Source organism: Ruoffia sp. FAM 20857, assembly GCF_045528645.1.
GTDB classification, from domain to species: domain Bacteria; phylum Bacillota; class Bacilli; order Lactobacillales; family Aerococcaceae; genus Ruoffia; species Ruoffia halotolerans.
In genome coordinates this window covers 1-47,153 of sequence record NZ_JBGQRB010000014.1, presented here as the reverse complement: position 1 = coordinate 47,153, position 47,153 = coordinate 1, and the positions used below count along the sequence as shown (strand labels likewise).

General features: G+C 35.8%; 42 protein-coding genes, 1 pseudogene and 1 riboswitch. Of the genes and pseudogenes, 23 read left to right on the top strand and 20 right to left on the bottom strand.

The genetic code is table 11. From position 1 onward, the window contains the following. Positions 1-62 precede the first annotated feature (62 nt). The gene (locus ACEN4N_RS04875) at positions 63-1,400 is read right to left on the bottom strand and encodes a GerMN domain-containing protein (protein ID WP_407093785.1); all 1,338 of its coding nucleotides are present in this window, start codon (positions 1,398-1,400) and stop codon (positions 63-65) included. Positions 1,401-1,597: 197 nt separating this feature from the next. Between ACEN4N_RS04875 and ACEN4N_RS04870 the strand changes: the two genes are divergently transcribed. Continuing rightward, the gene (locus ACEN4N_RS04870; RefSeq protein ID WP_138403784.1) at positions 1,598-2,164 is read left to right on the top strand and encodes an NADPH-dependent FMN reductase; all 567 of its coding nucleotides are present in this window, start codon (positions 1,598-1,600) and stop codon (positions 2,162-2,164) included. Positions 2,165-2,598: 434 nt separating this feature from the next. On the opposite strand, the gene ACEN4N_RS04865 is transcribed toward ACEN4N_RS04870, so the two are convergent. The 9 genes and pseudogenes from ACEN4N_RS04865 to ACEN4N_RS04825 all read right to left on the bottom strand — a co-directional run bounded on the left by ACEN4N_RS04865 (position 2,599) and on the right by ACEN4N_RS04825 (position 11,764). Next, the gene (locus tag ACEN4N_RS04865) at positions 2,599-3,180 is read right to left on the bottom strand and encodes a sugar O-acetyltransferase (RefSeq protein WP_407089855.1); all 582 of its coding nucleotides are present in this window, start codon (positions 3,178-3,180) and stop codon (positions 2,599-2,601) included. Positions 3,181-3,204: 24 nt separating this feature from the next. After that, positions 3,205-4,863 (bottom strand): alpha,alpha-phosphotrehalase, encoded by a 1,659-nt coding sequence (gene treC, locus ACEN4N_RS04860; RefSeq protein WP_407089856.1) that lies wholly within the window; start codon positions 4,861-4,863, stop codon positions 3,205-3,207. Between the two features lie 75 nt (positions 4,864-4,938). Further along, positions 4,939-6,414: a PTS system trehalose-specific EIIBC component gene (gene treP, locus ACEN4N_RS04855; protein WP_407089857.1), complete on the bottom strand. Its 1,476-nt coding sequence runs from the start codon at positions 6,412-6,414 to the stop codon at positions 4,939-4,941. A 195-nt stretch (positions 6,415-6,609) separates the two neighbouring features. Further along, positions 6,610-7,347 carry a glycerophosphodiester phosphodiesterase gene (locus ACEN4N_RS04850; protein ID WP_407089858.1) on the bottom strand — a complete coding sequence of 246 codons (738 nt, stop codon included), beginning with the start codon at positions 7,345-7,347 and terminating at the stop codon, positions 6,610-6,612. A gap of 3 nt (positions 7,348-7,350) precedes the next feature. After that, positions 7,351-8,055, bottom strand: coding sequence for an ABC transporter ATP-binding protein (locus tag ACEN4N_RS04845; protein WP_407093787.1), 705 nt, complete (start codon positions 8,053-8,055; stop codon positions 7,351-7,353). Beyond that, positions 8,056-8,480 (bottom strand): annotated as a pseudogene (locus ACEN4N_RS04840) (ABC transporter ATP-binding protein); the annotation flags it as partial. A gap of 27 nt (positions 8,481-8,507) precedes the next feature. Beyond that, positions 8,508-9,368, bottom strand: a complete 861-nt coding sequence (locus tag ACEN4N_RS04835) for a carbohydrate ABC transporter permease (protein WP_407089859.1) — start codon at positions 9,366-9,368, stop codon at positions 8,508-8,510. Further along, on the bottom strand, positions 9,368-10,252 hold the full coding sequence (locus ACEN4N_RS04830; RefSeq protein ID WP_138403773.1) for a carbohydrate ABC transporter permease: 885 nt from the start codon (positions 10,250-10,252) through the stop codon (positions 9,368-9,370). The genes ACEN4N_RS04835 and ACEN4N_RS04830 overlap by 1 nt, the downstream gene beginning before the upstream one ends. Positions 10,253-10,447: 195 nt before the next feature. After that, complete coding sequence (locus tag ACEN4N_RS04825; RefSeq protein ID WP_407089860.1) at positions 10,448-11,764, bottom strand: ABC transporter substrate-binding protein; 1,317 nt, start codon at positions 11,762-11,764, stop codon at positions 10,448-10,450. A 235-nt stretch (positions 11,765-11,999) separates the two neighbouring features. On the opposite strand from ACEN4N_RS04825, the gene ACEN4N_RS04820 reads away from it, so the two are divergent. Then, positions 12,000-12,845, top strand: coding sequence for a glycosyltransferase family 8 protein (locus tag ACEN4N_RS04820; RefSeq protein ID WP_407089861.1), 846 nt, complete (start codon positions 12,000-12,002; stop codon positions 12,843-12,845). Between the two features lie 42 nt (positions 12,846-12,887). Here the strand turns inward: ACEN4N_RS04820 and jag are convergent, their stop codons facing one another. The 4 genes from jag to rpmH form a co-directional block, all read right to left on the bottom strand. Next, a complete protein-coding gene (jag, locus tag ACEN4N_RS04815; RefSeq protein ID WP_407093784.1) occupies positions 12,888-13,850 on the bottom strand; it encodes an RNA-binding cell elongation regulator Jag/EloR in 963 nt (320 codons plus the stop codon). 21 nt (positions 13,851-13,871) lie between these two features. Next, a complete protein-coding gene (gene yidC, locus ACEN4N_RS04810; protein WP_407089864.1) occupies positions 13,872-14,708 on the bottom strand; it encodes a membrane protein insertase YidC in 837 nt (278 codons plus the stop codon). 9 nt (positions 14,709-14,717) lie between these two features. Further along, entirely contained in the window at positions 14,718-15,083 is a 366-nt protein-coding gene (rnpA, locus tag ACEN4N_RS04805; RefSeq protein WP_218930368.1) for a ribonuclease P protein component, read from the bottom strand. A gap of 181 nt (positions 15,084-15,264) precedes the next feature. Further along, positions 15,265-15,402: a 50S ribosomal protein L34 gene (gene rpmH, locus ACEN4N_RS04800; RefSeq protein WP_138403767.1), complete on the bottom strand. Its 138-nt coding sequence runs from the start codon at positions 15,400-15,402 to the stop codon at positions 15,265-15,267. A gap of 538 nt (positions 15,403-15,940) precedes the next feature. Between rpmH and dnaA the strand changes: the two genes are divergently transcribed. The 6 genes from dnaA (at position 15,941) to gyrA (ending at position 24,907) form a co-directional block, all read left to right on the top strand. Next, positions 15,941-17,278, top strand: coding sequence for a chromosomal replication initiator protein DnaA (gene dnaA, locus ACEN4N_RS04795; RefSeq protein WP_407089865.1), 1,338 nt, complete (start codon positions 15,941-15,943; stop codon positions 17,276-17,278). 172 nt (positions 17,279-17,450) lie between these two features. After that, positions 17,451-18,599 carry a DNA polymerase III subunit beta gene (gene dnaN, locus ACEN4N_RS04790; protein ID WP_407089866.1) on the top strand — a complete coding sequence of 383 codons (1,149 nt, stop codon included), beginning with the start codon at positions 17,451-17,453 and terminating at the stop codon, positions 18,597-18,599. Between the two features lie 375 nt (positions 18,600-18,974). Beyond that, positions 18,975-19,202 carry a S4 domain-containing protein YaaA gene (gene yaaA, locus ACEN4N_RS04785; RefSeq protein ID WP_138403764.1) on the top strand — a complete coding sequence of 76 codons (228 nt, stop codon included), beginning with the start codon at positions 18,975-18,977 and terminating at the stop codon, positions 19,200-19,202. Next, on the top strand, positions 19,202-20,323 hold the full coding sequence (gene recF, locus ACEN4N_RS04780) for a DNA replication/repair protein RecF (RefSeq protein ID WP_407089867.1): 1,122 nt from the start codon (positions 19,202-19,204) through the stop codon (positions 20,321-20,323). Before yaaA ends, recF begins: the two co-directional genes overlap by 1 nt. A gap of 3 nt (positions 20,324-20,326) precedes the next feature. Further along, positions 20,327-22,246 carry a DNA topoisomerase (ATP-hydrolyzing) subunit B gene (gene gyrB, locus ACEN4N_RS04775; protein WP_407089868.1) on the top strand — a complete coding sequence of 640 codons (1,920 nt, stop codon included), beginning with the start codon at positions 20,327-20,329 and terminating at the stop codon, positions 22,244-22,246. Positions 22,247-22,291: 45 nt separating this feature from the next. Further along, positions 22,292-24,907 carry a DNA gyrase subunit A gene (gene gyrA / locus ACEN4N_RS04770; protein WP_407089869.1) on the top strand — a complete coding sequence of 872 codons (2,616 nt, stop codon included), beginning with the start codon at positions 22,292-22,294 and terminating at the stop codon, positions 24,905-24,907. Between the two features lie 71 nt (positions 24,908-24,978). Here the strand turns inward: gyrA and ACEN4N_RS04765 are convergent, their stop codons facing one another. After that, positions 24,979-26,172: a 3-phosphoglycerate dehydrogenase family protein gene (locus ACEN4N_RS04765; RefSeq protein ID WP_407089870.1), complete on the bottom strand. Its 1,194-nt coding sequence runs from the start codon at positions 26,170-26,172 to the stop codon at positions 24,979-24,981. Beyond that, complete coding sequence (serC, locus tag ACEN4N_RS04760; protein ID WP_407093783.1) at positions 26,169-27,269, bottom strand: 3-phosphoserine/phosphohydroxythreonine transaminase; 1,101 nt, start codon at positions 27,267-27,269, stop codon at positions 26,169-26,171. The genes ACEN4N_RS04765 and serC overlap by 4 nt, the downstream gene beginning before the upstream one ends. Positions 27,270-27,505: 236 nt before the next feature. Here serC and rpsF point away from each other — a divergent pair, with 236 nt between their 5' ends. From rpsF to ACEN4N_RS04725, 7 genes are all read left to right on the top strand, one after another. Beyond that, the gene (gene rpsF, locus ACEN4N_RS04755) at positions 27,506-27,805 is read left to right on the top strand and encodes a 30S ribosomal protein S6 (RefSeq protein ID WP_338486829.1); all 300 of its coding nucleotides are present in this window, start codon (positions 27,506-27,508) and stop codon (positions 27,803-27,805) included. 38 nt (positions 27,806-27,843) lie between these two features. Beyond that, positions 27,844-28,395 carry a single-stranded DNA-binding protein gene (gene ssb, locus ACEN4N_RS04750; protein ID WP_407089873.1) on the top strand — a complete coding sequence of 184 codons (552 nt, stop codon included), beginning with the start codon at positions 27,844-27,846 and terminating at the stop codon, positions 28,393-28,395. 41 nt (positions 28,396-28,436) lie between these two features. Next, the gene (gene rpsR / locus ACEN4N_RS04745; protein ID WP_138403756.1) at positions 28,437-28,670 is read left to right on the top strand and encodes a 30S ribosomal protein S18; all 234 of its coding nucleotides are present in this window, start codon (positions 28,437-28,439) and stop codon (positions 28,668-28,670) included. Positions 28,671-28,849: 179 nt separating this feature from the next. Continuing rightward, a complete protein-coding gene (locus ACEN4N_RS04740) occupies positions 28,850-30,853 on the top strand; it encodes a DHH family phosphoesterase (RefSeq protein ID WP_407090721.1) in 2,004 nt (667 codons plus the stop codon). A 12-nt stretch (positions 30,854-30,865) separates the two neighbouring features. Continuing rightward, positions 30,866-31,318, top strand: a complete 453-nt coding sequence (gene rplI / locus ACEN4N_RS04735) for a 50S ribosomal protein L9 (protein WP_407090722.1) — start codon at positions 30,866-30,868, stop codon at positions 31,316-31,318. Positions 31,319-31,529: 211 nt separating this feature from the next. After that, positions 31,530-32,930, top strand: coding sequence for a replicative DNA helicase (gene dnaB, locus ACEN4N_RS04730; protein ID WP_407093782.1), 1,401 nt, complete (start codon positions 31,530-31,532; stop codon positions 32,928-32,930). 238 nt (positions 32,931-33,168) lie between these two features. Further along, a complete protein-coding gene (locus ACEN4N_RS04725; RefSeq protein WP_407090724.1) occupies positions 33,169-34,506 on the top strand; it encodes a hypothetical protein in 1,338 nt (445 codons plus the stop codon). A gap of 94 nt (positions 34,507-34,600) precedes the next feature. Here the strand turns inward: ACEN4N_RS04725 and ACEN4N_RS04720 are convergent, their stop codons facing one another. From ACEN4N_RS04720 to ACEN4N_RS04710, 3 genes are all read right to left on the bottom strand, one after another. Beyond that, entirely contained in the window at positions 34,601-36,646 is a 2,046-nt protein-coding gene (locus ACEN4N_RS04720) for an LPXTG cell wall anchor domain-containing protein (protein WP_407090725.1), read from the bottom strand. A 160-nt stretch (positions 36,647-36,806) separates the two neighbouring features. Then, positions 36,807-38,096, bottom strand: coding sequence for an adenylosuccinate synthase (locus ACEN4N_RS04715; RefSeq protein ID WP_407093781.1), 1,290 nt, complete (start codon positions 38,094-38,096; stop codon positions 36,807-36,809). Between the two features lie 311 nt (positions 38,097-38,407). After that, positions 38,408-39,355, bottom strand: a complete 948-nt coding sequence (locus tag ACEN4N_RS04710) for a C39 family peptidase (protein WP_407093780.1) — start codon at positions 39,353-39,355, stop codon at positions 38,408-38,410. A 263-nt stretch (positions 39,356-39,618) separates the two neighbouring features. Between ACEN4N_RS04710 and ACEN4N_RS04705 the strand changes: the two genes are divergently transcribed. The 8 genes from ACEN4N_RS04705 to ACEN4N_RS04670 all read left to right on the top strand — a co-directional run bounded on the left by ACEN4N_RS04705 (position 39,619) and on the right by ACEN4N_RS04670 (position 45,424). After that, positions 39,619-39,954 carry a MerR family transcriptional regulator gene (locus ACEN4N_RS04705; RefSeq protein WP_138403749.1) on the top strand — a complete coding sequence of 112 codons (336 nt, stop codon included), beginning with the start codon at positions 39,619-39,621 and terminating at the stop codon, positions 39,952-39,954. Between the two features lie 27 nt (positions 39,955-39,981). Beyond that, the gene (gene glnA / locus ACEN4N_RS04700; protein WP_407093779.1) at positions 39,982-41,325 is read left to right on the top strand and encodes a type I glutamate--ammonia ligase; all 1,344 of its coding nucleotides are present in this window, start codon (positions 39,982-39,984) and stop codon (positions 41,323-41,325) included. A 109-nt stretch (positions 41,326-41,434) separates the two neighbouring features. Continuing rightward, a riboswitch (TPP riboswitch) is annotated at positions 41,435-41,531 on the top strand. A gap of 108 nt (positions 41,532-41,639) precedes the next feature. Then, positions 41,640-41,936, top strand: coding sequence for a thiamine-binding protein (locus ACEN4N_RS04695; protein WP_218930351.1), 297 nt, complete (start codon positions 41,640-41,642; stop codon positions 41,934-41,936). Further along, positions 41,905-42,693, top strand: a complete 789-nt coding sequence (locus tag ACEN4N_RS04690) for an ABC transporter permease (protein WP_407090729.1) — start codon at positions 41,905-41,907, stop codon at positions 42,691-42,693. Before ACEN4N_RS04695 ends, ACEN4N_RS04690 begins: the two co-directional genes overlap by 32 nt. 1 nt (position 42,694) lies before the next feature. Beyond that, complete coding sequence (locus tag ACEN4N_RS04685; RefSeq protein WP_138403745.1) at positions 42,695-43,681, top strand: ABC transporter substrate-binding protein; 987 nt, start codon at positions 42,695-42,697, stop codon at positions 43,679-43,681. 1 nt (position 43,682) lies between these two features. After that, positions 43,683-44,414 (top strand): ABC transporter ATP-binding protein, encoded by a 732-nt coding sequence (locus ACEN4N_RS04680; protein WP_407090731.1) that lies wholly within the window; start codon positions 43,683-43,685, stop codon positions 44,412-44,414. Between the two features lie 69 nt (positions 44,415-44,483). Further along, positions 44,484-45,032, top strand: a complete 549-nt coding sequence (locus ACEN4N_RS04675) for a helix-turn-helix domain-containing protein (RefSeq protein ID WP_407093778.1) — start codon at positions 44,484-44,486, stop codon at positions 45,030-45,032. Between the two features lie 83 nt (positions 45,033-45,115). After that, positions 45,116-45,424 (top strand): IS3 family transposase, encoded by a 309-nt coding sequence (locus ACEN4N_RS04670; protein ID WP_407093786.1) that lies wholly within the window; start codon positions 45,116-45,118, stop codon positions 45,422-45,424. 401 nt (positions 45,425-45,825) lie between these two features. On the opposite strand, the gene ACEN4N_RS04665 is transcribed toward ACEN4N_RS04670, so the two are convergent. Further along, positions 45,826-46,932: an IS4 family transposase gene (locus tag ACEN4N_RS04665; protein WP_407093777.1), complete on the bottom strand. Its 1,107-nt coding sequence runs from the start codon at positions 46,930-46,932 to the stop codon at positions 45,826-45,828. Between the last annotated feature and the right edge of the window lie 221 nt (positions 46,933-47,153).

Sequence of the window (47,153 nt, the reverse complement as noted above, 5' to 3'; positions counted from 1 at the left end):
TAAAGACTTGAGTTATAAAAGAATCGAAAAGCGACATTTCCCCCATGGGGGAAACCCTATACCTAAAAGTCTAATGGGGTATGTCTTTTGAATAACAATAGTGTTGCATTTGATTTGACAACAGAGGTTTGACTTTCATCTGTAGTTGCAGATTCATCCATTGACGAAGCGTTCAATGTTGACTCACTTGATTCAACTGAAGCATCGACTGTCTCTAAAGGAGTCGTTATTGTACTCACTTGATAGATACCATTCGTAGGGTATTCAAGCGTATCTGGTAACATACCACTATTATTCACTGTTAAACGTACTTGATCCGTATTAAAGAAATTCCCTAATGTCGTTACAATTGAAGCAATCACTGCTTGTTCTGAAGCTTCATGACTATTCAATACAGCTACTACCCCAGGTGAGAAGTCAATGATGACAACTCCTTCATTTAAAGTGACCGCTTGGACTGTAATCGTATCATCTAAAATGCCCATCTCTTTAAACATACTATCAAAAGCACTTGCGAAATTCCCGTTCGTTTGCCACGAGAATGCTGCTTGCCCAGGCTCAACCATCGCATCATCCGTTGTCGGCAACATCACTTCAACATTATTGATAATACGGTTCTCATGATAGATTGCTTGTGCTTGCCATACTTGCGTCACCGTACCTGCTTCGTCTGCTTCGACGGTCGCTACGACACCTTCATTTTGTGCATAATATTCGACTAAAGTACCTGATTCAAGTGTTGAAGTAACTTCAATCACATTCTCTAACTCCAGATCTCTTATCGTTGCTTGGCTATAGATCGCAGTAATCTCACTTGTTGTCGTTGCATCACGTTGCCAACTTGTACCAACTTGCAGGGGTGCTTGTAGCAAGAGCTCAGATTCCTGAGTCGCTTGGTTAGCCATCCCTTTTAGATGGTTCACATATGGATTCATTTCTGAACTTTCTTCTAGGCGAGTGATTTGTGAATTTCCCCAACTAAAGATATTCACGATGGGCGCTTGATCTGTTATACGTGTTTCCACTTGCATCATGTTCAATGTTTGGTCCACGAAGTCAGGGTAGTCTACACGTGACGTCTCCCCATTACTATATTGCTTAATTTGATACATAACGTTTGGTAAGTAATCTTCAATATTTAACTGAACGGTCTCTTCTAAAGCGACCCAATCACTCGTATCGAAGCTTGTTAGGATCTGACTGTTACTTGCTTCATCAGGTTCTTGGCTTTGAGTGTCCTCACCTTCTGCACTTTCATCTTCTGTTTGGTTGCCTTCTAGACTTTGACGTTTCTCTTCAATAATACTTTGGTTCTCTTCGCTTAAGGTAATCATTGGTTCACTTGCACATCCGACGAGCAAGAAAGCGAGTGAGCTTAAAATAAGTTGTTTTAATTTCATAAGTATTCACATTCGTCTCCTCAAAATATTAATTTCATTATAGCATAGTCTTCTTCGTTGAGTAGAGTGTTGTGAGGAATTTACTAGATAATTTTATAGTAATAAAGTTTATATTCATTTATTAACATATTCGTTTGTAAAAATCTCATACTTAAGCTAGAATTGTTAGGTTATTAAAATTATTAGGAGGCTATCATATGGTTAAAATTGGTATTATTACAGGTAGTACACGTAACTCACGTGTTAATTTACAAGTGGCAGAATGGATTTTAGAATTTGCAAAAGCGCATAATAATAACGCAGAATTCGAATTAGTGGATATTAAAGAGTTTGATCTTCCACGCTTTGACGAGGTTATTCCTCCTATTGCAACAGATGATCGTCCAAATCCTAACGTTAAGAGATGGTCTGATAAAGTGAAAGAATTAGATGGCTTTATCTTTGTTACACCAGAATACAATAAAGCTGTAACGGGTGGCTTAAAAGATGCGATTGATTACTTAGCAAGTGAATTCTTCCACAAAGCAGCTGGAATTGTGTCATACGGTGGACAATTAGGAATTAGCGCAAGTGTGATGATGCGTCCAATGTTAGGTAACTTAAAAGTTGCTGTTGTTGGTCCTCAAGTAACATTCAGTATGAACACCGACTTCGAACAAATGAGCACGTTTAAACCTGCTGATTACCATACAGATTCGATAAATAATATGTTAAACGATGTTGTTAGCTGGTCAGAAGCTTTACAAACAGTACGTAATAAATAATTATATAGAAAAAGCTGTCTAACTCTAAGTTAACAGCTTTTTTTGTGCAATAAAAAAACAGAACTCTTAGAAGTTCTGTGGTAGATGGATAACGATATTTGTATAAAATATGAGAGGTTTGGGGGGCTTCTAATATTTGAACAGACTCGTTATCGATATATCTGTTATAAGGGAATGTTTCCTTAAGGAAAAGTATATGCTGTTTATTCTGAGACACATTGGCTATGTCTCATTATGAATATGATAACACCCTTCATAACTATTTGCAACAGTTTTAATTTAAAAAATATCAATAAAAATATGCTTTCATTAAGTTTCCAAAGAATAAACTATAACAGTTATAATAAAAAATGAAACAGCTTATTATCTGTAGTAATAAACATAAAATAAGAGCGAATCAACCTATGACAGTGATTCACTCTTACCTCATAAATTTATTTATCTTTTATTTGATCTGTTTGATCGATTTCTCTAACAATGCGCGCAGGCGAACCCATAACTAATGAATTAGCTGGAATATCACGTGTCACAACACTTCCAGCTCCAATCACACACCCGTCACCAATTTCTACTCCTGGCATAACTGCAACATGGGCACCAATCCAAACATTATTTCCGACGACAATCGGTGAAGCTTTCTCAAGCCCAATATTACGACTTGGATAATCCAATGGATGAGCAGCTGTATAGAAACCAGTGTTAGGACCGATAAAGACATTATTTCCAATTGTAATGCCACCACCATCCATGAAGTAAACATTACTATTAACAAATACGTCATGCCCTAATTGGGTAAGTGACCCATAATCACAGGTTAATGGACTTGAGATTCCTACGTTGTCTAACTTTTGTTGAAATAATCTTTCCTGAATATCTTGTCGTTTTTCTTCTTCTAAAGGTGAGGTTTGATTTAATTGAAAACACAAGGCTTGTGCTTTTCTTCTTTCTTCGATAAGTTCTTGGTCATAATTTGCATCATACCATTCACCATTTAACATTTTTTCACGTTCTGTCATAGATTCCCTCCTCACTTTTGTCTATTATTTTATTAAAAATGCCACTGTTTCGTAGGCGTTCAACGTGATTGAATCAGACATTTCTTCTAATGTGCCATTACCAATTAGTTTCTTAGCCGATAGGCCTTTGAATTCATCTGGTAAAGTCACTGTAACTTCACCTGGATAGAAATGACTGAAGACTAATAACTTCTCATCTTCTAATTCACGCACATAAGCCATTACTTCTGGATGATCTAATAATAACCCACGGTAAGTCCCATCACTTATCACATCGTATTCACGACGTAGCTTAATTAATTCTTGATAATATGAAAAGATTTGACCATTCGCTAATTCATTAGTGGCATTTACTTCTTTATAATTCGGTGCGACATTTAACCAAGGATTGCCCGTTGTAAAGCCTGCGTGATCACTGTCATCCCATTGAACTGGTGTACGACCATTATCACGTGATTTCGCTTGAATAATTTCAAGAGCTTCCGCTTCTGAGACACCTTTGTCTAAGAGAATTTGGTAATTGTTATGAGTTTCGATATCATTGTATTCTTCAATCGACGTATAATTAGGATTGGTCATTCCAATTTCTTCACCTTGATAAATATATGGTGTTCCTCGTAAGAATTGAATGGTTTGAGCTAACATTGTCGCTGTTTCAAACGGATAGTTCTCAACATCGCCAAAACGACTATTCGCACGCGGTTGGTCATGATTACTTAAGAATAACGCATTCCATCCGTCACCATCTGACATTCCAGTTTGCCATTCATCTAAAATTCGTTTTAATTCCAAGAAATCAAAGTCTGGATTGCTCCATTTTTCTCCATTTTCATAATCCACTTTTAGATGATGGAAATTAAATATCATACTTAACTCTTCTTCAGCCGGATTCGTGTAACGAACACCATTGGGTATGTTTGTCGATGACATTTCCCCGACAGTGACAATATCTTCACGTGTCCCAAAAGAGGCTTTATTTAATTCTTTTACCCACTGATGAACGATTGGTGTATCGGTATACAATGACTTTTCTTGAGCTGAACCTGGTTCTTCACTATCAACAAAAGGTAATTCTTTCCCAATCACATTGAGTACATCAAATCGGAAGCCTTTGACCCCTTTATCTAACCAAAAGTTTAAGACTTTCTGCAATTCTTCACGCACATTTGGATTGTACCAATTTAAATCTGCTTGGTGCACGTCATATAAGTGTAAATAATATAAATCAGTATCGCCGAATTTCTCCCAAGCCGGTCCACCAAATTTAGAATCCCAATTGGTTGGCAACGATCCGTCTTCTTTAGCTGGTTCTAAGTAGAAGAAATCTTGATAATATTGATCCCCTGCTAAAGCTTTTTGGAACCACTCATGTTCCGTTGATACATGGTTAAATACCATATCCATCATTAAATCAATCCCACGCTTTTGAAGCTCTTCCATTAACTCATCGAAGTCTTCCATTGTCCCATAATCTGGATTGATTCCCGTATAATCACTCACATCATAACCATTGTCATATTGCGGTGAAGGATAGAATGGACTTGACCAAATCATATCAATACCAAGCTCTTTTAAGTAATCTAATCTTTTTATTATTCCTTGTAAATCTCCATAACCATCACCTGTTGTATCTTGAAATGATTTTGGATAGATTTGATACATTACACGTTTTGATAATTTCATTCTTAAGTTCCTCCTGTAATAAAAGAGCAGCAAGTTAGGATTAACTTGCTGCTTCTATTGTAAATATAAACTTGCTTATGCTTTCTTCTCTGATTTGTTGTTAAAGAATGGGATATCGAAGTTTAATCCAGCATCCTGTAAGAAACCAACTTTATTAAAGACAAGTGTTAGAACAAATGGCACCACTAATGCTACTGCCATCGCAATCCAGAACCACATTTGTGAATCGATATGAATAACTAGGAAACCAGGTAATCCACCAACACCAATCGCATTCGATTGAACGTTAAATGTTGTTGAAATAAAGCCGGCAATTCCTGATCCTAACATCGCTGCAATAAATGGATAAATATATTTCAATGTTACCCCAAACATCGCTGGCTCTGTAACACCTAAGAATGATGATACTGCTGATGGAATCGTAATTTGAGACTCATCTGCGTCTTTACGCGTTAACCACCATACACCCATTACAGCTGAACCTTGAGCAATATTAGATAAAGCAATCATTGGCCACAGACCTGTTGTACCAGTATCTGCGATTAATTGTGAATCGATCGCATTTGACATGTGATGCAAGCCAGTAATAACTAATGGAGAGTAGAGTGCTCCGAATAAGAAACCGAATAATGATTTTAATGGTCCTGATAATCCAGCCAGAACAATTGTTGAAATTCCGTCACCAATCCACCAACCAATTGGTCCAAGCACCGTATGTGCAAGAATGACTGCTGGTAATAGTGATAGAAATGGAACAAAAATCATTGATACCATTTCTGGAACGACACGACGCCAGAATTTTTCTAAGTAACCTAATGACAGACCCGCTAACATCGCTGGTACAACTTGTGCTTGGTAACCAATCATATCTAATTGAACAAAACCAAAGTCCCATTGTGGTACTTCACCTGTAGCTAATGCATCTGCTGCTCCATAGGCATTCAGTAATTGAGGTGATACTAATGTAAGTCCTAGTACAATACCTAGAATCTGTGTTGTACCCATCTTACGTGTCACTGCCCAAGTAATACCTACCGGTAAGAAGTGGAATATTGCCTCACCCGGTAACCATAAGAAATGATTAATCCCGTTCCAGAATACAGATGATTCTGCAATTGTTTGTCCGCCTAAACCTTCCCACGCAACACCTTCTAAAATATTACGGAAACCTAAGATAAGTCCCCCTACGATAATAGCTGGAATAATCGGTGCGAAAATTTCAGCTAAGAACGTCATTGCTCTTTGCCACCATGATTGGTTTGTTTCTGATGCTTGTTTTACATCTGCTTTTGAAGCTTCTGATACGCCAGAAATCGCCGCAAAGTCTTTATAAAATTCTGACACGTTATTACCAATAATGACTTGAAATTGACCTGCTTGCGTAAAACTTCCTTTTACAGATGGTATAGCCTCAATTGCTTGAATATCCGCTTCACTTGGATCTTTTAACGCGAAACGCATACGTGTCGCACAGTGCGTTGCAGCATTAATATTATCGGATCCACCAATATGCTCCAATAAGGCTTTAGCATCTTTTTCAAAATTTGCCATGTTCATCCTCCTTTTACTTGTCTATACAACTTGTTTACACCTTATATTATATAATGAAAGCGTTTAATAAGCAATGCTTTTGTCTCGCTATATGAATTAATTTTAATATTATATTTTATATTTAAAAGATTTTACTGTTATATCAAGCTTTACACAAAAAAATCTTCCAACAAATTAATGTTGAAAGATGTTTAATTAGTGTTTTAATTGAATAGCTTCTTCGATTTTATTAGTAATGATACTACTTATATTTAAATCTAATAATATTTGAATGTGCTTTGGCTCATTTACCGTATAAGCGTTAATTTTAATTCCTTGTTCCTGACACTCATTCATAATTTCTGGTGTATGCAAAAGTGATACATAAGCAGGATGGTAATATTCTACTTGATGTGCCTGACAGTATGCACCAGGATCTAATATATTTGCCACCGTTAAGAAGCCACATCTTAAAGAGATATCTAATTCTTTTACTTCTTTAATCGTATTATGATTAAATGACGAGAAAATCACGCGATCTTCAAGTTCTCTTTCTTTAACTAATTCAATGGCTTTTACAACAATGCCCTTATATTCTACGATGGAAGTTTTAAATTCAATATTCACCATGAGTTCTGTCGTTTTTAACCAATTTAAAAATTCATCTAAAGTAGGAATTTTGATATTGTCTTCGGTCTCATCCTCTAAATCATACATATTATTACGGAATTCAAATTCGCGTAATTCAGCCAATGTATAATCTCGAATGAAGCCTTTTCCATTGGATGTTCGATCAATTTCCTCATCATGACAGATAACAATTTTGCTGTCTTTCGTTAATTGAATATCTAATTCAATTCCATCTGCACCATACTCATATGCCTTTTCAAAGGCGAGCATCGTATTCTCTGGATATTTCCCGCTATAGCCTCTATGTGCAATAATCATACTCATATATTAAAAAACTCCTTCCAAAGATCGTGGGGTTAAAATAGCTCGCTTATTACTCTTATCAAATAACATGACTTTTGTTAAATCCATCGTAAGTGGAATATCTGCTCCTAATGGTATCATCCGTGGTGGATTAAAACGTGCCGCACTTTCACGAGCCGTTGCTTGTAAGTCAAAGTAGACAAAGGTATCTGAACCAACTTGTTCGACGTTTTTGGCCTTGGCTATTATGACATTGCTCTCTTCTAGATTGTCAGCATAATTGATATTTTCAGGGCGAATCCCTAATAATACATCTTGTCCCGTCGCTTCAACCGTTAGTCGATCAACAATTTCATGTGGTAAACGAATTTTATTTTCTACTGTTCGGAAATAAATAATATCATTTTCTTTGATTATTTTACCATGAATCATATTCATTTGTGGACTACCGATAAACTCAGCAACGAAAACATTAACTGGATTATAGTAAAGATTTGCTGGCGTATCAAATTGTTCTACATTTCCAACACTCATGACTGCAATACGCGTCCCCATTGTCATGGCTTCAGTTTGATCATGCGTTACATAGACGAAAGTTGTTTCTAATTTACGGTGTAAACTCACAATCTCAGAACGCATTGTCACACGTAATTTAGCGTCTAAGTTAGATAAAGGCTCATCTAATAAGAATACTTTAGGATTTCTTACCATCGCACGTCCTAAAGCCACACGTTGACGTTGTCCGCCTGATAAGGCGCTGGTTTTTTGTCTAGTAGGTCTGTTAATTGCAAGATACTCGCAACTTCATCTACTCGTTTATAACGGTCTGTTTTATTAACCCCTGCCATTCGCATAGCGAATGCAACATTATCGCGAACAGTCATATGTGGGTAAAGTGCATAGGATTGGAATACCATTGCGATATCACGTTCTTTTGGTGGGATATTATTGACTAATGTATCACCAATATACATTTCACCTTCTGATATTCCTTCAAGTCCTGCAATCATACGTAACGTCGTAGATTTTCCACATCCTGAAGGTCCTACTAATACAATAAACTCTTTATCTTCAATATCTAAATCAATGTTTTTAACAGCTTTATAGCTATCCTCATAAACTTTTGCTACTTTTTTTAATTGTAATTTTGCCATATTATTTCCTTCTCCTTAACATTGGAATTAACCTTTAACTGCCCCTGAAGTCAAGCCTTTAACCATATTACGTTGACCTACAATGAATATCACTAAACTTGGAATCATACAGATCACAACACCTGCAACCATTAGAACTAATGATTGTGAATCCACACTATTTAGCATACTAATACCAATTTGAACTGTTCGGTTCGAATCATCATTCGTCACTAATAACGGCCACATATACATGTTCCATCCCGCTAGGAATGATTGAACTGCCATAGCACCAATTGTTGGTTTAATTAATGGTAAGACCATTGAAAAAGCAAATCGGAAGTCACTACAGCCATCTATTTTAGCTGACTCATAAATCTCATATGGGAAGTTTTCTAGTGCTTGCACACATAAGAATATATTGAAGGCTGAAACAATAAAAGGAATTATCAATACAGTGATTGAATCAGTTAATCCCCAGCCTGAAACCATTAAAAATTGTGAAATAATAACGGCTTCTCCAGGAATCATCATTGTCGATAAGATGAGGCCATAGATAATGCCTTTCCCCTTAAAATTCAAAAATCTAAAAGCAAAGGCTGCTAAGATTGAAGTTGTTATCTGCAATAAAGTAATTGAAACAGCTACAATTAGCGAGTTCATAATATAGCGACCGATGGGTGCAATATCAAATACATCAACAAAGTTTGTTAATGTTGGGTTTTGAGGGAATAACACACTATTCGGATCATATAATTCACCTGATGGTTTTATCGCCATTAAAAATGCATAAATTAATGGGAACATAATAATTAACCAGGCAATAACATTTAATACGATTAAGGCAAATCTCCCTAATTTTCGGCGTCGAATATATCTTTTATCAGTAGCATTTATTGGTGCTTGCATTAGCTATTTGCCCCCTTTCTAAATTTGAACATAATCACTGTAAGTATCATTACAATAATGAATAATACAACAGACTCCGCTGAAGCAAATCCATAACGGTAATTCATAAAAGCATTTCGGTAGATATCGTAAACAATTACGTTCGTAGATTGTCCTGGACCACCTTTTGTTAAGATATTAATCTGCCCGAAACCTTGGAAAGCATTAATGACATTCGTCACAATAACGAAGAATAACGTTGGCTTTAAAGAAGGGAGTGTGATGAATATAAATTTCTGAAAACCATTCGCTCCATCAATTGACCCACTTTCATATAATGATTCATCAATACTTGCTAAACCTGAACTGAAATAAAGAAAATTCATTCCACTGTTTAACCAACCAGTTAGAATACCTACTGCGAGAAGAGCATAGTCTGGATTCGCTAAATAGTTAGTAAATGTACCAAATAAACGGTTAACAATACCTACGGTTGGATTTAGCATCACTTGAAAAATCATCGCCATTCCTGCAGATGCTATTGCCATAGGCATTGCATAACTTGCACTGAAAAATTTAATGCCTGGGAATGTTTTCTGACACAATAGAGCAGTTAAGAACCCAATAACTACTCCAACACCTACAACAATTAATACAAAGTTTAACGTTACCAGCACACTATTCCAGAAACTACTACTAGTTAATAACTCTTGATAGTTACCTAAACCAAGAAACTTTGCATTCTCCCCTAAATTATTCGTTAGGAATAAACTTCTATAAAGCGTCTGAATGAATGGCCAAAACATGAACACACCTAAAACTATGATAGCAGGTAATAAATAGCCATAACCTTTTATTCGATCAAATAAAGAGCGCTCTTCTTTAATGATTTTTGCTTGTTCCATACTTGTCTCCTTGTCTTTCTTTTCTAAAAAATAAAAGCTGGGTATACGACGTCAACAGTATATTCCCAACCTTTAAATTTATGTTAATGATTAAATGTACTTCTATAAAATTACAATAGGATACAACCACTTCTTAGTTTTTAAACTAAGATTAAGTAATTGTCTCCTATTGAATCGTTCTTATATTAAAGAATATTATTGGTTAGCTGCGTTGTAGTTTTCAATTGCTGCGTTTACTTGATCAGCCATCGATTGAGTTGCTCCAGCTGCGTCTGTTGAACCATTTAATAAGTTTTCTAATTCATTCTCATAAATTTGACGTGCTTCTTGGTTCACACCAGATAATGCTCCTTGAGATTCAGTAGTTGACTCATGTAATTGGTCAATCGCTGTTTGGAATTGCGGGAACTCAGCTAAGTTATCTAAGAATACTTGCTCTTCGTGAGTTGCTGTTGTGATTGGGAAGTATCCTGTATCACGGTTCCATTTCGCTTGTGATTCTGGTGAAATTAAGAATTCAATGAATTCCCAAGTTGCTTGTTTCTTAGCGTCGTCAACAGATTCGATCATCCATAATGAAGCTCCACCGATTGAAACGCCACCTTGGTCATCTTCGTCAACACCTGGGAAGTAAGCAGTACCTACTTCAAAACGTCCGTCAACTTCTGTTAAGATTTGACGTAAACTTGCAGTAGAACCAATTGTAATTGCTGATTGTCCAGCTACGAATTCAGGTTGTCCACCTGTACGTCCTACGTTAGGGATTGCTCCGGCTTCCATACCTTCTAACCATTTAGAGATAGTTTTTTCCATTGCTCCGTTTTCAACGAATACAGTTTCAGTTGGCGCGCCTTCACGTCCATTACCGTTGTCATAGATATCTTCTTCTTGTTTAGAGAACCATTGTTCTAAATACCAACCGTAGATTTGTAGAGAGATTGGCATTGCTGCTCCAGCTTCTTGTAATTGTGGTGAAATTTCAATGATTTCTGCTAAAGAACTAGGTGCTTCTTCAATACCTGCTGCTTCAAAAATGTCAGCGTTATAATACATTATTGGAGTTGAAGAGTTGAATGGCATAGAGTTTAATTGACCATCAATTGTATAGTATGCAGCTAAGTTAGGTTCGATTTGAGAGATATCATAACCACTTGAATCAATGAATTCTTGAACTGGAACAGTTAAACCTGAATCAATCATGAATGTTGTTCCTAATTCGAATACTTGTACAATATCTGCCCCTACTTCAGAACCTGAAGCAGATGAGCGTAATTTTGTTAACGTCTCATCATAAGTTCCTTGATATTGTGCATTAACAATAATACCATCTTGAGATTCATTGAATTCATCAACTAATCTTTGTAATGCTTCACCAGCATTACCACCCATTCCATGCCAGAAAACTAATTCAACAGGCTCCTGAGCATAAACACCTGTTGCAGTTAATCCTAAGTTACCCACAAATAATATGGCTAAAATAATAAATGTAAAAACTTTTTTAATTGTATTCAAGATACAATTCCTCCTTATAATTAATTTTAGAAACGCAACAACCCTGCATTCATTTCCGACTTTTATCATATAAAGTGGATATTAATTTAACGTAAATATTATGTAAAGATTGGTCTTTCTATGTAAAGTTTATGTAAATTTAATGTTAAGGCATCTTATTGTATCGAACTTTATAATAACTATTCCTTCATATCCAACTAGCTCTAATTTTGGTATAATCGATTCAACAGTAAAAATGGAGGCTTTTAAGATGAATCTATTATTTTCAATTTCTGATAATTTTACGGAACCACTCCTTACTACCTTATTTTCCATTAGAAATAATACAAAAGAAGAATCGTATGTTGTCTATGTACTTCAAAAAGAAGAATTAAAAGATAACAAGTTAATTCATAAATTTTGTCAGCAACTCCAAATGGAATATAAGCCTATTATTATCGGAAAGAATATATTCCAAAACGCTCCCGCTAGTGAAAGATGGCCCGAATCAATCTATTATAGATTGCTAGCCCATGAATTTCTTCCTTCAGATCTTGATAAGATTCTATATTTAGATGCTGATGTTTTGTGTATTAATGATTTATCCTTGTTATATAATCAAAATATTAATGATTATCTCTATGCAGCGTCTAGCCATACTCGTTTAGAAGTAACGGATACTATAAACCGTCTACGCTTAGGTAATCGTGAATTGAAAAGCTATTTTAATTCCGGTGTTCTACTGATGAATTTAGCTTTGATTCGACAAAAAGTGAAAAGTGAAACCATCTATAATTTCATAATGGAAAATCATGACTTCTTGCTTATGCCCGATCAAGATGTACTAAATGGTCTATATGGAGACCAAGTCTTACCTCTACCTGATGAATTATATAATTTTGATTCAAGATTACCTTTTCTTTATGAAATAATGAGTCAAAAAGAGATTTCCTATGATTGGATTATGGATAATACCGTTATCTTACACTTTTGTGGTAAAAATAAACCTTGGAATGAAAGTGAACGAAGTAAATTCTCTGTACTTTACAAGCATTACTACTCTCAAATGAAGCGTGTAACTAATAAAATCACCTCCAAATAAAAAAGCTAGGACCGAAGTCCTAGCTTTTTTGTGTGAATTCACTTATTTATATTCTACTACTAAATAACGATTTGGTTCTTTACCTTCTGAGTGTGTTTTAATTCGATCAATTCTTGCTAAATGTGCGTGAATTTGCTTACGTTCATATGCTGGTAAAGGATCTAAGATTACGGTTTGTTTCGTCTCTAATACTTCATCTGCCGTTCGTTGAGCAATTTGTCTCAGGACATTTGCGCGACGATTACGGTAATCACCCACATTCAATAGAATAGATGTGCGGCGACGGTATAAGCTTTGGAAGTAAGTTTGCGATAAAATCTGAAGGGAATTAATGATTTTACCATGCTTACCAATAACTAAGCCTGATTTATCCGTTTCAATATTAAACATCACTTGTGAACGTGATATTTCAAACTCCACATCAGCTTGCGCACCGTAGGATTGAATCACTTCTTGAATGTAGACTGCCACTTTCTGACTTGCTTCTTCAATTGTGAATGTCTCTTGTTGGTCGTCTTCATCTGATTTTGATTCAGTTACTGCTTCAGCTTTTACTTCTTTTTCAGCTTCTACAGAAGGTTTTGGTTGAGGTTTTTTCACTTCTTTTTTAACTGGTTCTTCAGTCACAGTTTCTTCAACCGCTTTTGCTTCAACCACTTCTGATTTTGGAGCAACTTTTTCTTTAGGTTGTTCTTTCACTTCAGTGATTTTAATATCTTCGTCAACTTCAACAACCATCGGTTCGGCTTCAACGGGAGTCTCTGTTGTATCTGATTTTACTTTTTGCTCTTCTTCCAATTGTTCAGTAATTTCTGATAATGATAACTCATTTTTCGCTGTTACTTCAACAATGGCATCTTGCTTACCAAAACCAAATAATCCTTTTTTACCTTCACTAATAACATGAATTTCTGCTTCAGAACGTGAGATGTTCAGTTCGGCTAATCCTTTTTCGATTGCTTTATCAACCGTCTCAGCTCTAACAGTTGTACTGTGTTCTAACATCGTATCTTCCTTTCGAGACTTCTATTTCTTTTTACTAGTGGCACGTCGTAATTGACGTTTTAATTCTCGTTGTTTTTCTTTTTCAGCTTCTGCTTTTGCTTCACGCTCAGCAATAATCTTGTATGGATTATTAAAGATAAATGTTTGAGCTAGTGTAAAGGCATTTGAAATTACCCAGTATAAAGCAATGGCACTTGGTAGTGTGAAACCAATTAATAAGATCATTAATGGTGAAACAAATGTCATACTTTTCGTCATAGTATTTTGCACAGGATTACTCTTCATTGAGAAGTAAGTTGTTGCAAATGTTAATAGAGCAGCAATGACAGGTAAGACAAAGTATGGGTCAGGTTGTCCTAAGTTCATCCATAAGAAGTTACTTTGACGTAATTCTTCTGTTCTTAAGATTGCTTGATAAAGTGCCATCATTACTGGTAGTTGAATTAACATTGGTAAACATCCAGCAAATTGATTTACACCGCGGTCTTGCATTAAAGCTTGTTGCTCTTCTTGCATTGCTTCCATTGAAGCACGGTCTTTGTTAGGATATTTAGCTTTAATTGCATCTAATTCCGGTTGCAGCTCTTGTGTTTTGCGCTGTGTTTTAATTTGCATTTGGAATAATGGTAGTAATAATGCACGAATAATTATCGTAAAGACTGCAATACCTAAAGGATAGCTACCACCAAATAAATTAGATAACCATAGAATCAGTTGAGATAAATTATAAATAATATAACGATCCCATAAACCAGTACTTTCAGCATTGACTGCCTCTTGTGTGGAACCACATGCTGTCAGAAAAACTACAAAACCTAGTAATACTAAGACTTTGAGCCATTTATTATATTTTTTCATTGATGCCTCCTACTTTTTATTTATTATTGGATTCTTTTTATCAAGAATCCCCGCTATATTCATAACGTGAATAATCGAACTTTTTACTTCGTGGAAAGTCTTTGTTTGAATATCTTTTCGTGCGATCAAAAGAAAATCGATATCTGATTGTATCGCAGGCTCTAATTCTAACAAAGCTTGTCGAATGTAGCGCTTAACTTGATTTCTTTCAACCGCATTCCCAATCTTCTTACCAACCGATAATCCGACACGAAAATGTGCTTGTTCAGGTTTCGGATAAACATAAAGCACTAACTGCCGATTGGCTACGGATTCCCCTTCACGAAATGCCCGTTGAAACTCATATTCTTTTTTTACACGATATTCTTTTCTCACAAACTTCCCTCATTCATCTAAATTCTTGACATTCACTGTCTTTCATTATAGCGAATTTTCTACTAAAAGAAAAACGGTTTCTGTCGTTTCAACTATATTAATACAAAAAAAACAAGCATTCATCTAATCCAACGATCTTTTCGCGAAATTAGATGAATGCTTGCAATAAATATCATTATTATTATGCTGATATTTTCTTACGTCCTTTTAGACGACGTCTTTTTAAAACATTACGGCCGTTTTTAGTACTCATTCTCTTACGGAATCCATGTACTCTACTACGTTTACGTTTCTTTGGTTGATAAGTTCTTTTTGTCATGGTATACACCTCCTAAATGCAATATGTGTACAATACTCAAATATTTTATAGAAGTAAGGGAAGATTGTCAAGTTATTAATTAATTATTTTTTCAAATAAATTCTATCTGCTTTTATTTTACGTTATACATTTTAACATACACAATGAAACTTATAAACAAACTTATCCACAACTCATTTCACCTTGTGCATAAGTTAAAATGTATATTTTTTTATCCACAAGTTTTCCTTTGAGTTATGAACATATCAACAAGGTGTTTATTGTGTGTATAATTTCACTCAGATTTAGTGCATAACTTTTTAGAATGTGATAAGATAGGCAAGTATTGAGACTAACTTATCCACAACTGGGTGTTGATAACTCTATTTTAATTCACTTATGCACAGTTCTTTTTCACCTGTTGATAACTCAAATGTGCATGAGTGCATAACTTATTTTTGTTTTTATAGCTTGTGGAAAACTCATAGTATGCTAAAATTATTTTACTTATAATTATATGGTGAAATTTGTTTTCGGTAATTGAGAGGAATTGAATCTAATGGAAGAAAAAGAAAAATTTTGGAGGGATTGCCAGCACTATATAAGTGAACGCCTGTCCGATCAATCATTCGATAATTGGGTTGCACCAGTCTATCCAACTCGAATTGGAGATCAGACTATCACTTTAGCTGTACCAAATGCTCTAACCAAAAACTATTGGGAAAGACATCTATCTGGTTACGTCATTCAGTTTAGTCTTGAAGTGTATGGTTTGGAATATACACCGACTTTTGTAATCGTACCTGAAGATCAACGTGAATCGAATCAAGCTAAGAAAGTCGTACCTGAGGTCGAAGACACAGGTGAATTCTCAGAATCACAGTTAAACCCAAATTACGTGTTTGAGACATTTGTTATCGGTGAAGGTAATAAGATGGCTAATGGAGCGGCTTTAGCGGTCGTTGATTCGCCAGGTAAAACCTACAATCCTCTATTAATATATGGAGGCGTTGGTTTAGGTAAAACTCACTTAATGCAAGCAATTGGTAATGAAATTAAACGTAAACAACCCTCAGCAAGAATAAAATACTCTACCAGTGAATCTTTCATGAATGACTTTATTACAGCGATTCGTGATGGGTCACAAGCAGAGTTTAGAAGTATGTACCGTGAAATTGATGTTCTATTAATAGATGACATTCAGTTTTTATCTAAGAAAGATAAAACTCAAGAAGAGTTTTTCCATACATTTAATGAGCTTTATAATAATAATAAGCAAATTGTTCTAACGAGTGATCGTCTACCGAACAACATTACAAATTTGGAAGAACGTTTAATAAGTCGCTTTAAATGGGGCTTATCCACGGACATTACTCCACCGGATTTGGAGACACGGATTGCGATTCTTCGTAAAAAAGCGTCTAGTGAGCAATTAGATGTGAGCCCTGATACATTAACGTATATCGCCAATAACGTCGACACCAACATTCGTGAATTAGAAGGTGCTTTAGTGCGAGTGATTGCTTATGCAGCCATTCAAGGAAAAGAAATTGATACCGAACTTGCTGCCTCTGCCTTACATAATATCATTAATAAAGGCGAAGCGAAGCCTCTAACACCTGATGAAGTTATTGATTACGTCAGTCGCTATTATCAAATCACCCCTGAAGACATTCGTGGTAAAAAACGAACTAAAAATATTGTCTTCCCGCGCCAAGTAGCGATGTATCTAACACGTGAATTAACGGAAATGTCTTTCCCTAAAATCGGAGAATTCTTTGGAAATAAAAATCATACAACCGTCATTCATGCCTATGAGAAAATCACAGATGAGATTGAAACAGACATTCAATTGAAGAATGAAATCAATCAATTGAAGCAAAGACTTCAAAGATAAATTATTAACATGTGTATAAGTTGTGACTGAACTCTGGACTTATGCACATGTTGACGAACAAGCATTTTGGCTTACATTCATGCATCAATGATGATTATGCACAGAATTAACAGCCCCTACTACTACTATTACTTATTTATTAATATATAATATATATATAAGGAGTGACGATATGAAATTTACTATTGGAAGAGCAGCATTTACTGCACAATTAATTGACGTATCTCGAGCAATTCCCTCGAAAGCAACAATCCCTATTTTAACTGGTATAAAAATTACAGCGACAAAAGAAGGTATTACTTTAATTGGTTCTGACGCTGAGATATCTATTGAGAGTTTCTTATCAGTACAAGATGATTCTTTAGGTTTAGAAATTGAAGAAACTGGTAGTATCGTTGTAACAGCTAGAATTTTTAATGATATTGTACGAAAACTACCTACAACTAAAGTGACGATCGAAACAAATGAGCAATTCATATTAACAGCTACTTCAGGAGAAGCGATTTTCTCATTGAACGGTACAGATGGACAATCATACCCTCGCTTACCTGAGATTGAATCCGATCGTAAGATCAACTTACCAACGGTATTATTTAAAGAATTAATTAGTCAAACAATCTTCTCAGCATCAAATCAAGAAAGCCGTCCTGTCTTAACAGGGGTTCACTTAATGATGAACGAAGGTCACATTACAGGTGTTGCTACAGATAGTCACCGACTAAGTCGTCGCCAAATCCCTGTTGAATTTACAACGGATCAAGCTAACTTTGAAGCAATCACAATACCTAAGAAAACATTGAATGAATTAGAACGGATTGTTCAAGATGATCAAATGATTGAAATGATTGTGACAGAACAACAAGTTATCTTTTTAATTGATAATTTAACAATCTATTCTCGTTTACTTGAAGGGAATTATCCTGATACAGATCGTTTATTACCTTCATCACATACGACTGAAATTGTCTTAAACGCAGATCAATTCCTACATGCGATTGACCGTGCAAGTCTAATGTCACATCAAGGTAAAAATAACGTCGTTCAATTAGACATTACGGAGGACAACGTTGATTTATCTGTTCAAGGAAGCAGTTTAGGTTCCGCGAATGAATCAATCAGTGCTAAGTCAATCACAGGTGAACCAATTAAAATTTCATTTAACCCTGATTATATGAAAGATGCTTTACGCTCATTTAGTGGTGTCGACATTAATGTTGGCTTTACTTCAAGTGTCCGTCCTTTATTAATTTCGGCTCTTGAGAAAAGTGAAACACCTAACAATGAATTACTGCAATTATTAACACCAATTCGTACGCACTAATATTGAAATGAAACTCCTGTCTTATCTAGCCCAAGCGGTTAGTAAGATTAGGAGTTTTTTTTTATTAAGTTGTCTGAAACGAGCAACTAAGTTATAATGAACTGTTGCGAAAATAAGTAGTTTCCCTTAGAAAAGTTATCCCCATGTGCATAACTTTTCTAAGCGTGAAGAATTATTTTAAAATTAGTTGCCAAATCGGTCATTTTCCATAAATACAAAAAATAGACGGTTTTGGGTAAATGTTAAAAAATAAGCTTTTCTACCTAATAATGTATTTAAAAGCTAAAATGACGTAAAAATAGCTATTAAATTTGATGTTTAGCCGATTTAAAGGTATAATATAAGAGAATAAATATGCTGATTGGGTGATAAAAAATGGATGAACGTGTAATAGAAATTACGACGGAGTATGTAACTTTAGGTCAAGTTTTAAAAATTACTGATATTATCCAAAGTGGTGGAATGGCAAAATGGTATTTAAGTGAATATTTTGTCTATGTAAATGATGAAGAAGAACAACGCCGTGGACGTAAATTACGCGAAGGCGATGTCATCGAATTCCCTCACGAGGAAGTAAAAGTATTCATTAAAAATAGAGATTAATGAAAGTAAAGCAATTACAACTAAAAAATTATCGTAATTATGAATTGCTTGACTTAACATTTAATGACGGCTTAACGATTTTAACTGGTGAAAATGCCCAAGGAAAAACCAATCTCCTTGAGGCGATTTTTTTGTTATCCATGGCAAAAAGTCATCGGACCAACCATGATAATGAGTTAATTCGTTGGGGTGAATCTTACGCTCAAGTTGAAGCAACAATTGAAACCAAAAATTATGACTTTCCTTTGTCACTGTCTTTTGGCCTTAAAGGTAAAATTGCTAAGGTAAACCATATTGAACAAGCAAAGCTAAGTCATTTTATTGGAAAATTAAATGTCGTCTTATTCGCACCGGAGGATCTTCAGTTAATCAAAGGTTCTCCTAGTTTGAGACGCAAATTTTTAGATTCTGAGTTGGGTCAATCCCATCCAGTTTATCTACAAGCACTTCTTGATTACAATCGCATTTTAAAGCAGCGCAATCGCTATTTAAAAGAGAATGGCTACAAAAAACAATTTGATCAAGTTTATTTTGATGTGATTACGGACCAACTTATCGAAAAAGCGGTTGAAATCATTACTTATCGAATTGAATTTGTAGAAGCTCTTGATGAACTTGCTCGCCCTATTCATAAGTCACTTTCAAATCAACGTGATATTTTGAGTTTGGAATATAAGAGCAGTACATCGAAGTTAGATTATGAGCAATTAGATACACTTGACCAACAATTCCATCGTTTATATGAGAATTCTCTAGAAAGAGAAAAAGAACGGGGCGTTACCGCTTATGGGCCGCATCGTGATGATTTGTATTTTGCATTGAATGAAAAAGATGCACAAAACTTCGCATCGCAAGGACAGCAAAGAACAATTGTCCTATCTTTGAAGTTAGCTGAGATTGAATGGCTAAATAATCGGATTGGAGAATATCCAATTTTACTATTGGATGATGTCTTATCTGAATTAGATGATAATCGACAACATATATTAATGAGCCAGATTGAAGGGAAAGTTCAAACATTCCTGACTACAGCTACAATTAAAGGGTTAAACCTGACACAATTAGAACATGCACAAATCTTGTATGTTGAAGATGGGCAGATTACCGAAGAAGGAGAGTAGAACATGCCAGATAATATTAATGAACAAAACTATGACGCGAATCAGATTCAAGTCCTTGAAGGTCTTGAAGCGGTTCGTAAGCGTCCGGGTATGTATATAGGTACGACAAGTATTGATGGTTTACATCACTTAGTGTGGGAAATCGTTGATAATTCAATTGACGAGGCACTTGCAGGTTATAGTGATCATATCGAAGTCGTTATCGAAGCGGATAATACAATTACAGTTACCGATAATGGTCGTGGAATTCCAGTAGATACTCAAAAAAAAACGGGTCGTCCCGCTGTTGAGACCGTCTTTACGATGCTTCACTCTGGAGGTAAATTCGGTGGTGGCGGTTATAAAGTTTCCGGAGGACTTCACGGGGTAGGTGCAGCAGTCGTAAACGCGCTGTCTTCTCACTTATACGTCGAGGTTTCCCGTAATGGTAAAGTATACCGTGAAGAATTTGAACGCGGGAATATCGCGAAAGAATTGGAAATCGTCGGGACATCTGAACATACAGGAACAAAAGTAAACTTTAAAGCCGATCCTACGATTTTTACTGATACAACGGACTTTAAATACAATATCTTAAAAGAACGTATTCGTGAATTAGCTTTCTTAAATAAAGGTTTACGTATTAGTCTAGAAGATAAACGTGAAGAGCGTGAAGAATCAGATAGTTTCTTCTATGAGGGTGGTATTCAAAGTTTTGTTGAATACATGAACGAAGACAAGCAAGTCTTACATGAGAAACCAATTTACTTAGAAGGTGAATCTGACGGGATTCAAGTTGAGATTGCTTTACAATATACAACCGATTACGCAACTAAAATTCTATCTTTTGCTAATAATATTCATACCCACGAAGGTGGAACACATGAATCTGGGTTAAAAGCTGGATTAACGCGTGTCATCAATGATTATGCACGTTCAAATAACTTACTAAAAGACTCAGATGATAATTTATCTGGAGATGATACTCGAGAAGGTTTAACTATTGTATTGTCTGTTAAACATCCGGACCCACAATTTGAGGGACAAACAAAGACGAAACTTGGTAACTCTGAAGTTCGTACAATTACAGACCGTCTTTTTTCGTCTAATTACGAATCTTTCTTATTAGAAAATCCAAAAGTAGCAAAAATCATTATCGAAAAAGGTATTTTAGCTTCACGTGCAAGAAATGCAGCAAAACGTGCCCGTGAAATGACACGTAAGAAATCTGGCTTAGAAATTGCTAACTTACCAGGTAAGTTAGCTGACTGTTCAAGTCGTGATCCAGAAAAAAGTGAATTATTTATCGTGGAGGGTGACTCTGCCGGTGGATCAGCGAAACAAGGACGTTCAAGAATGTACCAAGCAATTTTACCCATTCGTGGTAAAATTCTTAACGTTGAAAAAGCGTCAATGGATCGTATCTTAAATAACGAAGAAATCCGTTCATTATTTACTGCAATGGGAACAGGTTTTGGTTCTGAATTTGATGTATCAAAAGCTCGTTATCATAAATTAATTTTGATGACCGATGCGGATGTTGATGGAGCACATATTCGTACGCTATTATTAACATTAATTTTCCGTTATATGCGTCCTTTATTAGAAGCGGGTTATATTTATATTGCTCAACCGCCTCTTTACCAAATTAAACAAGGTAAAAAAGAATTGTACCTTGATACAGACGAACAATTACGTAAATGGCAAGCAGAAAATCCAGATGCGCGTTACTCTCTACAACGCTATAAAGGTCTTGGAGAGATGGACTACGAGCAACTGTGGGATACAACAATGAATCCAGAAAATCGTCGCTTACTTCGTGTAACGATCGATGATGCTGAGATTGCTAACGATGTTATGGAAATGCTTATGGGGGACGAAGTTCCGCCACGTCGTGAATTTATTGAAGAAAATGCCGTTTATGTACAAAATTTAGATACATAATTACTACAACGTATCTATGTCTCATAAACAGAAAGGAATAAAAATATGAGTGAAATTTTCGGAGATAATCACCGCGAAATTGAATCAATTAATCTTCCAGATGAAATGCGAACGTCATTCCTTGACTATGCAATGAGTGTTATTGTCTCACGTGCACTTCCAGATGTACGTGATGGTTTGAAACCCGTTCAGCGCCGTATTTTATATGGGATGAATGAATTAGGAGTTACCCCTGATAAACCACATAAGAAATCTGCACGTATTGTTGGGGATGTTATGGGGAAATATCACCCCCATGGGGACTCAGCAATCTATGAAGCGATGGTACGTATGGCACAACCATTTAGTTACCGTCAATTACTCGTGGATGGGCACGGGAACTTTGGTTCAGTCGATGGTGACGGAGCAGCGGCAATGCGTTATACGGAAGCACGTATGTCGAAAATTGCCTTAGAAATGCTTCGTGATATTAATAAAGATACTATTGATTTTCAAGAAAACTATTCTCAAGAAGAAAAAGAACCCGTAGTATTACCTGCTCGTTTCCCTAACCTGTTGGTAAACGGTGCGGCTGGTATTGCTGTGGGGATGGCAACAAATATTCCGCCACATAATTTAGGTGAAGTCATTGATGGTGTGATTGCGCTAATGCACAATCCAGAAATTACTGTCGAAGAAATTATGGAACACATTCCAGGTCCGGATTTCCCAACGGGTGGTATTGTTATGGGGAAATCAGGTATTCGTAAAGCCTACAAAACAGGTAAAGGGAAAATCATTATCCGTTCAAAAGTAGACATTGAACCCATTGGTAATGATCGTGAACGTATTATTGTTTCAGAATTACCCTATGGAGTAAATAAAGCGAATTTAGTTAAACGTATTGCTGAATTAGCTCGTGAAAAACGAATCGAAGGTATTACTTATGCTAACGACGAGTCTGCACGTGAAGGGACACGTGTGGTTATTGAAGTAAGACGTGATGTTTCTGCCAGTGTTGTCTTGAATAACCTTTACAAATACACTCCAATGCAAGTGTCATTTGGTTTTAATATACTTGCGATTGACGGTGGCGTACCTAAAGTCCTAGGTATTAAAGATATTCTTGATAAGTATTTAGATCACCAAATTGAAGTGATTCGTCGTAGAACTGAATTCGAGAAACGTAAAGCAGAAAATCGTGACCATATCTTACAAGGATTATTGATTGCTTTAGATCATATTGATGAAATTATTACGATTATCCGTTCATCTCGTGATGGTGAGACAGCTAAAACACAATTAATCGAAAATTACGGACTTACAGATGTCCAAGCACAAGCAATACTCGATATGCGTTTAGTTCGTTTAACTGGCTTAGAACGTGAAAAAATTGAGAAAGAACACAATGATTTACTCGCATTGATTGAACGCTTAACTGAGATTTTAAGTAACCAAGAGCGTATGTTTGAAATTATTGAAGATGAATTAACAGATTTAAAAACACGTTTTGGCGATGAACGTCGAACGGAATTACAAATTGGGGATTTAATGAACATCGATGACGAAGATTTAATCGATGAAGAAGATGTATTAATCACTTTAACTGCTAACGGATATGTGAAGCGAATGACTCAAGATGAATTCCAAGTTCAAAACCGTGGTGGACGTGGTGTTAAAGGTATGGGCTTAGGAGATAACGATGAAATTCAAACACTTGTCTCAGCTTCAACCCATGATACCCTATTATTCTTTACGAACCTCGGACGCGTATTCAGCCTTAAAGGGTACGATATTCCAGAATACGGACGTCAGGCAAAAGGTTTACCAATCGTAAACTTAATTAGTCTTGGTACTGGAGAAGTAGTGAAACAAATTATTTCAGTGAATAAATCAACCGAAGAATCTGGTCAATCTGATAGTTACTTATTCTTTGTAACGCGAAGTGGTACAGCAAAACGTACTAAATCATCAGATTATTATAATATTCGTCAAAATGGATTAATCGCAATTAACTTAAAAGAAGGCGATGAATTAGTCAATGTTATGGAAACAACGGGTGAACACAACATTGTTATCGGAACACATAACGGAAATGCGATGACTTTCAATGAAAGTGATGTTCGTGTGATGGGGCGTACTGCCACAGGTGTCCGTGGTATTAAATTACGTGATGACGATTATGTTGTTGGATCTGACGTATTGACTGATGAGCACGAAGTCTTAGTTGTAACTGAAAATGGTTATGGTAAACGAACGCCTGCTTCAGAATATACACCTAAAAATCGTGGAGGTCTTGGAGTGAAAACGTCCAATATCTCTGAGAAGAGTGGTAAATTAGCAGGTATCGTGACCGTTAAAGGTGATGAAGACTTGATGATTATGACTGATCAAGGTGTTGTAATCAGATCACACGTTGGTGGTATTTCCCAAACATCTCGTGCTACCCTTGGTGTTCGTATGATTCGATTAGATGACGATGCTATTGTTAGTTCGATCGCTACGATTCCAGCAGCTGAAAAAGATGTTACAGAGGAAGAGGTCATTGAACATATTGATGACGTCAAAGTTGACCGTGAGTCAGTAACTTCCGAAGATGTTGAACTCAATGAAGAATTATCAGAAAGAATTTCAGAAGCAGTAGAAGATACTGAAGAAGAGTTTGATGAAGATAATGAATAATAAATGAACAAAGAAGCGACAAGCTTTCATCATTTGATGAGCTTATCGCTTCTTTTATGTGCTTATTTTTCTTAGTTTGTTGACGGTTTAAGATGTCGAACACGGACGACACCTTCGATATTTTCAAGTGCAATTTTACCATTTTCTTCGATATCATTGTCTAAATCAATCATTGTACAAGCCCATCCATTGCGAGGTTTGTTCGTTAATCGGTTAATATTCAGATTGTGTTGAGAAAGTACATGAGTAATCTGACCAATCATGTTCGGAATATTACGGTGTAACACTGTTATACGGCAAACTGTTTGAATTGGACCAAAATTAATCGTAGGGAAATTCACTGAATGATGAATGTTTCCATTTTTTAAGTAATCCATTACTTGATCAATGACCATATTTGCTGCATTCGCTTCACTTTCAGGCGTTGATGCACCGAGATGTGGAATATTAATCGTATTTTTCATAGTTAATGTTTTTTCATCAGGGAAATCGACGACATATTTACCTATACTTCCATTATTAATTGCGTCTTCCAAGGCATTTAAATCCACTAAACCACCACGGGCACAGTTAATAATGATTTGACCTTTTTTGGCTTCAGCTAATAATTCTGCATTTAAATAATTTTTAGTACTGTCATTGTATGGAATATGTAATGTGATGTAATCACAGTTTTGCATAATATAATTAATATCATATTGAGTTTTTGTTGAGGGATTTAAGCCGAGAGCGTGTTGGACCGATAAGTATGGGTCATAACCGTAGACATCCATCCCTAAACCTAAACACATATTAGCAACAAGCACACCAATGGCACCTAAACCAATGATACCAATTTTCTTATCGGCTAATTCGGGTCCAACAAATTGTTTTTTACCTGCTTCAACTTTTGATCCAATATCAGATTGGCCTACGAGCGTTTGAGTCCATTCTAAGGCCGATTCAATGTTTCTTGAAGACATAATCAAAGAAGACAGAACTAACTCTTTCACACCATTTGCGTTGGCACCTGGTGCATTTGCAACAACAATTCCCTTCTTGGTCAATTCATCAATTGGGATATTGTTAACACCTGAACCTGCTCGGCCGACAAATTTTAATTTTTTTGGTAAGTCCATCTGATGCATATCAGCACTTCTTACAATAATGGCATCTGCTTCGGAATCACTATGATTTAAAGTAAATTCGTGTGTTAGCTTACTTAATGCATTGGCATCAATATTGTTTAATGTTTTAATTTTAAATCTTTTTTCTGTATAGCTCATTTTGTACCTCGCTTATTATCATTTTCAAAGACTTTCATAAAGTTAATGAGTGCATCGATACCTTCCATCGGCATGGCGTTATAGATACTCGCACGCATGCCACCGACTGATCGGTGTCCTTTCAAGTTATGTAGACCTTTTTCTTGGGCTTCTTTAGCGAAAGCTTTATCTAAATCCTCTGAATCGGTTCTAAAAGTCACATTCATAATTGAACGGTTCTCTTTACGAGCTGTCCCTTGATAGAAATCACTTTGGTCAATGTAGTCATAAAGTTTAGCCGTTTTTTCTTTATTGATTGCTTCGATGGCTTTCACACCACCTTGCTCTTCTAACCAAGCAAATACTTGACCAGCTACATAAATAGCAAAAGTAGGAGGTGTGTTATACATTGAATCTTTATCAATTTGTGTCGCATAATCGAGCATTGTAGGCGTGATATCTTGAGCCTTACCTACTAGGTCTTTACGCACAATGACAACAGTTAGACCCGCTGGTCCCATATTTTTTTGAGCTCCAGCATAGATTAGGCCAAATTTAGAGACATCATATTCTTCTGATAGAATATTCGAAGACATATCAGCGACTAAAGGAATACCGTCAAATTGTGGTAATTCTTCTGGTTTAAAACGCGTACCATAGATTGTATTGTTCAAACACAAATGTACATAATCAGCATCTGGACGGACATTAATAGCGTCGTTATTTGGAATATAGGTAAAATCATCCTCTTCAGTACTTGCTGCGATTTGAATATCACCGTAGCGAAGTGCTTCTTTATAAGCTTTTTTAGAGAAACTTCCTGTTAAGATATAATCAGCTTTACCTGATTTATTTAATAAATTTAATGGTACACTTGAAAACTGAGTTGATGCCCCACCTTGTAAAAATAATATTTCGTAAGTATCTGGAATATTCATTAGGTTACGTAATGATTGTTTAGCATTCGCATGAATTTCCATGTAGGATGGAGATCGGTGGCTCATTTCCATAACGGATAGGCCTTGCCCATGGTAATTTGTTAGGTTTTTACTAACATCTTCTAATACTGAAACTGGCAGTGTAGATGGTCCTGCAGAGAAATTATAAATGCGATTCATCTTAAACGCTCCTTTTTAATTAATGATATGAGCATTATATCACAAATAAAATAAAAACTAAGGACTTTTATTAAAATAAGATGAAAACAATGTAAAATGTCTCATAAAAAACTTTCAAATAAAGCTTGTAATCAAATAATGATAAATGTATAATTCATAGATGTGAGTATTTAACTATACTCTCCTTGCTCTAATAAATTTTTAGGGCCATCAGACCAAAAGGAGGTGCAAGCCAAATGAGCCAAACAACAAAATACGAAATTTTATATATTATCCGTCCTGACTTAAACGAAGACGAGAAAAATGAATTAGTAGAACGTTTCGATGGTATCTTAACAGCAAACGGAACTACAATTGTTGAGTCGAAAGACTGGGCAAAACGTCGCTTAGCATATGAGATTAATGATTATAAAGAAGGAATTTATCATTTAATCACAGCTGAAGCTTCAGATGCTGCAGGAATCAACGAATTCGACCGTTTAGCTGCGATTAATCGCGGAATCTTACGTTTTATGATTACTAAAGTAGAAGCTTAATTTGTTTCACGTGAAACACTTTGAAGGAGGTTGTAATTGTGAACACAGTTCAATTAGTGGGACGTTTGACACGAGAAGTTGACTTAAAGTTTACTTCTTCGGGTATTGCAGTAGGTACTTTTACCATAGCCGTTAATCGCAATTTTACTAATCAACAAGGTGAGCGTGAAGCTGATTTTATTAGTTGCGTAATCTGGCGTAAATCAGCAGAAAACTTTGCTAACTTTACTCGTAAAGGATCTCAAGTTGGAGTCGAAGGACGTCTTCAAACACGTAATTATGAAAACCAACAAGGTCAACGTGTCTATGTTACTGAAGTAGTTGTAGAACAGTTCCATTTATTGGAACCACGTTCAGTTACAGAACAAAGACCTGCGGATACTAGCAACAATAATAGCGGTAGTAGTTATGGTGGCGGACAAAGTTATAACAATAACAACACTCAAAACCAACAAAACAACTACAACAATAACCAATCATCGTATCAAAACAATAATTCAAATAACAATAGTGGAGGATTGGGTAACTCACCATTTAATATGGAAGATGGCACGCCAGTTGACATCTCTGAAGATGACTTACCATTCTAATCTTTCAACATTCGTTTAAAATATAAAGGAGGATAACACCTATGGGACAACGTCGTGGTGGAAGACGCAGAAAAAAAGTATGTTTTTTCTGTGCAAATCATATTGATCACCCTGATTATAAAGACGTGGATTTAGTTAGCCGTTTCGTATCTGAAAAAGGTAAAATTTTACCTCGTCGAGTTACAGGTACTTGTGCTAAACATCAACGTACTTTAACTTCAACAGTTAAACGTACTCGTATTATGGCACTCATTCCATTTACAATTAAAGACTAATTTTAATTAGCTGAGAGTAGGACCTCGTGTTCTACTCTCTTTTTTTGACGCATAACATAAATGTTTCACATGAAACTTTTAACATATTTTCCAGAAAGTTAGTAAACTTCGGAACAATAGCATTAGAACATTGATTATGTTAAAATACTTAGTATATTATTAATTAGATGAGGTGAAATATGTTTAATAAAGAAAGACTTAAAGCATTCTTTGAACAATTTCATTCATTAGATATTAGTTGGCAAATTTATAGTTTAGTCATTTTATATACAATTATTATGCTCGCTGCATTAATGTTACGCTGGGAAATCGGTGTAATGCTTTTTATATTACTAATTGCAGTTGTCGTATTTTTTGTGTTTAATTATGAAAACTTTATTCGTAACTTAAGTACAATGGCGAGTCGCCTCTCTCAATCAGTACGAGGTGCGCAGGAAGATGCAATGTACCGCTCTCCTATTGGAATCCTATTATATGGTCAAGATTCTAATCATCGCATTAAGTGGGTCAATCCAGCGATGCAACATTTGTTTGGATCGCAGGAGTTACTTGGAGAACCACTAGTATCTATAAATAAAGAGTTTGACAAAATGATAGCAATTGAATCTGATAAACATTGGCATACTGTTCCTTTTATGGACCGGTATTACCGTATATTACACCAAACAGATGTGAAAGCATTATATATGATTGATGTAACAGATGAAGTGTTGATTCGAGAACAGAAGAAATTCGATCAAGTTGTATTCGGTTATCTTTTCTTGGATGACTATAACGAGATTGTGGAAACCCTCGATGATCAACAGGCAACCAATTTTGACTCTATTATATTGAATGATATCAATGAATGGGCTGAATCCTATGGCGTTTTTACTAAACGAATCAATGAGGAAAAATTTATTCTACTTCTAAACCAATATGTGCTTGATAAACTTGAGAAAGATAAGTTTAAGTTTTTCGATGAGATGCGTGAACGCAATTCCTTAAGAAATATGCCATTATCAACTAGTATTGGCATATCTTATCCAGATTCACCAAGTTATCGTATCGATGACTTATCAGACCAAGCACAACTTAACTTAGATTTAGCACTAGGACGCGGTGGCGATCAAATTGTCGTAAGATCGAAATCTGGTAAAGCGAGATTCTATGGTGGTAAAACAAATCCTACAGAGAAACGTACAAATATAAAGTCACGCTTAGTTTTTCAGGCCTTACGCACGTCAATTCAACAAACAGAGCAAATACTCATATCTGGTCATAAAACCCCTGATATGGACTCTATGGGCTCTGCAATAGGTATTTATAAGATTGTCAGATCTTTCGGTGTTCCGGCTCGTATTCTTATTAATGAAGATGAGTTTAACCAAGACATTCGACAATTATTGGCTTTAGATCAAGCACGATACTTATGGGATGAAGATATCTTCGTGAATAAAGAAGATGCTGAGAAATTTACAACAGATGAAACATTAATGATCTTAGTTGATCATCATCGTCCATCATTAAGTGAGGCTGAAGATTTGATAAATGGTCATGATGTTGTTATTATTGATCATCACCGCCGTGGAGAAGAATTTCCAGAGCAAACGGTTCTTACATATATTGAACCCTACGCTTCATCAACGTCGGAGTTGATTACTGAATTTTTCATTAATATGCGTAATACGAATGAAGCTTTAAACAAGTTTGAAGCAACAGCATTACTTGCTGGGGTGATTGTAGATACAAATAACTTCTCATCTCGAACGGGTTCTAGAACTTTCGATGTCGCAAGTTATTTAAAATCGCGGGGTGCTGACCGAGTTCAGATTCAACGATTGCTCAAAGAAGATTTATCTAATTTAATAGAGCGTAATAAGCTCATTGAGAATACAAAATTCGTTAAAGAAGGCTTTGCGGTCATCATTGGACCTGATGAAGAAGTCTTTGATAATATAACTGCATCACAAACTGCTGATGTATTATTAGACGTTAAAGGTGTTGAGGCTTCTTTTGTTATCTACCGTAGAAGTGATTCTGTTGTAGGGATTAGTGCACGAAGTTTAGGAAGTATCAACGTACAAACGATCATGGAAAGATTAGGTGGCGGAGGTCATTTATCAAATGCTGCAACGCAAATTGAAGATAAAACGACTGAAGAGGTCTACATTCAATTATCAGAAGAAATAAATAAAGAATAAGGAGGACTTTAAATGAAAGTAATTCTATTAAAAGATGTTAAGAAACAAGGTAAAAAAGGTGATGTGATTGAAGTATCAGATGGTTACGGGCGTAATTATCTAATCAAGAACAATTTAGCTAAAGTAGCGGATGGTGCAGCTTTAAATCAGTTAAAATCTAAAAAAGAAGCTGAAGCTAGACTAGCTAAAGAAGAACTAGCTGAATCTAAAGAAATTAAAGAAGCGATTGAAAAAGAAGAAACTGTTGTTACAATTGCTGCTAAAACAGGAGAAGATGGTCGATTATTCGGTACTATCCCTTCTAAACAAATAGCAGAAGAGCTTGAAAAGCAATATAACATCGAAGTTGATCGCCGTAAAATTCAATTAGGTGAAAATCTAAACTCTTTAGGTCGTTACAACGTTCCAGTGAAACTTCATAGTGAAGTCACAGCAGATATTAAAGTACATATCGTTGAACAATAACTTCATATGATACAAAGTAAATAATTCAAAAGTGTATTCATTGGAATTCAACCCAATGAATACACTTTTTTACTGGGAAAAATTATAAACATGTAAATAATATAAATCCATTAAAGAAAAGTTATCAACATGTTCATAACTATGAAAAAGGCTCAAAATTTGGTATGATTTATATACTTGTATTTAAGAGTGAATCGAGTAGAATAAAGAAATGAAGAAAGAAGGTGAACCGTTGGAAAATAACCCAATGGATAGACAACTACCATATAATATAGAGGCTGAACAATCAGTGCTCGGCGCTTTACTCATCAATCCTATTAAAGTAGGAACGGTTCAATCAATTATTGAAGAAGATGACTTTTATTTACGTAAACATCGTATTATCTTTAATACGATGGCAAATATCTTCGATTCACCTGATTATGAACTTGATGCCATCACTTTAATTGATCGATTAACAAGCTATGGTGAAATCGAAAATGTCGGCGGCCATGATTATATAATTGAGTTAACACAAACTGCACCGACAGCAGTGAACGTGGACCATTATGCTAAAATAGTAAAAGATAAATCAATTTTACGTAGTTTAATCTCAGCTAGTACACAAATAAGCCATACAGCTTATGAAGAAGGTGATGAGATTGCTAATATCATCGAAAAAAGTGAAAAACTTATCTTATCAATTGGTGAAGGTAAGAATAATGACGGACCCGTCTCTTTACGATCGCTAATTTCAGATGCATTTGAGAACATAGTTCGATTATCGGAAGAGAAAAGAGATGTTGTTGGCTTACCAACAGGTTATATCGACTTAGATAAATTAACAAGTGGTTTACAGCCAGACCAATTAATTATTCTAGCTGCGAGACCATCCGTAGGTAAAACAGCCTTTGCTTTAAATATTGCCCAAAACGTTGCCACTAAATCTAAAATTCCTGTCGTAATATTCTCACTAGAGATGGGGGCATTAGACTTAGTAAACCGTATTATTTGTGCAGAAGGTAATATCCATGCATCCAATTTACGTACAGGACAACTAACTGATGATGAATGGAATAGTTTCACGGTGGCTACAAACACACTTAAAGATGCACCTATCTTTATTGATGATACAGCAGGGATTAAAGTATCTGAAATTCGTGCTAAAAGTAGACGATTAAAACAAGAGAATCCAGATTTAGGTCTGATTGTGATTGACTATCTTCAATTAATCGAGGGATCAGGTGGAGAAAGTCGTCAGCAAGAAGTATCTGAGATTTCTCGTCAATTGAAGAAATTAGCTAAAGAATTAGGCGTTCCTGTTATTGCGCTGTCTCAATTATCTCGTGGTGTGGAACATCGTCAGAATAAACGACCAATCTTAAGTGATATTCGTGAGTCTGGATCGATTGAGCAAGATGCGGATATCGTTGCCTTCTTATACCGTGAGGATTATCACCAACAAGAAGGTGATGAAGAACCTGTTCAAGATGATGATCTGCCTGATAATACTGTTGAGGTAATCTTAGCTAAGAACCGTGCAGGTGCAAGAGATACGGTTCGTTTATTATTTAAAAAGGAATATAATAAATTCTCAAGTCTTTCATTTGTGCCCGAACCGCCCATGATGTAACTTACAATAAAAAACTCTTTCTAATTAAATTTAGTGAAAGTTTTTGTGTTAATTCAATTAACTCGGTGGTTAATCTGTTTAATCACTGTTTAAATAGGTGTATAAAATAGCAAATACCCGAATGTATGTTCCACGTGAAACTTTTTATAGGAACATATGTTCTTTAGGTTATTTCTTTCTCTTTAAGCTGGTTTATAATAAACTTATAATATATGACATTGAAAGTGGAGGTAACAATATGGAGACGGTCGAAAAGAATCAGCAAGATGTAGTAGGTAAGTTAAAATTGAACGCTTTAATTCTTATATCTTTTTTTATAGTGTTATTTGCTTCATCTGTTAGTACGAATGCTACTACAATTGAGTCGATTGAAAGCATTGACTATACTCAACCTGATTATATACAAGTAGTTGAAGCTGAACCTGTTGATGAAGCCATATACGAAAATATAGATACTGATACAACGATATACCCTCAAAGTGACTATACGTTGATTGAAGCTGAATTGCCAAGTGATCAAGTGTCAATTAATGAAGACACTCTATTTACTGATGAAGCTCTACTTTCATTTGCTCAGATGGATGAAGTTTATAATTTTGTTCATTTTAATGCTTATAAAGATTCATATAGAGATATAGCCACTTATATTTCATATTACATCTATTATTCGGCTGATCCAGAAGATCATTATTTAGTCGCACCGATGAATTTAACTAATGACGTCGTTGATTTATACAATTATAGTGATTTAATCGCGATGCAACGCTTAGATATTAATCATAAGCTTAGACAAATTTATTTTAATGAGTATTCCGAAGGTTTAGTTGAACGTTATGAATTAAAACAAATGATTCCGACTTCAGTTTATGCCGATGCTAAAGCTTCAATGTTACGTGCCGAGGAATTATATAGTCAAGTTGATTCGGAAAGTGACGATTATGACTTAGCTACCGAAGTGATTGAGATTGCTAGAGAAGAATTTAGTATCTTTACCAACAAATATAATAATGGGCATTTAGAAGAACCTGTTTTACATTATTTTATCTCTGATCAAATTGAAGACGAAGCTGTTTTAGGAGAAAATATCGCTTCGATTGAAGAGGTAGTTGAAACATTGCCAAGTGAAATTAAGCGTCGACTTTCGAATATTTATGTCTTAGCTGAAAATGAAATGCCACCTTCAGAAACATCAGGCTTTACTTTACATGGTTTAGCTAAGGATGATGGGACTGTATATTTTGTAGGTGATAAACCCATCTATAAAAATCTAATTTATCATGAATTTGGGCACATATTAGATTTTGCTAGCTATGCATTAATCGATTGGGATGAAGAGTCTGAAGATTCTTGGTCAACACAAGATGATTGGCAGGCCATTTATGAAAATGAATGGGCAGATGAAGAGTCTTATTACAATTCTACCATTGAATCATTCGCAGAAGGCTTCGGAGTGTACTCATTGAAGTATTTTTTAGATGAAAATCCTGATTTATCGGCTTATCCAGATAGTTCATTGGAAGATAGACCAGAGACAGTTGCATACTTTGATCAGTTATTCGAAACATTAGACTACTAAACAAATGAGTAAACAAAAAACCCTAAGCACTCTTTAGTCTCACAACTATAGAATGCTTAGGGTTTATTAAATTCTATTTATCTATCGATTTGTCTTAGTTTTTATGACGACGTCCAGAGATGAATAAGTAAATACCTCCACCGATTAAAGCTAAAGCAGCTACAATAATAAGCCAAATTGAACTATTTTCACCAGTGTTTGGTAAATTCTCTTCATTCTCTTCTACGGATGAACTAATAGATACATCAACACTTGATGATTCTTCATTGCCATCACTTGAAGGTGTTTGAGAACCACCACCATTGACTACATCTGGATATCTTTCAGTTAAGTAATTAGTTACATCTACATAATTTACATCACCAGATTCATTCGGTTGAACAGCCCATAAAATATCTTCAAATTGCATTTGATCAACTTGATCTTGAGTAATTGTAGTATTTTGAATAATATTATTCTTCGCTTCAACAACTAAAGCATCAAACATGTCTGGATACATTGTTACTAACTGTTGGAATATGTAGCTAGGTAATTCTGCATCAACATTCTTAGCTTCATTGTACCATTCAGCGAATGTACGATCACTAAATTCATTCAAGATAGCATCAGTTGCTGGTGTTTGATTAACGACAGCCACACGAACTGGTGCAATCGTACTTGATAATTGATCATCACTGAAATTCTCATAACCAGCAATCACGATTTCATCGCGTAAAGCAGTTAATTCTTCTGGAGAAGTACTTTCAGTTGAAAGTCCCAGTCTATCCATCAAACTAGTAATATGTTCATCACTAAATTGATTTAATTGTTCCATCGTTAAATCAGTTTGACCGACTAATACTTCACGGTAAATATCTAAATCACTTGCTGGTTCGGATTCACTTGAGTCAGATGATTCTTCTTCATCAGAGGATTCCTCATCAGAAGACTCTTCATCGGATGATTCTTCGCTTGAAGAACGTTCATCTGAAGATGTTTCTGCATCATCAACAGTAATATCGTAATTTTCTTGCATTGCTAATGCCAAGGCTTCCATGTCTTCTGCGTTATTTTCTTCGAAGATTGAAAATTCTTGCCATAGTAATTCAGCATCAGGTACTTCTAACAACTCTTCTTCATTTAAGTTATAATCCGAAACTAAAGCGTCTCTAAAACGACTGGCTTCAGGACCGAAGACTTCTGGGTTATCGTATACAGCTGTGTTATAAGCTCCACCAATATCAGTACCTGCTTGATTTCCTTCACCTACCATACTTACTAAGTAAATGTCATCAAGTTGGTCTAATTGTTCTTGAGTTGCAGGTGTTGATTCAATGAATGCTTCACGAATCTTAGTAGCAACTGAACCGACCTGTTCATCGGTAAAGATTTCAGGATTTAATTCGATGATTTGGTCGCGGACAATGTCCATCGTTTCTTGAGCGTAATCTCCATTTTCAGCAGTTGTTTTAATCGGTGCTAATTCTTCCTCAGTGAATTGACTGAATTGCTCTTCTGTAATATCAGTATATTCCAAAATCGCTGCTTCAAATTCATCTTCAGGTGCTGGAGTTTCACCATTCCCATTGTCTTCGCCATTTTCTCTTTCAGTACGACGTTCGATGTAAGCATCACGTGCTTGGGTAATTTGTGGCACGATTGATTCAACAGCAGCTTGCTCGTCATCGTTATTTTCTAACAATGCATTCGTATACCATCCTAAGATGTCACTAGGTAAAGCCGTGTTTAAATCTGAATAGCTATATTCTGAATAAGTAGAAATAGCCTCTGCTGCTTCATTATAAGCTTGTAAGTCCTCACCTGTTAAAAGGTTTAATTGAGGGTAATCGATTGCTAACTGGTTATACATTTCTAACCATACATCCAGTTCAGGATTCGATTCTGCTTCAGTATTTTTTGTAGTATATAAATCAACTAAATATTGATCCTCTACTTCTAATAATTGTTCTAAGTTAACAGGTTGAACGCCCGCTAAGTTATTTTTTATTTGAACGAGTAATTCTTGGTCCACCTCTGTTGTTGTTTCTTCTTGGGCATGAACGGTTTGACTCGTTGGTAGTAAAGCATTATTTCCAAGAGTAGTTCCTGCTCCGATTGCTAAAGCACATGTAGATACTAATAATAATTTTTTTAATCTCATTTTGCGCCCTCCTCTATCTGTTAATTCCATCATACGCTGTAAATGTGAATTTTTATCGAAAGAAAAATGTGGAATTCGCCATTTATTTTGTGAATATTGTATTAAATTTAAAACAAAAAAGAGCCAGAGGTTATATAACCACGGGCACTTAAAAGGGAGTTTATCCCCAAACGCTATCTAAAATCATTGTTTGTTCACGGTCAGGACCAACAGATAAAGTTGCAATCTTAACTCCAACTAATTCACTGATGCGACGAACGTAGTTACGTGCATTTTGTGGTAAGTCTTCTAAAGATTTTGCACCTGTGATATCTTCTGTCCAACCAGGTAATTCTTCGTAAACTGGCGTACAGTCAGCTAGAACTTTTAGACTTGCTGGGTAATATTCAATACGTTCACCAGCAGAAGTTTCGTAAGCAGTACAAATCTTAACTGTCTCTAAACCAGTCAATACGTCGATTGAGTTTAATGATAGATTTGTAATACCTGATACTCGGCGTGAGTGACGCATAACAACTGAATCAAACCAACCTACACGACGTGGACGCCCTGTAGTTGTTCCGTATTCTCTACCTACTTCACGAATTTGTTCTCCAACTTCATCAAACAATTCTGTTGGGAATGGTCCGTCTCCTACACGTGATGTATAAGCTTTACATACACCAACGACTGTATCAATTTTTGATGGTCCTACTCCACTACCAATCGTTACCCCACCAGCTACTGGGTTTGAAGAAGTAACGAATGGATATGTACCTTGATCGATATCTAACATGACACCTTGAGCACCTTCGAATAATACACGTTTACCTTCATCAATCGCATCGTTTAAAATGACTGATGTATCAGTAACATACTTCGCAATTTCTTGACCATATGCGTAGTATTCTTCGAAAATTTCTTCAAAAGATAAAGGTGAATTGTCATAAACGCGCTCGAATAATTTATTCTTTTCAGCTAAGTTTACTTCTAAGCGCTCTTTAAAAATTTCTTTATCTAATAAATCAGCAACGCGGATTCCAACACGAGCAGCTTTATCCATGTAAGCTGGGCCAATCCCTTTAATCGTTGTTCCGATTTTGTTATCCCCTTTTGAATCTTCTTGAAGTTGATCCATTAAGATGTGGTAAGGCAAGATAACATGAGCGCGTGAAGAAATACGTAAACTACTTGTATCAACACCTTCATCTGCTAAATAGTTCAATTCTTTAACAATTGACTTTGGATTCACGACAACACCGTTTCCGATAACACTGATTTTACTATTATCAAAAATACCTGAAGGGATTAAGTGTAATTTAAATGTTTTACCATCAAATTGAATCGTATGCCCTGCATTGTCTCCACCTTGATAACGTGCAATTACTTCAGCGTTATTACTTAGAAAGTCAGTAATTTTACCTTTACCTTCGTCTCCCCATTGTGTTCCTACAACTACTACTGATGTCATTGTTAGATCTCCTTTTTATATAATAATATTTCAATCTTGAGCACAATATGTCTCCGCGCGATACATAACATCCCGACTTCTATATTATACCTCATTATCTTTGCAACGTCTTTTGTTAATTCAGTTGGTAAGATGAGATTGAATAATATTTCGCCTTCAATCATGACATTGATGGCGTATTTATCTCAAAGTCTAATAATATCATAATGCCTATAACAATAAAACAAGCAAATGTTGTCACTCATAAAATCACTTGTAACTAAAGAAACATCCACCCCAAAAATTTTGGAATGGATGTTAGATTGCTTAAATTATTTTGAGAGAGACCAGTAATTGATACCCTCTGTGAGTAATACTTCTTCGTCAATACCTTGAATACTATACATTTTTTGAGCGTCATCGTTTGGATCATTAACGTAGACTTGACCATTTTCATAGCCACGAATGACGATAATGTGGCCAACCTCTGTAAAGAAACCTGGTAAGACAGACGCAACGATTAATTCACCGTTATTTACAGCTTCCATTGCGCTATAGAAATCATTTCCATAGTTATAAAAATTGTAATCATATTCAACCGCAAAGTCATGGAAGATTTGCCAAGATGTCCCGGCATTATCTACCCAATACTTTTCCTCGCTCCATTCAAGGATTTCCATTGGATTCACTTCTCGATTCTCAAAAGCAGCATGAACCATGGCTAGAGAAAGGATTGCACAGCCGTTTTCACCCAGTTGTTGGGTTGTATTACTTCCGTATTTCTCAGTTCGCCAGTTCGCATCTTTTTGCAGATACAATGGAACGTCAATTTGGGTTCCAGTTGCAGCCGCAGTTTTTTCTGCCGGATAATCTGGTAAGAAAAGATAACCAAGTTCTTCCACATCAAGATCATTTGCATGGATAGCTGCAAGAATTTCATCTTGGGCTTGAATTAAGTTTCCATCAAACTCCGTTTGGGTTAATTCAGCAATCGTTTCTTCCATTGCTTTATCTTTTGGTGAGTAGGTACTCAGTGTTTCTGCCAAAGTAGCTGGTGTTTCGATGCTTTCATCGGTTACACTTTCAGTCTGTTGAGAAACAACGGGCTCAGTTTGTAAAGAAATTAACTCTTCTTGAGTAGATTGTTGTTGGTGCTCTGCAATAATTAAATTATTGTTCGCAGTTAATTTATTTAAAAGTATAATTAAACTTAAACAAATGGCAATGAATATAAGAGAGCCAATTGTTGCTATTGGCGTATAGTTACGCGTTTTTGGCATTTCAAAAACTCCTTTTAAAAAAACATTTCTAAATAAAAGAATACGCTAACTGACTTGAGAATACCATAAGAAATGTTGAATATTTGAATAAAGTAATGAAAGTTTAATATTCTGTTCATAATTTCAAAAGCTAGATGACTGTATAATAATAATTATTAGTTTGGAATTCATTCATGTGATATTTCTTTACAAATGGTGTTATAATATGTTTGCGAGAGCTTTTTAATCGTTGTATAATAATTTTCTAAGAGAGGAGAATGGTGATGGCAAGAAAGGAATTTCGTAAGTCACTAGCAGTTTTTCCAATAGGTACGGTTATGGAGTTGACGGAGTTAACCGCTCGTCAAATTCGTTATTACGAAGAACAGGGATTAATCGAGCCTCAACGTAGCGAAACCAACCGTAGGCTATACTCTTTAAATGATGTCGATCGATTACTGGACATCATTGACCTAATGGATGAAGGCATGACAATTAAAGGTATTAAAAATAGATATCGCTTTAGTGACAGAGTATCTAAAAACTCAGTACCTCTAACTGACCAAGATGTGCGACGTATCTTAAGGGATGAACTAGATTTTCAATCTAGATTCGAATAACCTATTAAAAGAGAGGATTTTGAAGCAATGACAAAATGGACGAAAGATCGTATTATTGCTGATGCGCATGAGAATAACGTACACTTTATACGATTAATGTTTACGGATATTAGAGGAACAATTAAGAATGTTGAAATTCCTTTAACACAGTTAGAAAAGGCATTAGAAAATAATATGACATTTGATGGTTCATCAATTGAAGGATTTGTACGCATTGAAGAAAGTGATATGTATTTAATTCCTGATTACGACTCTTGGATGATTTTTAACTGGGATGTTCCCTCAGATGGTGGACGCATTGCTTGTTTAATCTGTGATGTAGATACAACAAAACGAGAGCCTTTCTTAGGTGACCCTCGTGGGAATTTAAGACGAGTGTTAGATAAGATGGAAGATTTAGGTTTTTCTTCGTTCAACTTAGGCCCAGAACCTGAATTTTTCTTATTAAAACTGGATGAAGATGGTCGACCAACGATGGACTTAAATGATGATGGTGGCTACTTTGACTTTGCGCCAACGGATTTAGGAGAAAACTGTCGACGTGATATTGTGCTTGAATTAGAGCGTATAGATTTTGAAATCGAAGCGAGTCATCACGAAGTTGCACCAGGGCAACATGAGATTGATTGGAAATATAATGATGCGATTCGCGCATGTGATAAAATTCAATTGTTTAAATTGATTGTTAAAACAGTGGCTCGTCGTCATAATTTATATGCGACGTTCATGCCTAAGCCTATTTATGGTGAGAGTGGTTCTGGAATGCACTTTAATGTATCTTTATTCGATAAAGATGGGAAGAATGCTTTCTATGATGAATCAACTCCAGATCAATTATCTAAGAATGCTCATTACTTTATCGGTGGTTTAATTAAGCATGCGAGTGCTTATACAGCTATTTGTAATCCATTAGTAAATTCTTACAAACGATTAGTTGAAGGATACGAAGCACCAGTATATATTGCTTGGAGTGAGAGAAATCGTTCTCCACTTATTCGTATTCCATCATCTCGTGGTAATTCAACTCGTGTTGAGTTAAGAAGTGTGGATCCTTCTGCCAACCCATACTTAGCCTTAGCAGTTATCTTGCAAGCTGGTTTAGATGGAATTGAGAACAAGATTGAACCACCTATGCCAATTGACCGTAATATTTATACGATGACTCCAGAAGAGCGTATGGCTGAAGGTGTCATTGACCTGCCATCATCACTTAGCGAAGCCATTGCTGAATTTGAAGCCAGCCCAATCATGAGAGATGCTCTAGGTCCACATATTTCAGGTAACTTTATTGTTGAGAAAACAATGGAATTTGAGTCATATAAAAAACAAGTGACACAATGGGAATTAGATAAATATTTAATGATGTATTAAGCTGTTACAACCAGCTCGAAGATTGCCATTTTATTGGGTTCTTCGAGCTTTTTTGATACAAAAATTTGAATCCTGTTGCACATTGCTTATGAATATGCTAAGCTTTCTACTATAACATAAGGGGTGCTTCGGCTGAGATGGGATTACCTGAACTCTATGAACCTGAATGAGTTAAGACTCGCGTAGGGATGTGAATAAGTAAAGTTTATGTATATTGGTGCAGTATGCTTTTTGTACGAATATACCTTTATCAATATCACTCAACCTACCTTGACTCAGACACTTTGTGTTGTGAATATGAGGGAGGTTTTTTTTTGGTTAATTGTAGTATTGCTTTACAAATTTTACCGCTAGGTGCAACACAAGAAGCGACACTTGAAGTGGTTGATTCTGTCATTGCTTTTATAGCATCAAAGACGGATAACTATGAAGTGGCGGCGTTTGAGACAACGATTCAAGGTGATTATGATACTTTGATGCCTATCTTAAAAGAGGCGATCGAAATCGCTTCTCAAACACACCACAAAATTTTTACTAACGTCAAAATTAGTTATGATGCGAAAGGGTCAGTGTTAACGATTGAAGATAAAACTACAAAACATCGCCACTAAATATGCTTCATGGATCCTAGGTCTGGGGCTATTACTGCTTTGGGAAGTGGCTGCTAGAGTTGGTTGGTTACCTGAGTTTATTATTCCCGCACCAAGTGATGTTCTAATCGCTTTGTGGCAAGACCGAGAGAATTTATGGATGAACAGCCGGGTGACACTGATTCAAGCGTTTATTGGTCTCGCTATAGGAATTTTCCTCGCTTTCTTTTTAGCGATTATTATGGATGTGATTCCTTGGTTGAACCGAGCCTTATATCCAATGTTGGTGGTTACACAAACCATTCCAACTGTAGCAATTGCACCGATATTAGTGCTTTGGCTAGGTTATGACATGACACCAAAGATTGTTTTAGTCATTTTAACGACATTATTTCCCATTATTATTAGTATACTGAACGGCTTTGCTAACGCGGATAAGGATGCGATTCAATTACTCCAATTAATGGGAGCAAATCGTTGGCAGATATTACGTCATGTGAAGTTACCGTTGAGTATGTCATTTTTCTTAAGTGGCTTGAAGGTCAGTGTGTCTTACGCTTTTGTGAGTTCGGTTGTCGCTGAGTGGCTTGGTGGCTTTGAAGGTTTAGGGGTTTATATGATTCAAACCAAACGTGCCTTTAGCTATGACAAGATGTTTGCGGTCATTGTTTTAATTTCGTTATTAAGTCTGTTCTTTATGGGTGTTGTATCTTATATTGAAAAATATTTAACACCTTGGCGTTTTAATCAAAAAAAGAAAATCAGAGGAGAAGAATAATATGATGAATTATTTCAAGAAAATGCTTGTTGCTTTAATCGTCAGTATGTCAGTATTAATTCCTATGAGTGCATCGGCTCAAGCCAGTCAGATAGAGTTTATTTTAGATTGGGTACCGAATACAAATCATACTGGATTATATGTTGCTTTAGAAAAAGGGTATTTTGAAGAAGCGGGCGTGGAAGTAACGATTCGCCGTCCACCAGAAGGCAGTACGACTGAATTAGTAGGTTTGGGTCAAGCTCAATTTGGCATTAGTTTCCAAGATTCTTTAGCTACACGTCTAGCAGGAGGTTTACCTGTAACAGCTGTCGCAACAATTATCGAACATAATACAAGTGGTATTATTGCTAGAGAAGACAGCCAAATTACAAAACCGGTGGAGATGGAAGGTCATACTTACGGAACATGGAATGATCCCATTGAACTGGGAATGTTAGAGCATATTATTAATAACGAAGGCGGCGATTATTCACAAATCGAATTAGTCCCTAATCAAGCAGATAATTCCATTGTTGGTTTAGCTAATTCGATGTTTGAATCAGCCTGGGTTTATTACGCTTGGGACGGTATAATGGCTGAGAGCCAGGGCGTTCCAACGAACTTCTTTTACTTCAGAGATTACGCAGAAGAATTAGATTTCTACTCACCAATAATTATTGCAAATAACGATTATTTAGCGAATAGTCCTGAAGAAGCGACGCAAGTGGTTCAAGCCATCAAACGCGGTTATCAATATGCAATCGAGAATCCAGAAGAAGCAACCGATATTCTCCTGAAACATGCACCGGAATTAGAAGGGCAACGTGATTTTGTTCTTGCTTCCCAAGAATGGATTAACGAAGCCTATACAAGTAAACCAGAACAATGGGGTTATATCGATGAAGAGCGCTGGAATGCTTTCTACACATGGTTATACGAAAGTAACTTAACGGAAGTTGACTTGACTGAAGGGACATACTTTACGAACGAATTTTTAGGAGAATAACATGTTATCAATTCAAGATGTTGGTTTTCGATACGGGAATCGTCAAGTACTAAAAAATATTAACATTCAACTTCAAAAAGGGGAGACCGTTGCCATTATTGGCCCGAGTGGGGTTGGAAAAACAACCCTTTTTAACCTCATTGCAGGAATTATCGATGCCCAACAAGGTCAGATTGAGTTGAATGGAACCAAAGAAATTAAAGGTAAGATAAGTTACATGCTTCAAAAAGATATGTTGTATCCGCATTATACTGTCATTGAAAATATTATGTTGCCGCGGATTTTACAGGGTGAAAGCAAGAAACACGCACGTGAGCATGCGTTAGAATTACTCGATATCTTTCAATTTAAAGAATGGGCGAATTATTATCCCCACGCCCTAAGTGGTGGGATGAGACAACGCGTGGCTTTTATGCGAACAGCTGCATTTGACAGACCATGGCTATTGTTAGATGAAGCTTTTAGTGCTCTTGACGCCATTACAAGACGTCAACTTCATCAATGGTTTATGAATTACCGCGAGAAGATGGGCTGGTCTTCATTAATCATTACCCATGATGTAGATGAAGCTTTAATCTTATCGGATCGGGTTTATATTATTAAAGGGCAACCCGGTGAAATTACATTTGAGTTGCCCGTCGACTTTAAAAGCTTTGATGTTGAGAAAATAATTTTTGAACCTGAGTTTATCGAAGCCAAACGTCAGTTACTTAATGAATTAAAAGAAGTATAAAAATAGCAAGGCGCTGAGGTGACCCCCGAAAGTTAGAGTTAAAAATCTAACTTTACGGGGGTCGTTTTTGTGTCACAAAAGTATTCATATGAATTCAAATTAAAGGTTGTCGAAGAGTATCTAAATGGGACATTCGGTTACACCTTACTCGCTAAGAAACACCATATTTCAACGACAAGTTTGATTGAAAAATGGGTTAACCAATTCAAAACCAATGGGAAAGAAGGCCTTAAAACCAAACGACGAAATGCAACCTATCCTTTAAATTTTAAGTTAAATGTTTTAAGATTTAAGCAAGACACGGGTGCGTCCTATATAGACACAGCGAATGCTTTTGGTATAAGTGAGCCATCCATCATAGCCAACTGGCATCGTCAATACGAAAGGTTTGGCACCCAAGGTCTGAATAAACCGCAAGGGAGACCGCCAAAAATGCCTAAATCGAATCCGAATCAAGATAATAATAAAACGATTCACGATAACAATCATGATGAAATGAAGCAAGAGAACGAATTGTTAAAGAAAGAAAATGAGTATTTAAGGATTGAATTAGAATACTTAAAAAAGTTAAAAGCGCTGGGCTTAGAAGACCCACGCGCAAACAACAAACAGACATAGTCTATGACTTAACCCAAATAGGCTTTAAACTCAAAGATGTCTTATATGTGACAGAATTACCAGAGTCAACTTAACACTATCATATCGCGAAGAAAACCAAACCTCATAAAGATAAAGAGCTTGAAGACCTTATCCAAGCTATCTTTGAGGAACATAAAGAGCGATATGGATATCGACGCATTACAATTGAATTAAGAGCCAGAGGCTATAAAGTCAATCATAAACGCGTTCTTCGTATTATGAGACAATTAGGGCTACAGTGTCTAAAGTTTACGAATCGATCTCGTCGATACAATTCTTACAAAGGACCTGGTATAGATCCTTTGTATTGGTCTTGGATAAGTCATCCAAGTACTAGTATAAAGGATTTTTTATGCCATGGAACAGGTTAATATTTTAATGCAACACTAGTGAAAAGATAGTTTCTTTATTAATTATACTGAGAAAGTATTTCTTAATGCACTGATTACGTCGCAGAATCTGAAAAAATATATTTAAAATAAATGCAATCGTTTTCGCTATTTTATAGGGTTTTAACTTACAAATACGAAAAATTGAAAGAGTATATTTAAATTAACTTATTTTTTTAGTAGAATATTTATGTAATTCATGTTATATTTCACTAGTGTTGCATAAAACTGAAAATCACTGTTACTTGTTTATTGTTAATTAAATCACATGTAGTTTTCGTTAAAAATTTCAAAAAAGTCAAATGCTGGCGCAGCGGATGACTTTTTCCAGAATTTTTTTGACTTATTTAGTTGTAGATAAATCGATTTGCGGCTTCTTTCACTTAGTCAGGTTCGAATATTTCCTTAAATAATTCGAACGGTTCATACTGTAACGCTCGTAAATGCCTTAAAACGTGGAAAACTGTTTGTTTTAAGTCTAATTCAAGCTTGATGAGTAAGGTCAGTAAGTAGACAATCAGTGCCAGTATGACTTGATTTTCCACACCGTCTTCTGACTTTGAAAAGTAGTTTTTAATCGTCAAGTGTTGCTTGATATGCTTGAAAAAGAGCTCGATTTGCCATCGTGATTGATACATTTTACTAACCTCTTCAGCTGATACATCCATGCGGTTGGTGATAATTCTTAAATTGGCTTGCTGCTTTCTTTCTATCGTCACAAGTCGAAAGAGACTCGTCAAGTAGACTTGACTGCCCAATTGAAGCAACTGGTCACTGATAATACCCGTTCCTTTAGGAACGTCTAGATGGCCTTGCACATGTACCTTCGTATTCTTCTTAATCCGAGAAACGAAGAAATACCCATCCCAATGCATTTGATCGAATTGAACGAAATCAAGATACCCACGATCAAAAACGTATGTAGCCAATGGCTCATTGATAAAGACCTCTAAGTGCTCATGATCATGTTCAGAAGCAGGAGATACTTCAAATTGTTCAGGGTGCACCCAACGTTCATTCATGAAGCAGACTTTTAAATGTAACTTTATGCCAGCTTTTGTCGGTCTAAAATGCGCCCATGGATAGGAATTCTTGCTAAATGAAAAGGTTGTGGAATCAATCAGATAGAGTTTTTCTTTCGACTTTACCTTCGTCTTTTTATGCACAAGAGAAAGTAAATGATTAAAAACCTCCAGTAATACACTTGGTTCAAGTGCCCGTAGGGCACGAGAAAGCTGAGAGTAACTGATAGAGTCTATCCCCATTACTTTTTTCAAATTCGGATTGACAAGTTGTTGGTCTAGGTGTCGTAAACTTTCGGTTTCATCGTTAATGGCATACAGAAAGAGCTTTATTACTTTCTTAAATGTCAATTTCTTTGCATAACGATCAAATTGTTCGATGGCTTGACGAGAATCTAAGCTTAATTGTTCTAATTTAATATACGAAAACCATTTATTTATTGTCATTTTTGTTTTATACTTATCCATGCATAGATCCTTTGTATTGGTCTTGGATAAGTCATCCAAGTACTAGTATAAAGGATTTTTTTAGGCTCATTGTCAAATAGGGTTGATGACTCATTTTAATGGTTCATGAATTTTTGATGTTGGTGGACCGAGGAGCCAGGTGACGCAGTCACCTTGGCTCTTTTTTTATTCCTATGTTTAAGTGTCTCTCTATGCAACGATAGTTTGTGTTGTGTTCTCAT

What these genes read in the sequence shown, in the direction of transcription:
- ACEN4N_RS04875 (WP_407093785.1), bottom strand. Translation starts at nt 1,400, where the DNA reads ATGAAATTAAAACAACTTATTTTAAGCTCACTCGCTTTCTTGCTCGTC.
- ACEN4N_RS04870 (WP_138403784.1), top strand. Translation starts at nt 1,598, where the DNA reads ATGGTTAAAATTGGTATTATTACAGGTAGTACACGTAACTCACGTGTT.
- ACEN4N_RS04865 (WP_407089855.1), bottom strand. Translation starts at nt 3,180, where the DNA reads ATGACAGAACGTGAAAAAATGTTAAATGGTGAATGGTATGATGCAAAT.
- treC (WP_407089856.1), bottom strand. Translation starts at nt 4,863, where the DNA reads ATGAAATTATCAAAACGTGTAATGTATCAAATCTATCCAAAATCATTT.
- treP (WP_407089857.1), bottom strand. Translation starts at nt 6,414, where the DNA reads ATGGCAAATTTTGAAAAAGATGCTAAAGCCTTATTGGAGCATATTGGT.
- ACEN4N_RS04850 (WP_407089858.1), bottom strand. Translation starts at nt 7,347, where the DNA reads ATGAGTATGATTATTGCACATAGAGGCTATAGCGGGAAATATCCAGAG.
- ACEN4N_RS04835 (WP_407089859.1), bottom strand. Translation starts at nt 9,368, where the DNA reads ATGCAAGCACCAATAAATGCTACTGATAAAAGATATATTCGACGCCGA.
- ACEN4N_RS04830 (WP_138403773.1), bottom strand. Translation starts at nt 10,252, where the DNA reads ATGGAACAAGCAAAAATCATTAAAGAAGAGCGCTCTTTATTTGATCGA.
- ACEN4N_RS04820 (WP_407089861.1), top strand. Translation starts at nt 12,000, where the DNA reads ATGGAGGCTTTTAAGATGAATCTATTATTTTCAATTTCTGATAATTTT.
- jag (WP_407093784.1), bottom strand. Translation starts at nt 13,850, where the DNA reads ATGTTAGAACACAGTACAACTGTTAGAGCTGAGACGGTTGATAAAGCA.
- yidC (WP_407089864.1), bottom strand. Translation starts at nt 14,708, where the DNA reads ATGAAAAAATATAATAAATGGCTCAAAGTCTTAGTATTACTAGGTTTT.
- rpmH (WP_138403767.1), bottom strand. Translation starts at nt 15,402, where the DNA reads ATGACAAAAAGAACTTATCAACCAAAGAAACGTAAACGTAGTAGAGTA.
- dnaA (WP_407089865.1), top strand. Translation starts at nt 15,941, where the DNA reads ATGGAAGAAAAAGAAAAATTTTGGAGGGATTGCCAGCACTATATAAGT.
- dnaN (WP_407089866.1), top strand. Translation starts at nt 17,451, where the DNA reads ATGAAATTTACTATTGGAAGAGCAGCATTTACTGCACAATTAATTGAC.
- yaaA (WP_138403764.1), top strand. Translation starts at nt 18,975, where the DNA reads ATGGATGAACGTGTAATAGAAATTACGACGGAGTATGTAACTTTAGGT.
- recF (WP_407089867.1), top strand. Translation starts at nt 19,202, where the DNA reads ATGAAAGTAAAGCAATTACAACTAAAAAATTATCGTAATTATGAATTG.
- gyrB (WP_407089868.1), top strand. Translation starts at nt 20,327, where the DNA reads ATGCCAGATAATATTAATGAACAAAACTATGACGCGAATCAGATTCAA.
- gyrA (WP_407089869.1), top strand. Translation starts at nt 22,292, where the DNA reads ATGAGTGAAATTTTCGGAGATAATCACCGCGAAATTGAATCAATTAAT.
- ACEN4N_RS04765 (WP_407089870.1), bottom strand. Translation starts at nt 26,172, where the DNA reads ATGAGCTATACAGAAAAAAGATTTAAAATTAAAACATTAAACAATATT.
- serC (WP_407093783.1), bottom strand. Translation starts at nt 27,269, where the DNA reads ATGAATCGCATTTATAATTTCTCTGCAGGACCATCTACACTGCCAGTT.
- rpsF (WP_338486829.1), top strand. Translation starts at nt 27,506, where the DNA reads ATGAGCCAAACAACAAAATACGAAATTTTATATATTATCCGTCCTGAC.
- rpsR (WP_138403756.1), top strand. Translation starts at nt 28,437, where the DNA reads ATGGGACAACGTCGTGGTGGAAGACGCAGAAAAAAAGTATGTTTTTTC.
- ACEN4N_RS04740 (WP_407090721.1), top strand. Translation starts at nt 28,850, where the DNA reads ATGTTTAATAAAGAAAGACTTAAAGCATTCTTTGAACAATTTCATTCA.
- rplI (WP_407090722.1), top strand. Translation starts at nt 30,866, where the DNA reads ATGAAAGTAATTCTATTAAAAGATGTTAAGAAACAAGGTAAAAAAGGT.
- dnaB (WP_407093782.1), top strand. Translation starts at nt 31,530, where the DNA reads ATGAAGAAAGAAGGTGAACCGTTGGAAAATAACCCAATGGATAGACAA.
- ACEN4N_RS04725 (WP_407090724.1), top strand. Translation starts at nt 33,169, where the DNA reads ATGGAGACGGTCGAAAAGAATCAGCAAGATGTAGTAGGTAAGTTAAAA.
- ACEN4N_RS04720 (WP_407090725.1), bottom strand. Translation starts at nt 36,646, where the DNA reads ATGAGATTAAAAAAATTATTATTAGTATCTACATGTGCTTTAGCAATC.
- ACEN4N_RS04715 (WP_407093781.1), bottom strand. Translation starts at nt 38,096, where the DNA reads ATGACATCAGTAGTAGTTGTAGGAACACAATGGGGAGACGAAGGTAAA.
- ACEN4N_RS04710 (WP_407093780.1), bottom strand. Translation starts at nt 39,355, where the DNA reads ATGCCAAAAACGCGTAACTATACGCCAATAGCAACAATTGGCTCTCTT.
- ACEN4N_RS04705 (WP_138403749.1), top strand. Translation starts at nt 39,619, where the DNA reads ATGGCAAGAAAGGAATTTCGTAAGTCACTAGCAGTTTTTCCAATAGGT.
- glnA (WP_407093779.1), top strand. Translation starts at nt 39,982, where the DNA reads ATGACAAAATGGACGAAAGATCGTATTATTGCTGATGCGCATGAGAAT.
- ACEN4N_RS04685 (WP_138403745.1), top strand. Translation starts at nt 42,695, where the DNA reads ATGATGAATTATTTCAAGAAAATGCTTGTTGCTTTAATCGTCAGTATG.
- ACEN4N_RS04680 (WP_407090731.1), top strand. Translation starts at nt 43,683, where the DNA reads ATGTTATCAATTCAAGATGTTGGTTTTCGATACGGGAATCGTCAAGTA.
- ACEN4N_RS04665 (WP_407093777.1), bottom strand. Translation starts at nt 46,932, where the DNA reads ATGGATAAGTATAAAACAAAAATGACAATAAATAAATGGTTTTCGTAT.